The 55700-nt window shown below is 68.3% G+C and carries 54 protein-coding genes and 2 pseudogenes (1 of these 56 running past the window's edge); 29 read left to right on the forward strand and 27 right to left on the reverse strand.

The window, feature by feature from the left end; translation table 11 throughout:
* The first annotated feature begins 119 nt into the window (after positions 1-119).
* The 7 genes from AB0M45_RS25650 (at position 120) to AB0M45_RS25680 (ending at position 5944) form a co-directional block, all read left to right on the forward strand.
* Positions 120-806 carry a crotonase/enoyl-CoA hydratase family protein gene (locus AB0M45_RS25650; RefSeq protein WP_364334203.1) on the forward strand — a complete coding sequence of 229 codons (687 nt, stop codon included), beginning with the start codon at positions 120-122 and terminating at the stop codon, positions 804-806.
* 121 nt (positions 807-927) lie between these two features.
* Entirely contained in the window at positions 928-1395 is a 468-nt protein-coding gene (locus tag AB0M45_RS25655; protein WP_364334206.1) for a hypothetical protein, read from the forward strand.
* 305 nt (positions 1396-1700) lie between these two features.
* Positions 1701-3053 carry an FAD-dependent oxidoreductase gene (locus AB0M45_RS25660; RefSeq protein ID WP_364334209.1) on the forward strand — a complete coding sequence of 451 codons (1353 nt, stop codon included), beginning with the start codon at positions 1701-1703 and terminating at the stop codon, positions 3051-3053.
* A 57-nt stretch (positions 3054-3110) separates the two neighbouring features.
* Positions 3111-3560 carry a universal stress protein gene (locus AB0M45_RS25665; protein ID WP_364334212.1) on the forward strand — a complete coding sequence of 150 codons (450 nt, stop codon included), beginning with the start codon at positions 3111-3113 and terminating at the stop codon, positions 3558-3560.
* A 203-nt stretch (positions 3561-3763) separates the two neighbouring features.
* The gene (crcB, locus tag AB0M45_RS25670) at positions 3764-4258 is read left to right on the forward strand and encodes a fluoride efflux transporter CrcB (RefSeq protein ID WP_364334215.1); all 495 of its coding nucleotides are present in this window, start codon (positions 3764-3766) and stop codon (positions 4256-4258) included.
* Positions 4259-4370: 112 nt separating this feature from the next.
* Positions 4371-4733, forward strand: a complete 363-nt coding sequence (gene crcB / locus AB0M45_RS25675) for a fluoride efflux transporter CrcB (RefSeq protein WP_364334475.1) — start codon at positions 4371-4373, stop codon at positions 4731-4733.
* A gap of 197 nt (positions 4734-4930) precedes the next feature.
* Positions 4931-5944: a cation diffusion facilitator family transporter gene (locus tag AB0M45_RS25680; protein WP_364334218.1), complete on the forward strand. Its 1014-nt coding sequence runs from the start codon at positions 4931-4933 to the stop codon at positions 5942-5944.
* Between the two features lies 1 nt (position 5945).
* Here AB0M45_RS25680 and AB0M45_RS25685 read toward each other — a convergent pair whose 3' ends face one another.
* Positions 5946-6749: a class I SAM-dependent methyltransferase gene (locus AB0M45_RS25685; RefSeq protein WP_364334221.1), complete on the reverse strand. Its 804-nt coding sequence runs from the start codon at positions 6747-6749 to the stop codon at positions 5946-5948.
* Positions 6750-6826: 77 nt separating this feature from the next.
* The gene (locus AB0M45_RS25690; RefSeq protein ID WP_364334224.1) at positions 6827-8245 is read right to left on the reverse strand and encodes an amidase; all 1419 of its coding nucleotides are present in this window, start codon (positions 8243-8245) and stop codon (positions 6827-6829) included.
* Positions 8246-9188: 943 nt separating this feature from the next.
* Here AB0M45_RS25690 and AB0M45_RS25695 point away from each other — a divergent pair.
* The 3 genes and pseudogenes from AB0M45_RS25695 to AB0M45_RS25705 all read left to right on the forward strand — a co-directional run.
* Positions 9189-9584 (forward strand): annotated as a pseudogene (locus AB0M45_RS25695) (FUSC family protein); the annotation flags it as partial.
* Between the two features lie 432 nt (positions 9585-10016).
* Positions 10017-10469 carry an SRPBCC family protein gene (locus AB0M45_RS25700; RefSeq protein ID WP_364334478.1) on the forward strand — a complete coding sequence of 151 codons (453 nt, stop codon included), beginning with the start codon at positions 10017-10019 and terminating at the stop codon, positions 10467-10469.
* 57 nt (positions 10470-10526) lie between these two features.
* Complete coding sequence (locus AB0M45_RS25705) at positions 10527-11180, forward strand: SDR family NAD(P)-dependent oxidoreductase (protein WP_364334227.1); 654 nt, start codon at positions 10527-10529, stop codon at positions 11178-11180.
* Between the two features lie 130 nt (positions 11181-11310).
* Here AB0M45_RS25705 and AB0M45_RS25710 read toward each other — a convergent pair whose 3' ends face one another.
* On the reverse strand, positions 11311-12564 hold the full coding sequence (locus AB0M45_RS25710) for a cytochrome P450 (RefSeq protein ID WP_364334230.1): 1254 nt from the start codon (positions 12562-12564) through the stop codon (positions 11311-11313).
* 105 nt (positions 12565-12669) lie between these two features.
* Between AB0M45_RS25710 and AB0M45_RS25715 the strand changes: the two genes are divergently transcribed.
* The 3 genes and pseudogenes from AB0M45_RS25715 to AB0M45_RS25725 form a co-directional block, all read left to right on the forward strand.
* Entirely contained in the window at positions 12670-13140 is a 471-nt protein-coding gene (locus AB0M45_RS25715; RefSeq protein ID WP_364334233.1) for a helix-turn-helix domain-containing protein, read from the forward strand.
* A 28-nt stretch (positions 13141-13168) separates the two neighbouring features.
* Positions 13169-13576: a hypothetical protein gene (locus AB0M45_RS25720; protein WP_364334236.1), complete on the forward strand. Its 408-nt coding sequence runs from the start codon at positions 13169-13171 to the stop codon at positions 13574-13576.
* Positions 13560-13613 (forward strand): annotated as a pseudogene (locus AB0M45_RS25725) (hypothetical protein); the annotation flags it as partial. The gene AB0M45_RS25720 and the pseudogene AB0M45_RS25725, both read left to right, overlap by 17 nt.
* A 356-nt stretch (positions 13614-13969) precedes the next feature.
* On the opposite strand, the gene AB0M45_RS25730 reads toward AB0M45_RS25725, so the two are convergent.
* Positions 13970-14644, reverse strand: coding sequence for a class I SAM-dependent methyltransferase (locus AB0M45_RS25730; protein ID WP_364334239.1), 675 nt, complete (start codon positions 14642-14644; stop codon positions 13970-13972).
* A 134-nt stretch (positions 14645-14778) separates the two neighbouring features.
* On the opposite strand from AB0M45_RS25730, the gene AB0M45_RS25735 reads away from it, so the two are divergent.
* Positions 14779-14943, forward strand: a complete 165-nt coding sequence (locus AB0M45_RS25735; protein ID WP_364334242.1) for a hypothetical protein — start codon at positions 14779-14781, stop codon at positions 14941-14943.
* Between the two features lie 44 nt (positions 14944-14987).
* Here the strand turns inward: AB0M45_RS25735 and glpD are convergent, their stop codons facing one another.
* Genes glpD through AB0M45_RS25750 form a run of 3 tightly spaced genes read right to left on the reverse strand, consistent with a single transcriptional unit; the run spans position 14988 to position 19091 of the window.
* Positions 14988-16667 (reverse strand): glycerol-3-phosphate dehydrogenase, encoded by a 1680-nt coding sequence (gene glpD, locus AB0M45_RS25740; RefSeq protein WP_364334246.1) that lies wholly within the window; start codon positions 16665-16667, stop codon positions 14988-14990.
* A gap of 51 nt (positions 16668-16718) precedes the next feature.
* A complete protein-coding gene (glpK, locus tag AB0M45_RS25745; protein ID WP_364334249.1) occupies positions 16719-18239 on the reverse strand; it encodes a glycerol kinase GlpK in 1521 nt (506 codons plus the stop codon).
* Positions 18240-18275: 36 nt separating this feature from the next.
* A complete protein-coding gene (locus AB0M45_RS25750) occupies positions 18276-19091 on the reverse strand; it encodes an MIP/aquaporin family protein (RefSeq protein WP_364334252.1) in 816 nt (271 codons plus the stop codon).
* A gap of 259 nt (positions 19092-19350) precedes the next feature.
* On the opposite strand from AB0M45_RS25750, the gene AB0M45_RS25755 reads away from it, so the two are divergent.
* From AB0M45_RS25755 to AB0M45_RS25765, 3 genes are all read left to right on the forward strand, one after another.
* A complete protein-coding gene (locus tag AB0M45_RS25755; RefSeq protein ID WP_364334255.1) occupies positions 19351-20115 on the forward strand; it encodes an IclR family transcriptional regulator in 765 nt (254 codons plus the stop codon).
* A gap of 42 nt (positions 20116-20157) precedes the next feature.
* Positions 20158-21672: a glycerol kinase GlpK gene (glpK, locus tag AB0M45_RS25760; RefSeq protein WP_364334258.1), complete on the forward strand. Its 1515-nt coding sequence runs from the start codon at positions 20158-20160 to the stop codon at positions 21670-21672.
* A gap of 214 nt (positions 21673-21886) precedes the next feature.
* Positions 21887-22726, forward strand: a complete 840-nt coding sequence (locus AB0M45_RS25765) for a DUF72 domain-containing protein (RefSeq protein WP_364334262.1) — start codon at positions 21887-21889, stop codon at positions 22724-22726.
* Positions 22727-22773: 47 nt separating this feature from the next.
* Here AB0M45_RS25765 and AB0M45_RS25770 read toward each other — a convergent pair whose 3' ends face one another.
* The 4 genes from AB0M45_RS25770 to AB0M45_RS25785 all read right to left on the reverse strand — a co-directional run bounded on the left by AB0M45_RS25770 (position 22774) and on the right by AB0M45_RS25785 (position 26439).
* The gene (locus AB0M45_RS25770; RefSeq protein ID WP_364334265.1) at positions 22774-23322 is read right to left on the reverse strand and encodes a YceI family protein; all 549 of its coding nucleotides are present in this window, start codon (positions 23320-23322) and stop codon (positions 22774-22776) included.
* A gap of 70 nt (positions 23323-23392) precedes the next feature.
* On the reverse strand, positions 23393-23998 hold the full coding sequence (locus tag AB0M45_RS25775; RefSeq protein ID WP_364334268.1) for an FMN reductase: 606 nt from the start codon (positions 23996-23998) through the stop codon (positions 23393-23395).
* A complete protein-coding gene (locus tag AB0M45_RS25780; protein ID WP_364334271.1) occupies positions 23995-25089 on the reverse strand; it encodes an LLM class flavin-dependent oxidoreductase in 1095 nt (364 codons plus the stop codon). Before AB0M45_RS25780 ends, AB0M45_RS25775 begins: the two co-directional genes overlap by 4 nt.
* Before the next feature lie 102 nt (positions 25090-25191).
* Positions 25192-26439, reverse strand: coding sequence for an alpha/beta hydrolase (locus tag AB0M45_RS25785; protein ID WP_364334274.1), 1248 nt, complete (start codon positions 26437-26439; stop codon positions 25192-25194).
* Positions 26440-26647: 208 nt separating this feature from the next.
* Between AB0M45_RS25785 and AB0M45_RS25790 the strand changes: the two genes are divergently transcribed.
* Complete coding sequence (locus AB0M45_RS25790) at positions 26648-27175, forward strand: Rv3235 family protein (RefSeq protein WP_364334277.1); 528 nt, start codon at positions 26648-26650, stop codon at positions 27173-27175.
* Positions 27176-27294: 119 nt separating this feature from the next.
* On the opposite strand, the gene AB0M45_RS25795 is transcribed toward AB0M45_RS25790, so the two are convergent.
* The gene (locus AB0M45_RS25795; RefSeq protein WP_364334481.1) at positions 27295-28164 is read right to left on the reverse strand and encodes a cutinase family protein; all 870 of its coding nucleotides are present in this window, start codon (positions 28162-28164) and stop codon (positions 27295-27297) included.
* A gap of 262 nt (positions 28165-28426) precedes the next feature.
* A complete protein-coding gene (locus AB0M45_RS25800; RefSeq protein ID WP_364334280.1) occupies positions 28427-29026 on the reverse strand; it encodes a helix-turn-helix domain-containing protein in 600 nt (199 codons plus the stop codon).
* A gap of 109 nt (positions 29027-29135) precedes the next feature.
* On the opposite strand from AB0M45_RS25800, the gene AB0M45_RS25805 reads away from it, so the two are divergent.
* Positions 29136-30149, forward strand: a complete 1014-nt coding sequence (locus tag AB0M45_RS25805) for a crotonase/enoyl-CoA hydratase family protein (RefSeq protein ID WP_364334283.1) — start codon at positions 29136-29138, stop codon at positions 30147-30149.
* Between the two features lie 86 nt (positions 30150-30235).
* Here the strand turns inward: AB0M45_RS25805 and AB0M45_RS25810 are convergent, their stop codons facing one another.
* Positions 30236-32800, reverse strand: a complete 2565-nt coding sequence (locus tag AB0M45_RS25810) for an MFS transporter (RefSeq protein WP_364334286.1) — start codon at positions 32798-32800, stop codon at positions 30236-30238.
* Positions 32801-32810: 10 nt separating this feature from the next.
* Positions 32811-33308 carry a MarR family transcriptional regulator gene (locus AB0M45_RS25815; protein WP_364334289.1) on the reverse strand — a complete coding sequence of 166 codons (498 nt, stop codon included), beginning with the start codon at positions 33306-33308 and terminating at the stop codon, positions 32811-32813.
* Between the two features lie 276 nt (positions 33309-33584).
* Here AB0M45_RS25815 and AB0M45_RS25820 point away from each other — a divergent pair, with 276 nt between their 5' ends.
* Positions 33585-34259 (forward strand): hypothetical protein, encoded by a 675-nt coding sequence (locus tag AB0M45_RS25820; protein WP_364334292.1) that lies wholly within the window; start codon positions 33585-33587, stop codon positions 34257-34259.
* Between the two features lie 15 nt (positions 34260-34274).
* Here AB0M45_RS25820 and AB0M45_RS25825 read toward each other — a convergent pair whose 3' ends face one another.
* Both AB0M45_RS25825 and AB0M45_RS25830 read right to left on the reverse strand, forming a co-directional pair.
* Positions 34275-34466, reverse strand: coding sequence for a DUF397 domain-containing protein (locus AB0M45_RS25825; RefSeq protein WP_364334295.1), 192 nt, complete (start codon positions 34464-34466; stop codon positions 34275-34277).
* Positions 34459-35265, reverse strand: coding sequence for a helix-turn-helix transcriptional regulator (locus AB0M45_RS25830; protein WP_364334298.1), 807 nt, complete (start codon positions 35263-35265; stop codon positions 34459-34461). The genes AB0M45_RS25825 and AB0M45_RS25830 overlap by 8 nt, the downstream gene beginning before the upstream one ends.
* A 382-nt stretch (positions 35266-35647) precedes the next feature.
* Here AB0M45_RS25830 and AB0M45_RS25835 point away from each other — a divergent pair, with 382 nt between their 5' ends.
* Positions 35648-35806 carry a hypothetical protein gene (locus AB0M45_RS25835; protein WP_364334301.1) on the forward strand — a complete coding sequence of 53 codons (159 nt, stop codon included), beginning with the start codon at positions 35648-35650 and terminating at the stop codon, positions 35804-35806.
* A 4-nt stretch (positions 35807-35810) separates the two neighbouring features.
* Here the strand turns inward: AB0M45_RS25835 and AB0M45_RS25840 are convergent, their stop codons facing one another.
* Together AB0M45_RS25840 and AB0M45_RS25845 are read right to left on the reverse strand one after the other, a co-directional pair.
* Complete coding sequence (locus AB0M45_RS25840) at positions 35811-36809, reverse strand: phosphotransferase family protein (protein ID WP_364334484.1); 999 nt, start codon at positions 36807-36809, stop codon at positions 35811-35813.
* Between the two features lie 53 nt (positions 36810-36862).
* Positions 36863-38071 carry an acyl-CoA dehydrogenase family protein gene (locus AB0M45_RS25845; RefSeq protein WP_364334304.1) on the reverse strand — a complete coding sequence of 403 codons (1209 nt, stop codon included), beginning with the start codon at positions 38069-38071 and terminating at the stop codon, positions 36863-36865.
* Between the two features lie 162 nt (positions 38072-38233).
* On the opposite strand from AB0M45_RS25845, the gene AB0M45_RS25850 reads away from it, so the two are divergent.
* From AB0M45_RS25850 to AB0M45_RS25865, 4 genes are all read left to right on the forward strand, one after another.
* Positions 38234-38839 (forward strand): TetR/AcrR family transcriptional regulator, encoded by a 606-nt coding sequence (locus AB0M45_RS25850; protein ID WP_364334307.1) that lies wholly within the window; start codon positions 38234-38236, stop codon positions 38837-38839.
* Positions 38840-39218: 379 nt separating this feature from the next.
* Positions 39219-40799 (forward strand): hypothetical protein, encoded by a 1581-nt coding sequence (locus AB0M45_RS25855; RefSeq protein ID WP_364334310.1) that lies wholly within the window; start codon positions 39219-39221, stop codon positions 40797-40799.
* 203 nt (positions 40800-41002) lie between these two features.
* Entirely contained in the window at positions 41003-41608 is a 606-nt protein-coding gene (locus tag AB0M45_RS25860; protein ID WP_364334313.1) for an ATP-dependent Clp protease proteolytic subunit, read from the forward strand.
* A 139-nt stretch (positions 41609-41747) separates the two neighbouring features.
* The gene (locus tag AB0M45_RS25865; protein ID WP_364334316.1) at positions 41748-42341 is read left to right on the forward strand and encodes an ATP-dependent Clp protease proteolytic subunit; all 594 of its coding nucleotides are present in this window, start codon (positions 41748-41750) and stop codon (positions 42339-42341) included.
* Here the strand turns inward: AB0M45_RS25865 and AB0M45_RS25870 are convergent, their stop codons facing one another.
* The gene (locus AB0M45_RS25870; RefSeq protein WP_364334319.1) at positions 42342-42728 is read right to left on the reverse strand and encodes a helix-turn-helix transcriptional regulator; all 387 of its coding nucleotides are present in this window, start codon (positions 42726-42728) and stop codon (positions 42342-42344) included. It lies immediately after the preceding gene.
* Between the two features lie 151 nt (positions 42729-42879).
* Between AB0M45_RS25870 and ilvD the strand changes: the two genes are divergently transcribed.
* Positions 42880-44586, forward strand: a complete 1707-nt coding sequence (gene ilvD, locus AB0M45_RS25875; RefSeq protein ID WP_364334322.1) for a dihydroxy-acid dehydratase — start codon at positions 42880-42882, stop codon at positions 44584-44586.
* Between the two features lie 748 nt (positions 44587-45334).
* Here the strand turns inward: ilvD and AB0M45_RS25880 are convergent.
* Genes AB0M45_RS25880 through AB0M45_RS25890 form a run of 3 tightly spaced genes read right to left on the reverse strand, consistent with a single transcriptional unit; the run spans position 45335 to position 49376 of the window.
* Complete coding sequence (locus tag AB0M45_RS25880) at positions 45335-46828, reverse strand: aspartate ammonia-lyase (RefSeq protein WP_364334325.1); 1494 nt, start codon at positions 46826-46828, stop codon at positions 45335-45337.
* Positions 46828-47895: an asparaginase domain-containing protein gene (locus AB0M45_RS25885; RefSeq protein ID WP_364334328.1), complete on the reverse strand. Its 1068-nt coding sequence runs from the start codon at positions 47893-47895 to the stop codon at positions 46828-46830. Before AB0M45_RS25885 ends, AB0M45_RS25880 begins: the two co-directional genes overlap by 1 nt.
* Positions 47892-49376, reverse strand: a complete 1485-nt coding sequence (locus AB0M45_RS25890) for an amino acid permease (protein ID WP_364334331.1) — start codon at positions 49374-49376, stop codon at positions 47892-47894. Before AB0M45_RS25890 ends, AB0M45_RS25885 begins: the two co-directional genes overlap by 4 nt.
* 198 nt (positions 49377-49574) lie before the next feature.
* On the opposite strand from AB0M45_RS25890, the gene AB0M45_RS25895 reads away from it, so the two are divergent.
* Positions 49575-50252, forward strand: a complete 678-nt coding sequence (locus AB0M45_RS25895) for a FadR/GntR family transcriptional regulator (RefSeq protein WP_364334334.1) — start codon at positions 49575-49577, stop codon at positions 50250-50252.
* Positions 50253-50534: 282 nt separating this feature from the next.
* Here AB0M45_RS25895 and AB0M45_RS25900 read toward each other — a convergent pair whose 3' ends face one another.
* The 4 genes from AB0M45_RS25900 to AB0M45_RS25915 all read right to left on the reverse strand — a co-directional run bounded on the left by AB0M45_RS25900 (position 50535) and on the right by AB0M45_RS25915 (position 54171).
* Positions 50535-51266: an alpha/beta hydrolase gene (locus AB0M45_RS25900; protein WP_364334337.1), complete on the reverse strand. Its 732-nt coding sequence runs from the start codon at positions 51264-51266 to the stop codon at positions 50535-50537.
* A gap of 47 nt (positions 51267-51313) precedes the next feature.
* Positions 51314-52279 (reverse strand): alpha/beta hydrolase, encoded by a 966-nt coding sequence (locus tag AB0M45_RS25905; RefSeq protein WP_364334340.1) that lies wholly within the window; start codon positions 52277-52279, stop codon positions 51314-51316.
* Between the two features lie 53 nt (positions 52280-52332).
* On the reverse strand, positions 52333-53046 hold the full coding sequence (locus tag AB0M45_RS25910; protein WP_364334343.1) for an alpha/beta hydrolase: 714 nt from the start codon (positions 53044-53046) through the stop codon (positions 52333-52335).
* Positions 53047-53154: 108 nt separating this feature from the next.
* Complete coding sequence (locus tag AB0M45_RS25915) at positions 53155-54171, reverse strand: DJ-1/PfpI family protein (protein ID WP_364334346.1); 1017 nt, start codon at positions 54169-54171, stop codon at positions 53155-53157.
* A 112-nt stretch (positions 54172-54283) separates the two neighbouring features.
* Here AB0M45_RS25915 and AB0M45_RS25920 point away from each other — a divergent pair, with 112 nt between their 5' ends.
* The gene (locus AB0M45_RS25920; protein WP_364334349.1) at positions 54284-54862 is read left to right on the forward strand and encodes a TetR/AcrR family transcriptional regulator; all 579 of its coding nucleotides are present in this window, start codon (positions 54284-54286) and stop codon (positions 54860-54862) included.
* Positions 54863-54988: 126 nt separating this feature from the next.
* On the forward strand, positions 54989-55700 hold the 5' portion of the coding sequence (locus AB0M45_RS25925) for a hypothetical protein (protein WP_364334352.1). The gene runs 8 nt beyond the window's last position; the window shows 712 of its 720 coding nt (coding positions 1-712); its start codon is at positions 54989-54991; its stop codon lies off the right edge, out of view.

Genomic DNA, 55700 nt, shown 5'->3' on the forward strand with positions numbered 1-55700 from the left:
GGCCACCATCCGCATCGCTGCCATCAACCAATGGCTCCGACACGGGTGAGAGCGGGCAACTGCCCACCCTCACCCACTTTCAAAACAGTGGCTAGAGCGCTGCTCTAGAGGAGGCTGTCATGACTGGACTCGTCACCTACCGGTTCGATGGCGGTGTCGCCACGATCACGCTGGACGACGGCAAGGCGAACGTGATGTCGGAGAACATGATTCGCGACATCGCGGCCGCGCTGGACCGGGCCGAGGAGGATCGGGCTGTCGTTCTGCTCACCGGGCGGCCCCGCATGTTCTCCGCCGGCTATGACCTGCCGACTTTCTCCCGCTCGGTGGACGACATCCGCCGGACCCTGCGCGCCGGCGGCAACCTCATCCATCGGCTGCTCGGATTTCCGCTTCCCGTGGTCGCGGCGTGCCCGGGGCACGCGATCGCGCAGGGTGCGTTCACGCTGCTGGCCACGGACGTGCGCTTCGGCGTCGCGGGGAATTTCAAGGTGGGCCTCAACGAGGTCGCGCTCGGATTGACCATTCCGCACTACGGTGTGGAAGTAGCGCGGCATCGGCTCACCGCTCCGGGATTCGACCGGGCCGCGAACACCGGAATCCTGATCGGCCCCGAGCAGGCGCGGGAATGGGGATTCCTCGATGTGCTCGTCGCCGACGCGGACGAACTGCACGCGCGCGCCACGGCCGAAGCGCACCGGTTGACCGGAATCGACCTGGGGGCGCACGCGGGGACCAAGTTGCGGGTGCGCGCCCACGTGCTCGCGGCGGTGCGGTCCGGGATCGATACCGAGTTCGGGGTGTAGATGACCGCAGGCACACGCGGGCGGATCTTGGCCGAGGCGACGAAACAGCTCCTGGCCAAGGGCTATCCGGCGTTCACCCGTGGCGGGCGTCCGCGATCGGCTCGGCTTGTCCAGTGGCAGCATGTTCCACGCGTTCGGTTCCAAGGCAGAACTCGCGGCCGCGGTCTACGTCTCCGGCATGCTCGACTATCAGCGCACAGTGCTCGACCGCCTCGACCCTCCCGGCGTAGACGCCGAGCAGGCGATCCGCGCGATGCTCGACGCCCATCTCGGCTGGGTCGAAGATCATCGAGACCTCGCCCGCTTCCTGTTCGACACCCTGCCGGACGAGGTCGCACGTGCCGCCCAACCGGCGCTGGTGCAGCATAATCGGGACTTCTTCGCCGCCTTGGAGCGCCGGTACCGAGAACTGCTCGGTGCCGTCGACGTGGGCGCGGGCGGCTATCCGGTGGCGCATGCGATCTGTGCCGGACCGGCGCAGGAGTACTGCCGCCAATGGGTGCGCGGACGCGTCACGGCGCCGCCGCGCACGCTCGCGCGGATCTTGCAGGACGCCGCCGTCGCGGCCCTCGCAACGCTTGCGCGCTAGCCTGCCGCTGCCGAACGCCGCTCCGGTGGGCGGCTGTCTTCGAATTATTCTGTGCGACAGTGTATTCGACACCTGGATCAGGGCATCATCGCAGGATCGACGTCCTGCGATCGGCTGTCGTCGCCTCCCTCCGGGGTAGTGGGCTTCGGCGCTGCGACAGCGACTCGTGACCGCGCTGGTTCGGTGCGCGTTGGTTCGGCGGCACGGTCGTTGCCCACGCGGCCGTATGTCCAGTCCGGTTGCGCGCGGGCGGCTGGTGATCGACAGTGGTTGTCGAGTCAGGGGTGCGGCGACGGGAGGCCACCATGGACCGCACGGACGTGGTTGTCGTCGGTGCAGGCTACGCCGGGCTGTGCGCGGCGCGTGCGTTGCGGGCGGCCGGGCGAGACGTCGTCGTCCTGGAAGCCGGTGACCGGGTCGGCGGCCGGACGCTCACCGCGCGGGTCGGCGACGGATGGGCCGTGGACCTCGGCGGACAGTGGATCTCCAACGCGCACACCAGGTTCGCCGCGCTGGCCGAGGAGTACGGCGGCGCGACATACGTACCGCCGGCCGGGGTCGACTTACTGGTCGAAGGCGTGGTGCGGCGGCCGTTCTCCGGCGCGCGTCCGCCACTGCCCACGCTCGTCCTGGTGGTGCTGGCCCAGGCGATGTGGCGGCTGGAACGGATGGCCGCACGCGTCGATCCGGCGCGCCCGTGGACCACGCCCGGCGCGGATCGCCTGGACGCGATGACGGCGGCGACCTGGTTGCGCCGGAATCTGCCCGAGCGGCGCGCCCGGCACCTGGCCGAGGTGATGATCGGCGAAGAACTGTGCGTCGATGTCGGCAGCATCTCGATGCTCGGCTTGCTGACCACGATCCGTTCGGCGGGCGGCGTCGACGCCGGGATCACGGCCGAGACGGTGACCCGGCTGTTCGTCGACGGAGCCGACGCGCCCGCGCTGGCCATCGGCGTGGATTTGGGCCAGGCGCTGCGTCTCGGCGCTGCCGTCACGTCGATCCGGCAGCAGGCCGACGGCGTCCGGGTCGGCGGAGCGTTCGGTGACGTGCACGCCGAGCATGTGATCGTCGCGGTGCCGCCGGCCATCGCCGGACGCATCGCCTACGATCCGCCGCTGCCCGCGGCCCGTGATCAATTGACCCAGCGCGTGCCGATGGGGTCGGTGCTGAAATCCTTCGCGGTCTACGAACGGCCGTTCTGGCGCGATGACGGGCTCACCGGCCAGTCGCTGAATCTGCACGATCCGGTGCCGGTGACCTTCGACGCCACCCGCCCCGGCGGGCCGGGCGTGCTCGGCGCACTGGTTCCCGGGCGTGCCGCACAGCGCCTCGCCGCGTTGCCCGCGTCCGAGCGACGCGCCGTGATCGTCGGTTCGCTCGTGCGCGCCTTCGGCCACGCGGCCCGCGACCCGATCGAGTGGCACGAAAAGGTCTGGGCCGACGACCCGTACGTCCGCGGCGGCTACGGCGCCTACTTCCCGCCGGGCGTGCTGACCACCTTGGGCTCGGCGCTGCGGCAACCGGTCGGAGCGATCCACTGGGCCGGCAGTGAAACCGCCACGGAATGGTCGGGCTACATCGAGGGAGCGATCCGCTCCGGCGAGCGAGCGGCGGCCGAAGTGCTGGCGGTACATCGATCCGTGACCGCGGCGTGATCGTCCAGGTAGCCCGAATGCTGGCTCGGGCCGACTCCGAAGGACCAGAATGAAGAGGTGTTCCAGCGGATCGTGGTGGGCTACGACGACTCACCCGGCGCCCGAGCCGCCTTGACGATGGCGCTCGACTTGGCGGCGGTGCACCGTTCGGCGCTCACCGTGGTGGCCGTCGAAGAGTATCTGCCGCACTACGGTCCGGTGGTCGGTGAGATCGAGGGCGAACGCTCGATCGGAGAGCAGGCCTGCCGACGGTGGCTCAACGCCGCCGCCGCGGTCGGCGAACAGCGCGGGATCGCGGTGCAGGCGGAGATTCGCGCGGGTCAGGCGGCGCGGGAACTGGCCACCGCCGCCGAGGAACACGATGCCGACCTGCTGATTCTCGGGCGCAGCGGGCACTCGGGCATTTGGGGCCGATTCATGGGCAGCACCGCGGAGAAGGCCGCCAGGCACGCGGGCTGCTCGGTTCTCGTCGCGCACGACGGCTACGGACTCGCTGAGCAGCGGTGAGTGTGCGGGAGGTGAGTGTGCGGGAAATGCGGCTTCGGTGCGCCCGCGAACTCCGGTGCCGCTACGCGTGTCGCGTCGCCGGTTGATTATCCTGGCGTGCGCGCGGCGGTGGGGCTCGCCGCTCCGGTCATCCGGAACAACCGCGGCATTCGTCGCCGACAGTCCCTACCCGAACACCGCACCCGTTCGTGTAGGAGACATCCGTGCCCGGTGAACTGACCGAAGAACCGATCGAGACCGACTCCCTCGCGCGTCGTTGCGCTCGCTGGCGGGACCTCTGGCGCATCCACGGCGTGGTACTGCTGGTCGTCGCCGTGGGCGGCGCACTCGGTGCGCTGGCTCGCTATGGACTCGCCCGGGGATTGCCTGCGCACCCGGGACACTTTCCCATGGCCACGTTCGTCACCAATGTCAGCGGTTGCTTTCTGATCGGCGTCCTCATGGTGGCGGTCACCGAGATCTGGGCGGCGCATCGGCTGCTGCGCCCTTTCCTCGGCGTGGGCGTCCTCGGCGGATTCACCACCTTCTCCACCTACGCCAACGAGATCCGCGGTCTCCTCCAGCCCGGCACCATCGCCGTCGCCTTCGGTTATTCGGCGGGCACGTTGATCTGTGCTCTGCTTGCCACGGCTGCGGCGATGTGGCTCACCCGGGCCGGGTACGAGCGTCTGCGCCGCGCGCGGGTGCGGTCGGCGTGAGCGTCAGGCGCGGTGTCGCGGCTCGCGTAACCGCCGCGAGGCTGGGTGCCGAGTTCGGCAGCGGGGGCTCCGGTGACCAGGAAAGTATCGAGCAGGAGGGCACAGCGTGAGCATGCTGCTCGTCCTCGTCGGCGGTGCGATCGGCGCGCCGCTGCGGTACCTCATCGACCGTGCGGTACAGGATCGTCGCGACAGCCTGTTCCCGTGGGGCACATTCCTGGTCAACCTGATCGGCTGCCTGGTGCTCGGTGGGCTCAGCGGTGCGGGGACCGCGCTGGCGACACCGCTGTTCATCTTGCTCGGCACCGGATTCTGCGGAGCGCTGACCACCTACAGCACCTTCAGCTACGAAACCGTACGGCTGGCCGAGCGGGGCGCCTACTTCTACGCGGCGATGAACGTCGGGGTCAGCGTGGCCGCCGGGTTGGCCGCCACCGTGTCCTCCTACGCTCTGGTGCACGCCATTTTCGGCTGACAACCCACGTTGCGCAAACGTGCGATCCGTCGACGGCGGCGTTTGGTCGCCTTCTCGCGCCCTGGTCCGGCGAAGCCTGTGCGACGTGATCCAGCTCACTCGGTTCGTTTACCGCTAGCAGGTCGGGGTGCGTTAAGCTGACTCCCGACTGATGCAGATATGCGCATACATTATGGTGACGGAAAGGGGCTGGGTCGATGGGACACGAGCACGGGCATGGCCACGCACACGGACACGGGGTGTCCCGTAACGCCGACCGCAGATGGCTGACCGTCGCGCTCGCCCTGATCGCCGGATTCATGGCGGTCGAGGTCGTGATCGGTGTGCTGGCGAATTCGCTGGCGCTGCTGTCCGACGCGGCGCACATGCTCACCGACGCCGCGGCCATCGTGCTCGCGCTCGCCGCGATCCGGCTCGCCGCCCGTCCCGCGAACGGCAAGTACACCTACGGCTACAAGCGTGCCGAGATCCTCTCGGCACAGGCCAATGGTGTCACGCTGCTGGTGCTGGCGGGCTGGCTCAGCTACGAGGCGGTGCGGCGTCTGCTGGAGCCGCCGGAGGTGACCGGTGGGCTCGTGCTGGTGACCGCGTTGGCGGGTGTCGCGGTCAATGTCGCGGCCACTTGGGCGATCAGCAAGGCCAACCGGTCCAGTCTCAACGTCGAGGGCGCCTTCCAGCACGTGCTCAACGACCTCTACGGATTCATCGCCACCGCCGTGGCCGGCCTCGTCGTGCTGATCACCGGATTCGCCAGGGCGGACGCGATCGCCACGCTGGTCGTTGTCGCCCTGATGGTGAAGGCGGGGCTCGGGCTGGTGCGCGAATCCAGCCGGATCTTCTTGGAGGCGGCGCCGGCGGGCGTCGATCCGGATGTGCTCGGGCGCAGGCTCGTCGACATCGAGGGCGTCGACGAGGTGCACGACCTGCACGTCTGGCAGATCACCTCGGGCGACATCGCGCTGTCGGCGCACGTGCTGGTCCGCCCGGGCGCCGACTGCCATGGGCTGCGTCAGCGGATCGAGCGGCTGCTCGACCACGATTACGGCATCACCCACACCACGTTGCAGGTCGACCACAGTCATGTCGTCACCTCCTCGGCGGACCCGGCCGCGCAGCGCCTCCTTCCGGTGCTGGATGGCCATTGCGACGATGCCCACGGTCCGGTGCACCGCGACCGCCCGTCGTCCGCGGCGGGTATCAGCGCACCCTGAGCTACCGCACACCACGCGCGTGGACTATGGCGGGCGGAATGTCGCGCAGCACCGGAAGACGTTCGAACAGAGGCAGACTCACCGATAGCGGCCCACGGGAAGGCCCGTAGGAGGAGACGGTCACCTCGGCCACCCGCGGGCTCCACTCGTGCAGCAGCCGGGCCACCCGGCTGCGCTGGACGCCCCACGGCATCGGCGGAGCGGTGTAGTGCGACGTTTTGCGGAACCCACGGAGGGTCTTGCGGGAGAACCACGGCGGGATGATGTCGAACATCAACTCCACGCCGGGCAGGCGGTCGAAGATCGTGGCGCACAGGCGCCGCACGTCGTTGGGTTCGAAGTACATGAACAGTCCCTGCGCCGTGATGAACACGCCGCGGTCGGTATCCACCTCGTCGAGCCAGGCCGGATCGAGGGCGCTGATCGGCAGGTGGCGACAGTGCGCGCTCCGCGGCAGGAACCGTTCCCGCAGCGCTATGCCTTCGGGGACGTCCACGCACAGCCAGCGCACCTGTCCGTCGTCGCACCGCTGGAACTGGGTCTCCAACCCGGAGGCGAGCTCCACGACGGTCCCGCCGGCGTGCGCCGCCAGCCAGGGGCGCAGCGCCTGGTCGAAGTGCAGCGACCGCACCGCGTGGGTGCCGTCGGGAGCGCCGAACGCCTGCTCGTAGTCGTAGTCGAGTGCGTCGAAGATTCGGACGCAGTCCGGGTCTCTCAGGATGCCGTCCGCCCGTTTCGCTTCCGACGCTCGGTTGTAGAGCGTCCACAGCATGGTCTCCGGGACTCCCGTCAATTGGACGTTCACGGTTTCGTCCTCCCCGGCCTCCGGCCGCCTAAATAATGAAAACCAAATCCAACTAAGCCTAACCTAACTGTCTCTGGTCAGCGATGCAGGCGAGGGAACGGCTGCTCGGACTCGACCAGGTAGGCCAGTTCCAGCAGGGTGCGTTCGTTGCCCCGGGTGGCGGCGAATTGGACGCCGATGGGGAGTCCGGCGGCGGTGCGGCCCGCCGGAACCGTGATGGCGGGTGTTCCGGTGATGTTGTTGATCGGGGTGAAGCAGACGTAGGCGCGGAGCCGGTTGATCAGTTCGTCGAATGGCACGGTCGGACTGAGATACCCGAGTTCCGGAGTGGTGTGGCCGAGCGCTGGGAGCAGCACCGCGTCGTAGGGGCCGAGCGCCCGCTCGTACGTGGCGGCCGCCGCGCGTAGTCGGTAGAGCGTCAGCGGAGCGTGCAGAGCCCGGCGCAGGAAGAAGCCGCGCAGGCCGACCGTCAGATCGTCCACGCGCCGTGCGTCGAAACGCCGATCGAGCAGCTTTCCCGTCGTGGTGACCGCTGCCGCGAGCAGTGCCCAATAGTGCAGGAAGGCGTTTTCGATCGCCACGTCGAACGGCAGCGGCACAGGCTCGACCGAATGACCGCTGGATTCGAGGAGGCGGGCCACATTTTCGACGGCATTCCGGGTCGGACCGGCCGCGAGCGGCCCCGCGATGTTGTCGAGCACGAGCGCGATCCGCATCCGCCGGGTCGCGGGCCCTTCGACGCGGCCGATCGGCCGCAGTGCGGGGTTGCGCCAATAGCACTCGGCGGCAGCGGCATACGCCGCCGTATCGCGCACCGTTCTGGTCAGCACTCCCTCGCTGACGATGTCGATCGGCAGCGTACGTGCCAGCCCCGACACGACGTGTCGTCCGCGGCTCGGCTTCAAACCGACCAATCCGGCACAGGCGGCCGGAATGCGGATCGACCCGCCGCCGTCATTGCCGTGCGCGATCGGAACGACCCCGGCCGCCACCAGTGCGGCCGCCCCGCCGGACGACCCGCCCACCGAAAACCCGGTGTGCCAAGGATTACGCGTGGGCGGGGCGTGCGGCGGCTCATTGCTGGCGTTGAAGCCGAACTCGGGCATGGCGCTCTTACCGAGCACGGTCAGGCCCGTGCTGAGGAACTGCCGGGTGTAGCCGCTGTGCGCCCGGGCGGGTGTGGCGTTGAAGGCCGCGGTGCCCTGGTTGGTCGGCATGCCCGCGACATCGGTGTTGTCTTTGACGAACGTGGGCACGCCGTAGAAGACGCCGGTCCGCTCTGCGGGGATCAGCGGTTTCGCGTAGCTCGGGTAGGCGACGGCGGCCAACCGCTCGACCTGCTGGGCGCGCGCCACCGCGGCGTCGGCGAGTTCGCGCGGCGAGACCGCTCCCTCGCGCACCAGTCCGGCGAGGGCGACCGCGTCGTGATCGCCGAGCGCGTCGTCGCCGAAGGCGTGGACGCGCGTGGGGAGCGGAATATGAGCGTCAGCGGTCATGTCCCGAATCTAGTGTGTGCACCAGGCAGTCCGCCCAGATGAGAAAGGACCGCAGGTGTCCGCGACACATCCGGATCCAGTGCCGCCGAGGGGCCGCGTCGGCACACAGCTGTTCGCCCGGAGACCCGCGGGCGGACGGTGGAGCCCGGCACTGCGTGCCGCCGTGGCGTTCGCGGTGCCCGCCGCGCTCGTCACCGGACTCGGCAGTCCGGACGCGGCGGTGTTCGTCATCTTCGGCGCCTTCGCCGTGCTCTACGGTGAGGGACGGCCGTTCCGGGTGCGCGGCCGGGTGGTGCTGGCCGCCGGCCTGGCGCTGCTCGCGGCGTGCGGTCTCGGTGGGCTGGTCGGCGGGCTGCTCACCACCGGATTCGGCGCTTCGCTGGTCATGGTGGTCGTGGTGTCGGCGGTCGCGGTGCTCGCCGTCTTCGTGATCGACGCGCTGCGGCTCGGTCCGCCGGGCGCGCTGTTCTTCGCATTGGTCTGCGCGGGCGCGATGAAAGCCGTGGAATCCGGCGCGTCGCTGGTGACACTGCTGCTCTGCACGGCATCCGGTGTGCTCGCTTCGATCGTCGTTTCAATGGCCGGAATGCTGCGTGATCACCGCAAACCCGAACGCATGGCGGTCGAGGCGGCCGTCCGCGCGGTGGATGCGTATGTCGCGGCCCGGGAGACGGGCAGATCCGCTATCGAACTACGTCACCGGGCCGGCGCCGCGATGGCCGACGCATGGGCCGCGGTCTACGACGGTGGCGTGCCGAGTGACCCCGGAGAAGCGACGCTGTTGGCCACCCTGCAGCGCGCGCGGCGCACGCTCGCCGGGTACGCCCCCGCCGACGACACCGACGATTTGCTCGTCGATCCGTTGGTTTCGTTCGCCCGTCCGAGTGTGGGTTTCCGGCTGCGGCGTTCGTTGTCGTTCTCCTCGCATGCGGCGATCAGTGCGATGCGCGTCGCGGTGGGCTGCCTCGGCGCGGGTGCGCTCAGCGGGTGGCTGGGTCTGGAGCGGCCGCACTGGGCGGTGCTCAGCGCGCTGATCGTGTTGCAGACCGGGCCGGATCGGGTGCACGGGCAGGTGCGCGCCGTCCACCGTTTCGTCGGCACCGTCGTCGGCCTCGGCCTGTTCGCGCTCATCTACCAATTCTGGCCGACCGGCTATGCGCTGATCGTGCTCATCGCCATGCTGCTTTTCTGCATCGAGCTGTTCGTCCCGCGCAACTACGCGCTTGCCGTCGTGTTCATCACCCCGGTCGCGCTGACCGCGGGCGGTGTCGCCACCACCGATGGACCGATCGGGCCGGTGATCGGGGATCGTCTGGTGGAGACGGTGCTCGGTGTCATGGTGGCGGTGTTCGCGCTGTACTGTGTCGCGCCGCACGGGCATCGGCGCACCTTCCATTGGATGGAACGCCGCGCGGTCGCCGACGCCCGCGCACTGCTGGACAGGCTGCGCCGCAAGCCGATGGACACCGAGGCGTGGATGCTGGTTCAGCGATTGCAATTCGAACTGGTCGGCGTGGTCCGCAGCGGTATCGACTCGGCGACCGATGATCCCGAGTGGACCCGCGAGTACTGGCCGGAGCACGCCGCCCTCGCGCACTTCGGCCATGACCTGCTCGCCGCCTGCTGGGTGCTGCAGCCGGGTGAGCGGCTCCCCGACGTGGCCGGCTGGGCAGCCCGCCTGGAATCGGCGCTTCCCGGACCATCGGCGCCGAACCGGCTGCCTGCTGGGCGGTATCTCCGCCTACGCTCAGCTCCCATCAGGCTTCGGCGCATGCACGACAGCGTGACGGTCCGGATGGCTGCCCCGGCCGAGAAGATCTGGGAACTGATCAGCGACATCGAGAACACCGGGCGGTTCAGCCCCGAGACGTTCGCGGCGGAGTGGCTCGGTGGCGCCACCGGCCCGGCTGTGGGCGTGAGGTTCCGCGGGCACGTCAACCGCAATGGCTGGGGACTGAAGTATTGGACGGTGTGCCGGATCGTCGCCTGCGAGCGGGGCCGTGAATTCGCGTTCACCGTGCTCGGTCCAGGCGGCATGCCGGTCAACACCTGGCGTTATGTCCTCGAGCCGGTGGACGGCGGCACCGACGTGACCGAGTCGTTCCAGCTGCACGACAACCCGGTGCTGCGGCTGTACTGGCTGCTGGCCGGATGGACACGCGGAAAGACGAACCTCGAGGGCATGCGCGAGACGCTGAACCGCATCAAGGCCGTGGTCGAATAACCTCCTGGCACAGCGCCGTTCGGCGCGGCCGCGGCCGCGGACCTAGGCTCGGCAACCATGACTGCTCCTGTACTTCTCGTGCTCGGCGCCGGTCCCGGCATCGGGCTGTCGGTTGCCCGCTTGTTCGCGGATGACGGGTTCGCCACTGTGCTGGCCTGTCGCTTTCCGCAGGAGGCCGAACCGCTGGCGGAGCAGTTGCGCGGGCAGGGATTCGACGCGGAGGGCGTCGGGGTGGACCTGACCGATCCTGTCGACGTGGGGCGCGTCGTCACCGGGGTGGGTGAGCGCCACGGTCGCATCGACGTACTGCACTTCAACCCGAGCGTCTTCCGTCAGGCCGACCCGTTGCACCTGTCGGTTCCCGAACTGATCGCGGACTTCACCGCCGGCGCCGCGGCGCTGCTGCCCGCCGTCCAGGCCGCGCGTCCCTTCCTGTCCGAGGGATCCCGCGTGCTCGTCACGGGCAGCGCGGCCGCGGACAAGCCGTGGCATCAGGCCGCCTCCCTCGGCGTCCAGAAGGCGGCGGTGCGCAACCTGGTGACCAGCCTGGACACCACTCTGGCCCCCGCGGGCATCCGCGCCGCCGCGGTGCAGATCAACGGCGTGCTCGGCGAGGGAGCCTTCACCCGGGATCGCGTCGCCGCGGCGCTGCACGCGGCGGCCACCCGGCCCGCCGACGCATGGACACCGCACGTCGCCTACGACGGCTGAATTCCGTCTGCGTGGCTCGTGCGCTGAATCCGGCAGGCCGGGCCCACGCAGATCGACGCATTCCCCTCAGTGCGACGAAGCGGTCGACGCACCGCACGAACCTGGGCAAGGCCAGTCGCTGAGCCTGGTGCTACCGGGGTCGGATGGCCATGAATTCGATGGGTAGCCGCGCGGGTCCACGCAGATTGACGTGCTCCCGGTAGCGCGGAGGGTCCACGGGTAGCGATGGGGATTCGACGCGCTGGGCGAACCGGGTCAGCGCCACCCGCGCCTCCAAGCGGGCCAGCGGCGCGCCGACGCAGAAGTGTGCCCCGAGTCCGAAGGCCAGATGGCGGTTGTCGCGTGCGGGGTCGAATCGGTCGGGGTCGGCGAACACCGCGGGATCGCGGTGTGCGGCGGCGATCAGCAGGACGACCAGATCGCCGCGCTGGATGTCCGTGCCGCCGATGGTCAGATCGTCGGCGGCGATGCGCGGGATCAGCTGAACCGGAGGGTCGAACCGCAGCGTCTCCTCGACCACGCCGGGCCCCCGGTCCGGGTCCGCGCGTAGTGCGGCGAGTTCGCGCGGCCTGCGCAGCATGGCCAGAGTCGCGTTGGCGATGAGGTTGACCGTGGTCTCATGTCCCGCGACCAGCAGCAGCGCGCAGGTCGAGATCAGTTCCGCGTGGGTGAGCGCGTCACCGGCGTCCTCGGCCGCGATGAGTTCGGAGAGCAGGTCCTCGCCCGGCGTGTGGCGTCGGCGCTCGGTGAGTTCTTCGAAGTAGGCGTGCAATTCGATGCCCGCGCGCTGGATTTCGGCCGGGTCGGCGCGGAACTGAGGAGCCGCGCGTGAGGTCGGATCGAGGGTGCGCGACAGCAGCGCGGACCAATTGCTCAGCCGCGCTTCGTCTTCCAACGGCACGCCGAGCAGTTCACAGATCACCGTCACGGGGAGCGGATAGGCCAAATGGCCGACCGCGTCGAAGGTCCCCGCGTGCGCGCGCTGGTCGAGCAGATCGTCGACGATCTCGGTGATCCGCGGCTCCAATCGCCGCACGACGCGCGGGGTGAATGCCTTCGACACCAGGCGGCGCAGGCGGGTGTGGTCCGGCGGATCGAGGAACAGGAACGAGGCTTTCGCCTGTGCGGCACCGTCTTCGCGTGTCCCGTCGTAGATGGGCATGGAACCGAGCTGCAACCGTGCGAGCGACCGGTCGACGCTGGCCCGTGGATCACGCAGCATGGCGGCGCAGTCGTCGTAGCGGGTCAGTACGACCACGGGTGCGGTGCCGATCCGGAACGGACCGGACTTGCGCAGCCGGGCGAGGAGGGGGTACGGGTCCGCCCGCACCGCGGGGTCGAGCAGCCGCACATAGTCATCGGTCGGGTGGTTCGTGGTCGTCATCGACACTCCCAGCTGTCCGGCCCGGAGTCGGCGCCGGGCTTGTTGGTATTATTCCGATACCGACGGTAGGAAGGCAATACCGGCGCGGGATGCGAAAATGTCGCCATGACACTCCGGCGCCCGGTCGACGATTCGGTCACCCGCGTGGTCGAACTGCTCGGCGACCGGTGGACCATCCTGCTGATCGCCGAGGCCTTCTTCGGGGTGCATCGCTTCAGCGATTTCGCCCGCAACATCGGCATCACCAACCGCAACCTGCTCACCAGCCGCCTGCGCATGCTGATCGACGCGGGCATCCTCACCCGCACCGACCACGGCGGCGGACGGGTCGACTACCACCTCACCGCCGCGGGCCGCGAGCTGTATCCGATCGTCATCTCGATGATGGTCTGGGGCGACAAGCACCTCGTCGGGGCGGAAGGCCCGCCGATCGTCCTCGATCATCGCCGCTGTGGGCATGAGACCTCGCCGCTGCTGGTTTGCGACCACTGCCGCGAGCCGCTCGACCCACGCGAGGTCGAACCCAAGGCGGGGCCGGGCTTCCACCAGCCGCCGGGCGCCGAACAGCCCGGTTAGCCGGGTCGTAGGCGAATAGAGTGGGCCCATGGCGCAAGCGATCGCCGTCGACCGGGCGCGTTGGCTCGGTTTCCGCTGGCGCGGGCAAGGTTTGGCGGGCGCGGACCGTACCGACGCGCTCGACGATTTCCTTCTGCTCGGCGTGCAGGGTGGACGCGGCGGCGGGCCGGAGCAGTCGCTGATCCAGCGCACCGCGGTGATCGGCAGTACGCCCGTCGCCGAGGCGGTCGAGCCGGACGGCCCGCTGGTGACTGTTTGGTCGGTGCGCGGCGCTCCGCATGCCCATCCGCTGACCAGGCTGGACGCCCTGCCAGGCCACGCATGTGCCGGATGGGTTGTTCCGTGCCGCCGGATGCCTGGCCCTACCGGATCATGCGCGCCGCCATGTGGTGTGGCGCGCCCTGGCCGCGCCCGGTGCGGTGCTGTCCGCCGGTGAGGTGGTCGGCACCTGGCGCTACCGACGTGCCGAGAACGCAATGACCCTCACCTGTTTCGAGCCGCTGTCGGCACGGCAGCGCGCGGACGCCGAGAACGGTGCCGGTCTGGTGGCCGAGACCGCCGGAGCTGATCCGCCTGCGATGCGCTGGAACTGACCCCGCTCAGTCCAGCAGACGAAAGAAGGCTTCGGCTAGATAGAACGGCAGCAGTACGTAATACAGCAGCATCGCCATCGAATCGGCTCCGATCATGAACGCGGGTCCCACGTCGTGCCGCGGGCACGTCGCGCCGGGGATTGGAGACCGAGTGGTCTCGCGAGAGCAGGACGCTAGTGCAGTCGTCGCACCTCGGCAAGACGGGTCAGCGTGTCGCCAGGAGCAGCGTGCCGGCGCTAGTGGCGGCGGATCCTGGCCAGCCACGCGGCGAGGTCGACTTTGCCGGACTCGGAGACCTCCAGGCCTTCCGTGTTCTGGGCCACCACGTCGGTGACCCGCCCCCGGTAGCGCGTGGGACGCAGGTCCTCCACCGTCCAGCCGTCGCGGAAGGACTCCCGGATCAGCGTGTCGCTGATCCGGGGGCCGAACCCGGGCTCCGCGTCCGAGAGCGCGAGGACGTGGAGGGTGCCGCCGGGCTTGCAGACCGCGTGCAGGCTGCGGACGTACGCGGCGCGCTCCACGTCCTCGGTCCCGAAAACATGGAACAACGCGCTGTCGACGATGGTGTCGAACGCGGGATCGGAGCCGGGCGGGTCACCGGCGAAATCCAGTCGGTCGCCGAGCGCGAGCGCGTCGGCCACCTCGAACGCGGCGGCCGGCACGCCCTGTGCGGCGGCATTGGTGCGGGCGTACTCCACGGCGCTGGGCGACATGTCGATCCCGCGCACGTCGTACCCGAGTTCGGTCAGCAGGATCGTGTGCTCACCGGCACCGCAGCCGGGATCGAGCACACGACCGGTGATCCACCCCTCGCGTTCGAGCTCGACGATGGCGGGCTGCGGCTCGCCGATCACCCAGGGGGCGGTGTCATTGTCGTAGACGGAGTTCCAGAAATCGGCTGGACGAGTCATGACTCCATGATCGATCCTCAACCGCGCTCGAGGTCAAGGTCGGAAATTGCCGCGGCGCGTCCCGAGAACCGACGCACAGCCACGCACAACGCGCCGACCTGCGTCGACAGCCGATGACCGGGTACGCGCCCGGTATGAGCACACCGAATATCGATCCCACCACGGCGGAGTCGATGCGGCAGGACGCGGATTTCGCCGAGGAGCACACCAAGCCCACGCACGCCGACGAGCATCCCACCGACGAAGAGCTGGAGACCGACGAGTCGACTCCACGCGGGCACAGCGGCATGGACCGCTGAGCACGGCGTGGCACGGTTGAACGCAACCGTGCCACGCACGGGGCTCAGGCGACGGTGACCAGCCTGGCCGCGTTGGCGGATTCGTCGTCGGCCGCCTGGTTGGCCGCCAGCTCGGCATGCACCCGCTGGCGGTAGCGGGCGATCTCGCGCTCGGTGGTAGCGGCGTCCCAGCCCAGGTGGCCGCCGATCAGCCAGGCGACCTCCGGGCCTGCGGCCAGTCCTCGGTCGGCCGCCTCGATGGAGATCCGGGTGCGGCGGGTGAGCACGTCGTCCAGATGCAGCGCGCCCTCATGGGTCACCGCGTACACCGCCTCGGCGCCGAGGTAGTCCGGTGCGCCGCTCAGTGGCTTGCCCAGTTCCGGTTCGCGTGCGATCAGGTCGAACAGGTCGGTGATCGCCGAACCGTAGCGCCCGAGCAGACGCTCGACCGTCGCCCTCGGCAGCCCCGCGCGCTGGGCGAGACTGTCCAGATCGGCGGCGAATTCCTGGTAGCCGACCGCGCCGAGGATCGGCAGATGCTCGGTCACCGACGGGGCGACCGCCCGGCCGAGCCCCGCCACGGCCGCGTCGACGACGTCGGCGGCCATCACGCGGTAGGTGGTGTACTTGCCCCCCGCGATCACGAACAACCCGGGGGCCGGTTCGGCGACCGCGTGCTCCCGGGAGAGCGTCGCGGTGTCGGACGACGCGCCGGACAGCAGTGGGCGCAGCCCCGCGTAGGTGCCGACGATGTCCTCGTGGGTGAGCGGATCGCGCAGCACCCGGTTGACGTGGTCGAGCAGGTACTGCACGTCGGCGTTGCTGGCGGCCGGGTGGTCCTTGTCCAGCGACCAATCCGTGTCCGTGGTGCCGATGATCCAGTGCGCGTGCCACGGGATGACGAACAGCACGCTCTTCTCGGTGCGCATGATCAAGCCCGTGTCCAGGTTCAGGCGGTGGCGTGGCACGAGGATGTGCACGCCCTTGGACATGCGGACGTGGAACGGGAAATCGACCCCGGTCATCCGGTTCATCTCGTCGGTCCACACGCCGGTCGCGCTGATCACCCGGCGCGCGCGCACGGTGTGCACCCGGCCGGTCTCCAGATCGGTGACCTCCGCGCCGACCACGCGTTCGCCGTCGCGCAGCAGCCCGGTCACCTTGGTGCGGGTGAGCACGGTAGCGCCGTGCTGGGCGGCGGTGCGGGCGATCATCATGGTGTGGCGCGCGTCGTCGACTTGGGCGTCGAAGTACCGGATGGCGCCGGTCAGCGCGTCCGCGCGCAAGGCGGGCGCCAGTTCCAGCGCGCGTGTGCGGGACAAGTGCCGGTGCATCGGCAGCGCGCGGGCACCGCCGATGGTGTCGTACAACGCAACACCCGCCCCGATGTAAGCGCGCTCCCATACCCGATGCCGCAACGGCAGCAGGAACGCGACGGGCCGCACCAGGTGCGGCGCGAGGCGGTGCAGCAGCAGGCTGCGCTCCTTCAACGCCTCGCGCACCAGCCAGAAGTCGAGCTGCTCCAGGTAGCGCAAGCCACCGTGGATGAGCTTGCTGGAGCGGCTCGAGGTGCCCGCCGCGAAGTCCCTGGCCTCCACCAGGGTCACGGTCAGGCCGCGGGAGGCGGCGTCGAGGGCGGCGCCCGCACCGACCACGCCGCCACCGATGACGAGCACATCGATCTCGGTGTCGCCGAGTGAGTTCACCGCGCGGGCGCGGTACTGGGAGTCCAATCGTGCGGACACAGCGGTATCTCTCCTTGTTTCGGTGTTATCGGGATCGGCCGGCGTCGCCCCTCATTCGTCGACGTCGATCCAATCGAGGGTGCGGGCGACGGCCTTCTTCCAGCGCGCGTAACCGCGCTCGCGCTGCTCCGCCGACCAGGTGGGATGCCAGCGCTTGGCCTCGTTCCAGTTCTGTTCGAGCTCGTCGGTGTCGCTCCAGAATCCGACGGCGAGCCCTGCCGCGTAGGCGGCGCCCAGCGCGGTGGTCTCGGCGACCACCGGACGCGACACCGGCACACCGAGGAAGTCGGCCTGCAACTGCATGCACAGCTCGTTGGCGGTGACGCCGCCGTCCACGCGCAGCACGTCCAGCTGCACACCGGAGTCGGCCTGCATGGCCTCGACCACGTCGCGGGTCTGGTAGCAGATCGATTCCAGCGTCGCCCGCGCGAGATGGGCGTTGGTGCTGTAGCGGGACAGGCCGACGATGGCGCCGCGCGCGTCCGAGCGCCAGTACGGCGCGAACAGTCCGGAGAACGCCGGGACGAAATACACCCCGCCGTTGTCCTCGGCCTGCCGGGCCAGCGATTCGCTCTGTGCCGCACCGGAGATGATGCCCAGCTGATCGCGCAGCCACTGCACCGCCGAGCCGGTGACCGCGATCGAACCCTCCAGCGCGTACACCGGCTTGTCCGAGCCCAGCTGGTAGGCGACCGTGGTGAGCAGTCCGTGCTGCGATCGCACGATCTCGGTTCCGGTGTTGAGCAGCAGGAAGTTGCCGGTGCCGTAGGTGTTCTTGGCTTCGCCGGGACGGAAGCAGACCTGCCCCACCGTGGCCGCCTGCTGGTCGCCGAGCACACCCGACAGCGGCACCACACCGCCGAACGGACCGTCGGCGCGGGTGGTGCCGAACAGTTCCGGGTTGGACGAGGGTGCGATGGCGGGCAGCATCGCGCGCGGGATGCCGAAGATCGACAGCAGCTCGTCGTCCCAGTCCAGGGTCTCCAGACTCATCAGCATGGTGCGGCTGGCATTGGTCGGATCGGTGACGTGCACCCCGCCGTCCACGCCGCCGGTGAGCTGCCACAGCAACCAGGTGTCGGTGGTGCCGAAGAGCGCGTCGCCGCGCTCGGCGTCCTCGGCCACACCCGGGACGTTGTCCAGGATCCAGCGCAACTTCCCGCCGGAGAAGTAGGTCGCGGGCGGCAGGCCCGCCTTGCGCCGGATGGTTTCGCCGTGCCCGGCCTTCTCCAGATCGGCGGCGATGCGATCGGTGCGGGTGTCCTGCCACACGATGGCGTTGCAGTACGGCCGCCCGGTCTTGCGATTCCACACCACTGTGGTCTCGCGCTGGTTGGTGACGCCGACCGCGGCCAAGTCGCTCGCGACCAGGTCGGCCTTGGTGAGGGTGCTCTGGATGACGGCGCGGGTGCGCTCCCAGATCTCGGTCGGGTTGTGCTCCACCCACCCCGGGCGCGGCAGGATCTGCTCGTGCTCGAGCTGATGGCGGGCAACCTCGTTGCCGCTGTGGTCGAACACCATGAAGCGGGTGCTCGTGGTGCCTTGGTCGATGGCGCCGACGAACTTGGTCATCGCGGTCCTTTCGAGAAACTGCTGTCGGAAACGGATTCAGAACAGGAACTGGGCAGCGAGACCGGCGAGCGCGCCGCCGACCAGCGGGCCGAGCACCGGCACCCAGGCATAACTCCAGTCGGAGTTCTTGCGACGTGGTTCGCTGCTGACTTCCGGCGATTCCAGCGACGCGCGGGCGCCGACGCCTACCGGGACCCTGTTCGCTTCGGCGGGCACGGGCTTGCTGACCGGCAAAACCGCGTGCGCGATACGGGGACCGAGGTCGCGAGCCGGGTTGATGGCGTATCCGGTCGGGCCGCCGAGCGAGGCGCCGATGCCGACGACAAGGAACGCCGCCGCGACCGGGCCGAGCCCGCTGGGAGTGTGTCCGAACGCGAGGATCACCAGGACCAAAGTGAACGTGCCGATCACTTCGGTGGCGAAGTTCCAGCGGAAGGCGCGAATCGCGGGTCCGGTGGCGAACACCGCGAGCTTCTTCTCCTCGTCGGTCTCCTCGTCGAAGTGGCGCTTGTAGGCCAGGTAGGCAACGGTCGCGCCGAGGAACGCGCCGACCAGCTGACCGCTCAGATAGGCGAGCGTGGTGCCGCCCGAGATGGCGATACCGGGGGCGTACTCGTCGGCGCCGCTGAACAGGATGCCGATGGTGACCGCAGGATTGAGGTGGCCGCCGGTCTTATAGGCGACGTAAACGCCGGCCAGCACCGCGAAACCCCATCCAATGTTGATCAGTAGCCAGCCGCCGTCCTGTCCTTTGGACTTGGCCAGCAGCACGTTCGCGACCACACCGACCCCGAGCAGCAGCAGTACTCCTGTACCGAGTGCTTCGCTGAGGAAGATTGAGCCGAAGTTCATCGTTGAGCCTCCGTTCGCCCCGCAGGTCGCGGGCGCGACCGTGCGTGAATCGGAAATTACGGGGGGATTTCCGAGTCGGACATAGCTCGCGTTCGACAATGTCGAACGGCTCGGCTGGTTGCCGGAACGCGGCGCCACTACCGTCCGACCCGCTAGGAGGATGTATGGCGCAGCTCACACTGGGTTTCAATGATGTAGCCCAGGTATCACCGGGGATTCGACATTGTCGAATCGCGACTTGGGGGATAGGTTTCCCGACATGCCGGGTCCGATCCAATCGATCGAGCGGGCGGCGGCCGTACTGCGGCTGCTGGCCCGTGGATCCGGTCGTCTCGGCATCGGCGACATCGCGAGTGCGCTCGATCTGGCCAAGCCGACCGCGCACGGCATCCTGCGCACGTTGCAGGGCGTCGGGTTCGTCGAGCAGGACCCGGCGACCGGCAAGTACCAGCTCGGCGCGGCGGTGCTGCACTTGGGCACCAGCTATCTCGACGCCAACGAGCTGCGCTCACGGGCGATCAACTGGGCCGACGCGCTCGCGGCGCGCACCGGAGAGTCGGTGCGGATCGGCGCCCCGGTCGACGGCGCGGTGGTGGTGGTCCACCACGTGTTCCGGCCGGACAACACCGAGCAGGCGCTCGAGCTCGGCGAACTCCTACCCCCGCACGCCACCGCGTTGGGCAAGGTCCTGCTGGCCTACGACACCGACCTCGCCGCCACGGTGCGCGGAGGTGAACTGGCCCCGCTCACGCACCGCACCCTCGTCGATCGAGCCGCGCTGGCCAGGGCCGTGGCCGGAGTGCGGCAGGCCGGATGGGCGGGCGAGACCGAGGAATTCCGGTCGGGCGAGGCGGGTATCGCGGCGCCGATCCGGGCGCCCGGCGGTCTCGTGGTGGGCGCCATCGGCATCACCGGCCGGGTGGATCGGCTGTGCGACGCACAGTTGCGGCACCGGCGGGCGCTGGTCGGTTACGTCCTCGACGCCGCACGGGCGGTCTCGAGGGACCTCGGTGCGCCGCACTGAGATCCGGGATGATCGGCGGACTTCGACAGGAGGTGGCCGCCGATGACGCAACGCTACGTGCTGTCCATCGATCAGGGCACCACCTCCACCCGCTGCATCCTGTTCGATCAGCGCGCCCGCTTGGTCGGCGTCGCGCAGCGCCCGCACCAGCAGCACTATCCGCGCCCGGGATGGGCCGAGCAGGATGCGCTGGAGATCTGGCGCAACGTCGAGCGGATCGTGCCGCAGGCGATGCGGGATTCCGGCGTCGCCGCCAACCAGATCGCCGCGCTCGGCATCGCCAATCAGCGCGAGACCACCGTGGTGTGGGACCGCCGCACCGGGATGCCGATCGGTCGCGCCATCGTCTGGCAGGATGTGCGGACCGAGGAATTGGTCGGCGAGCTGCGGGAACGCCCTGGCACGGATAGGATCCGCGAGTTGTGCGGCCTGCCGCTGGCCACCTACTTCGCGGCACCACGGCTGCGGTGGATGCTGGACGCCGTCCCGGGTCTGCGCGAGCGCGCCGAGCGCGGCGAGGTGCTGTTCGGCACCATGGAGACCTGGCTGATCTGGAACCTCACCGGCGGGGTCGACGGCGGGCTGCACCTCACCGATGTCACCAACGCCAGCCGCACTTTGCTGATGAACCTCAGTACCCTCACCTGGGACGACGAACTGCTGGCGTTCTTCGGCATTCCCGCCGCGATGCTGCCGCACATCCAGCGCTCCACCGCGTCCTACGGCGTCACCTGCCGGGTGGTACCCGGCATCCCGATCGCCGCCGCGCTGGGCGACCAGCATGCCGCGCTGTTCGGCCAAACTTGTTTCGCGCGTGGGGAAACCAAGTGCACCTACGGCACAGGCGGATTCCTCATGATGAACACCGGACGCGAGCTGGTGCGGTCCGAGCACGGCCTGCTCACCACGATCGGCTACCAGATCGGCCCCGAGCCGGTGTACGCGTTGGAGGGACCGATCGCGGTCACCGGCTCGCTCGTGCAGTGGGTGCGGGACAACATCGGCCTGGTCACCAGTGCGCCGGAGATCGAAACCCTCGCGCGCACCGTCGACGACAACGGCGGCTGCTATGTGGTGCCTGCGTTCTCCGGGCTGTACGCGCCGCATTGGCGCAGCGACGCCCGCGGCCTCATCGCCGGACTGACCTCCTACATCACCAAGGGGCACATCGCCCGCGCCGTGCTGGAGGCCACCGCGTGGCAGACCCGCGACGTGGTCGAGGCGATGAACGCCGACTCCGGCCTGCAGGCTGCGACTCTGCGCGTGGACGGCGGCATGACGTCGAACAACCTGCTCATGCAGATCGTGGCCGACGTACTCGACGTTCCCGTCCTGCGTCCGTTCGTCGCCGAGACCGTCTCGCTGGGTGCGGCGTATGCCGCCGGTCTCGCCGTCGGCTACTGGCCGGATCTGGAAGGGCTGCGCAACAATTGGCGCCTTGCCGCCCAATGGGTTCCGCGCATGGATCCGGCGCACCGCGAGGACGAATACGAGAAATGGCGGCGCGCGGTCGAACTGACCTTCGGCTGGGTGCGGCCGAAACCGCGCGCTCGGTAACCGACCATCGCGCGCGCTGCGCCGGACAGGTGCTGTACCGGACAACTGATCTCGTATGCATATGGGTAACTCACCGGGTACGCCCAGAACTCGAGCGACACTCGACGCAGGACCTGTGACCAACCCTGGCGGCACTCGCTTATACGGCCTGAGTACCCGGAGAGGCGGTACAGCCTGAGTACCCGGAGAGGCGGAACAGGTTAGCGTCGCAGTCATGCGGCTTCATGTGGGATGTGCGATGTGGACGCACGCGGCATGGCAGGAACGGCAGCTTCCTCCTGGAGAGCGGCTGCGGTGGTACGCCACGTGGTGCAATGCGGTCGAGGGCAATACGACGTTCTACGCCACCCCCTCGCGGCGCACCGTGGAATCGTGGGCGAGCCAGTGCGCTCCGGAGTTCCGGTTCGTGCTCAAACTCCCCAAACCGATCACGCATGAGCGCAGGCTGTCCGGTGTCGAGGAGGAACTGCGGTCGTTCCTCGAGGCGATGGCGCCGCTCGGGGAACGCGTCCACGCGCTGTGGGTGCAACTGCCCGGCTCGTTCGGTCCGACCGATCTCGGCGCGCTCGCCGGATTCCTGCGCCTGCTACCGCGCGCCTACCGGCCCGCCGTCGAGGTCCGTCATCCCGCGTTCTTCGCCGACGAGCAGGCTGCGCGCAGGCTCGAATACGTGCTGTCGCGCGTCGACGCCGAATGGATACCGTTCGACACCACAGTGCTTTTCGACGGTCCGTCCGTCAGCGCGGCCGAGCAGGAGGCGGCCGCGAAGAAGCCGCGGCTGCCGCGCAGGATGCGCGCGCTGACGGAGCACCCGATCGTGCGTTATCACGGCCGCGACGACGTCGAGCGGACGGTTGCGGGCTGGCAGCCGTGGGTCGGCACGGTCGCCGAATGGCTGCGCGAAGGCAGGTCGCCGACGGTGTTCCTGCACACGCCGGACAACGCGGGCGCGCTGGAGCTGGCCCGCCGTTTCCACGACGAGGTCCGTTCGCGTCTGCCGGAGCTGGACCCGCTGCCCGAGCCCGAGCCTGCCGAGCCGATGACGTTGTTCTGACCGGGAAGGACGTTTCCCGCACGATGATGGCGGGAATGTCCGACGGTTCAGGATTGCAGGCCGACCTCGACCGCCAGCGTGAGCGTGATCTTGTCGCCGATCACCGCGCCGCCGTCCGGCAGCGGCATGTCGATCGTGATGCCGAAATCGCGGCGATTGATCACGGTCGTGGCCTCGAAGCCGGCGACCGGCCCCTGCCCCATGCCGGGATTCACGCCGAGGAACTCGACGGCGAGCGACACCGGCTCGGTGACGCCGCGGATGGTGAAGTCGCCGTCCACCACGAAGTCGTCGCCGTCGACCCGGAACCCGGTGGACTTGAAGGTGGCCACCGGAAATTGCTCGGCCCGGAAGAAGTCGGCGGTGCGCAGGTGGGCGTCGCGCTGTGCGTTGTCGGTGGTCACCGAGTCGACCCGGATTTCGGCCTCGGCCGATGCGCTGCCATCCTCGGCGATGACCAGCTTGCCGGAGAAGTCGGTGAAGCGGCCCCGCACCTTGCTGACCATCAGGTGGCGCACCGAGAAGCCGAGGGTGGAGTGGACGGGATCGATGGCCCAGGTGCCTGCGGTCAGGGCCTTGGTCGTTGCGGGTGTCATGGCATTCTCCTCTGTGATTGAGATTTAAACTATGTGGACGGAGGGTTGGATCGGGCGCATTGCGGGAAACTCAGTGGGTGCCGAGAAGCTGTGCGAACGGTACCGGCTCGTCGTACGGATCGGTGGCACGCGATCGCGGCGTGTTGGTCAGAAACGTGGCGAATTCCGTTGCGGCGCGGTCCATCCGGGCGCTCAGTCCATCCGAGTCGGCGGATGCCCAGTCCTCGGACGCCGCGTACACCGACGTGGGCGCGACCACCGCACGCAGATAGCTGAACATCGGCCGCAACGCGTGCTCCAAGGCAAGGGAGTGGCGCGCCGAGCCGCCGGTCGCACCGAGCAGCGCCGGCATCCCGCTCAGCGAATCCGGTTCCAGCACGTCGAAGAACGTCTTGAACAGGCCGCTGTAGGAGGCGTTGAAGATCGGCGTGACGGCGATCAGCCCGTCGGCGGTGACCACGGTATCGGTCGCCGCGCGCAGCGCTCCCGCCGCGAATCCGGTCACCAGGTTGTCGGCCAGATCGCGGGCGTGTTCGCGCAGCTCGACGACGTCGAACGTCGCGTCGGCGCCGGAGTTCGCCAGCACTTTGCCGGTGGCCGTGGCGAGTCGATCGGCGAGCAGTCTGGTCGACGAGGGCTGGGACAGTCCCGCGGCGACGACGGCGATGCGGGTCATCGGGTCACCTCCGGCGCGGCGTCGCGGGCGGCGAGCAGGGAAGCATGCGTCGGCGCGTCCGGAATGTGCGCGGGGCGCATAGCGTCGAACTCCTTGCGCAGCACCGGCACGACTTCCTCGCCGAGCAGGTCCAATTGCTCCAGCACCGTTTTCAGCGGAAGTCCGGCGTGGTCCATCAGGAACAGCTGACGCTGGTAGTCGCCGAACGACTCGCGGAAGGTGAGCGTCTTGTCGATGACTTCCTGCGGGCTGCCCACGGTGAGCGGGGTCTGCTCGGTGAACTCCTCCAGCGACGGGCCGTGTCCGTAGACCGGCGCGTTGTCGAAGTATGGCCGGAACTCCCGCACCGCGTCCTGGGAGTTCTTGCGCATGAACACCTGGCCGCCCAGTCCGACGATGGCTTGGTCGGCCGAGCCGTGCCCGTAGTGCTCGTAGCGCCGGCGGTACAGCGAGATCAGGCGCTGGAAGTGCTCTTTCGGCCAGAAGATGTTGTTGGCGAAGAATCCGTCACCGTAGTAGGCGGCCTGCTCGGCGATTTCCGGACTGCGGATCGAGCCGTGCCAGACGAACGGCGGCACGCCTTCCAGCGGGCGCGGCGTCGAGGTGAACGATTGCAGCGGCGTGCGGAACTTGCCCTCCCAGTCGACCACGTCCTCGCGCCAGAGCCGGTGCAGCAGGTGGTAATTCTCGATCGCCAGCGGAATGCCGTCCCGAATGTCCTTGCCGAACCAGGGATAGACCGGTCCGGTGTTGCCGCGGCCGAGCATCAGGTCGACGCGGCCGCCGGCCAGGTGCTGCAACATGGCGAAGTCCTCGGCGATCTTCACCGGATCGTTCGTGGTGATCAGCGTGGTCGCGGTGGAGAGCTGAAGCCGCTCGGTGCGCGCCGCGATGTAGCCGAGCATCGTCGTCGGCGACGACGGCACGAATGGCGGGTTGTGGTGCTCGCCGGTGGCGAAGACGTCCAGCCCGACTTCTTCGGCCTTCCGCGCGATGGTCACCATCGCCGTGATCCGCTCGTGCTCGCTCGGCGTCCGCCCGGTGGTCGGGTCGGTCGTCACATCGCCGACCGTGAAAATTCCGAACTGCACGACGCCTCCTTCGTTCTCAGTCTGGCCCAATTTAGTGGATATGGCAACCAATGGAACGGCGGTGGACGCAGGGCTATTCCCGAGGCGGCGGTGTGGCCTCGGTTACGCCAGGTATTCCGCTAGCCAGGCGCGGGTGAGAAGGCGGGTCACCTGGGCGCCGGCGTCGAGTTCGGTGGTTCCGAAAGCGTGGTCGAGGAAGGGAAACTCGACGTAGCGGTGCGGGATGCCCGCGGCGTCGAGCGCGGCAGCGTAGGCCGCGGTGTGCTCGGCGAGCACGAGGTGGTCGTTCGCGCCTTGGACCAACAGTGTCGGCGGGGACTGGTCGGTGATGTGCGGCGCGGAGTCGGTCGCGGTATATCGATCGGGGTATTGCTCGGGTGTTCCGCCGACGTACTGCCGGGCCGCGTCGGACCCTATCGCGGTCTCGGTGCCGGAGGCGGTGAGGTCGACCACAGGATACAGCGCGATCACCGCGCCCACCCGGGGCAGGTCGGCGGCGCTGCCGCAGCTGGGACGCAGGACACCGGCGTTGATCTTGTTCGCCACGTTGATCGCGAGATTGCCACCCGCGGAGTTGCCGAACGCGGCGAGGCGGTGCAGGTCCAAGTTGTATCGCTGCGCGTTCGTCGTGGCCCAGGTCAGTGCGCAGGCCACGTCGGCGTCCGCGGTGTCCCAGCGGTGGTCGGCGTCGTCGGAGAGGCGGTAGTCCACATCGAGGACGGCGTACCCGTTGTCGGCCAGCCATGTGGTGTAGGCATTGGTGCCGCGGCTGCCCCCGACGAACGCGCCGCCGTGGATGCTGACCACCAGCGGTGCCGGTGTGGACCCGCGTACCGGCAGGTACAGATCCGCCTGGATCGGCTGCCCGTCGATGGTCGCGTACGTGACGGTCTCGTCGGGCGCGTCGCCGACGGTGCTGAACGGAACGGCTGGGGCGAACGCAATCCACGCGCCCGCAGCGTCACGCGCCGCGCACACCAGCGCCGCGCTCGTCGCCACGGACAGAACCAGACCGACGGCGGCCACCCCGGTCACCGTCCCCGCGACGCGCCGACCCGCCGCACTCCGGCGCAGCGCTACCAGCGCGAGTCCGGTCGTGACCACCGCGAGTATCACGTTCCACGAGCCCATCGCGTCGCGCACCGCGCCGAGTAAGAGCAGAGCGGACTGGATGATCGCGCTGCGCAGCAACGGCATGACCCACGAGACCGGCACGACCACGATCAGCTGGCTGACCACGAGGTACGCGGCGAGCACCGCCGTGAGCGTCGGCAACCCGATCCGGGCCAGGCGCCGTGGCGGCGCAGGCCTTCCGGGTGCGGCCACGTCCGCTCCTCGCTGGTCGCTCATTCGGGTCTCCGCTTCCGGTGTCGGTTCCTGTCGACTCCAACATAGGGCTGTCGCTGTGCCCCGCCCCTTCCCGCTGGCGACGCATCGGGAAGTACTCGGGTAGCCGACTACGCACGACATCCGGCGGCGGGTCCGCAGAATCGGTCCCCACAGTGATTTCAGACACAGTGGTTTGGAAGGGGTTTGGATGGCTGGATATCGCGATTGGATGGCACCCGCTCCGAATCCGGAGCCGCCGTTGGACAGTCGTCGCCGTTCCGAGGCCGGCCGTACGGCGAGCGATCCGGCGGCAGCGCGGGCGCTACCGTGCCGCCCGCGGACGCACCTCGCCGCGTCCGGGCGGCCGAGCGCCGGCGTGCGCGGCGCGCTGCACCGGAGTCATCCGCAGGGAACCCGGACCGACGACGAAACGCTCTCCGCGGCGCGGCGGTTCGCCGATTCCGCGGTGCGAATCGTGCTGGAGGTACTCGACCGCAGGAGACCGGTGGCGCAGCTCGCCGTGGTCGCCGACGCCACGGTCATCGCCGCGACGCGCACCCTGATCGCCGCCGATCTGGTGCCGGGCCGTTCCCTCGGCGTCGCGGTGCCGATCCGCGTGAGCGTCGTACTGGTGGACGCCAAGACCGCCGAGGTCTACGCCGGATACGCCCGCGGTGCCAGGCATTTCGCGCTGGCGGCGCGCATCGCCCGCACCCGCTCGGCGGGCTGGCGGCTGACCGCCCTGCGCATCCGATGACGGGTGGCACGGATGTGGCGGCGGCCGGTCGGCGGCGTCACACGGACGTCGAGATACCGGTCCGGCTGGGAAAGCCGCTGCGATCCGGGCGCGGCGCCCGTGGTGAAGTAGCCGACTACCTAGGTGGCCAGCGAGCTCAGCCAGTCGCGCATCCAGGACAGCGCGGTTTTTCCGCCGCCGACGGGGTAGCTGCCGTAGGCGGTGTGGGCCTGGGAACGGTAGAACTCGTCGAGCAGTCGCGCTCGTTCCTGGTTGGCCGACTCCGACAGCTGGCTCTGCAGCAATGCGATCCCGCCGTTGGACATGAGATCGCCGAGGATGGCGTTCATTTCGAGTTGGTAGCGCCAGAGGTAGGCGGGGTCCGGATGCGAGGTCTGGGCCAGGAAGCCCGCGAAGCGGGTCACGAAATCGTCCGCGGCCGTCGCGCAGTAGAGGTCGCCGGCCGCGCAGATGGTGCGGGTCTGCGGGCTGACGAAACCGAACCCGCCGATCCGCGGACCGCCCGCGCCCGCGCCGCCCACCGGCGGCCCGATCAGCGCGTCGGCGGGGGAGCGGCGCGGATCGGAGATGAGTCCGACCGCCGCGATCCGGTGCGGCGGCACGACGCCGAGGCCGGTGCCGATCTCGGCCGCGAGATCCCCTGCCGCGTCGGCTCCTTGGCTGTAGCCGAGCAGCGCGATCTTGGTCGCGCCGCACTCCCTGGCCATCGTCGCGATCAAGCCGCGCGCGTTGTCCACGGCCTCACGCTTGGAGGCGCCGTAGACCTCGCTCTCCCACGGGAACGCCGTCGCGGCGTAGCTGACGTAGTCCACTCGCGCCGAGTCCGGCAGTCCGTTGGTGACCCCCGCGAGCATTCCGGGTCCCGGCGGGTCGCCGTCCGGCCGGTCGGTGGTCTCCCATGTTCCCGGGATCGCCACCACGTACAGGCTCGGGCACTCCGGTGCGGCGACGGCGGGCCCGCTGCCGGCGCCGACGCAGGACAGCGTCATCGCCGCGATACCGATGGCCGCCGAGATCAACTTCGATCGCATGCGTTCGCTCCTGGTAGTCCACGCGCCGCAGGCGCTCCCCGGCAGGAATCGGCCTCCGCCGGTGCCGCGCGGTGGTCGGACCCGGCCCCGTCGAAGGCAGCATTGAGACTCGGTGGTCTCAAAGTGCAGCCAGGATAGCGAGACTGTGTGAGACAGCACAATCGACTGACTAAGTGATGCACATCACAATCGATGCGCATGTACTCACACCGAGCGATTGCTACGGGCTGTGGGTGAGCAGGATGCCAATGGCCTGCGCCCATCGGGCGATGGTTGTCGCGGCGGCGCGCTCCGTCGACCGCAGTGGCCGCGACATCGCGGTGCCGCGCAGTATCGCGACCGTGAGATCGCGGACGGCCGGATAACGCGAATGCGCGACCAACTCCGGGCCGAACAGCGCGTCGACCACGCGATGGAGATCCCGCCCGGCCTGCCGTTCGGCCGCGCGCAGCGCCTCGGCAAGCGACGGATCGGTGCGCGCGGCCGCCCACAATTCGAACTCCGCCTGCGCCGCCGGGCGGGCCATCGACTCGTACAACGCGGTCAGCGCGCGTATCACCGGGTCGGAGCCGTCGCCGAGCCGATCCGCGGCCTCCCGGACAGCCGCTTCGTTGCGTGCGACCAGATGAGCGACCAATCCCGAAACCAAGGCGTCGATCGTGGGGAAGTGGTGTAGCAGCGCCCCGCGGCTGACGCCTGCCGCGCGCTGCACCGACAGGGTGGACAGCGCCGCGTAGCCCCGCTCGGCCAGTAGATCCGCAGCGGCGTCGAGAATGCGGACGCGAGTCGCCCGCTTCTGCTCCTCGCGTCGTCCGGCCATCGGGCTCCCTTCGTCGCCGAGGACGATTTCACAGTCAGTATTGACTGTCAAATGCCCGGTGAGCCAGACTGCGGATACCCGGTTCCGGCCGACGTCGAAAGGGAAGACGATGACCGACAGTGAATTCCAGGACGGCGCGGCCGCGTGGTACCGCAATTGGGACGAGACCCCGGACTCGCCGTGGGCGGGCCGCCCCGAACCGGACGACGCGGGCGAGTACCGCACGCTGACCTACGAACGGGACGGCCGGATAGCGCGTATCACGTTCAACCGCCCGGAGAAAGGCAATGCGATCACTCCGGACACCCCGCATGATCTGGCCCGCGCGGTCGAGCGCGCCGATCTGGACCCGCGCGTGCACGTGATCCTGCTGTCCGGGCGCGGCAAGGGATTCTGCGGCGGGTACGACCTGAGCATGTTCGCCGAGCAGGGTTTCGCGGTGACCGGGGGACCCGGCGACGTGGCGGGAACGGTCGTCGATCCGGTGGTGCAGGGCCGCAACCACGACCCGGCGCAGACATGGGACCCGATGATCGATTACGCGATGATGAGCCGGTTCAACCGGGGGTTCGCCAGCCTGATGCAGGCGAACAAGCCGACCGTGGCCAAGCTGCACGGCTTCGCCGTGGCGGGCGGCAGCGACATCGCCCTGTTCGCCGACCAGATCATCTGCGCCGACGACACCAAGATCGGTTATCCGCCCACCCGCGTGTGGGGTGTCCCGGCCGCGGGCATGTGGGCGCATCGCCTCGGTGACCAGCGCGCCAAGCGCCTGCTGTTCACCGGTGACTGCCTCACCGGCCAGCAGGCTGTCGAGTGGGGCCTCGCGGTCGAATCCTGGCCCGCCGACGAACTCGACGCGCGCACCGAGGAGTTCGTCGCCCGGATCGCGCGCATGCCGGTCAACCAGCTCATGATGGCCAAGCTGGCGCTCAACTCGGCGCTGTACGCGCAGGGCGTCGCCAACTCCGGCATGATCAGCACCGTCTTCGACGGCATCGCCCGGCACACCAGGGAGGGTTATGCCTTCCAAAACCGTGCTGCCACAGTTGGCTTCCGCGAGGCGGTCCGAGAGCGCGACGAGCCGTTCGGCGATCACAAGCGGGATCGGTCCGAGCGATAGATCGTCCGGGCGCGGCCGACGCGCGAGTCTCCGAACTCCGAGGGCGTGGTTTGTGCACCACGGCCCTCCGCACGGCGGACCGCGAGTCAGCGCTCAGGCGAGACCTTCCCGGCCGCCTCGTCTTCGATGTCGTAGCCGAGCCGCACGTCGTGCGCCGCCTCGCCGCCGCACACCGTGACCCGGCTGGTCACCGGCGGATAGCCGCGCGCCACGATCGTGTAGTCGCCCTCGGCCAGATCGGTGACCACGTAGCGGCCGTTCTCGTCGGTGCGCGTCGTCGCGATGAGCACGCCCGCCGCGTCGAGCACGCTGATCTGGACCTCGGAGACCGCCCGGCCGCCGTCCGACCACGCGTTCCCGGCCAGCACCGCCATCGGGGCGAGGTCGATGTCATGGTGCAGGGGCCCGCTGTCCGGCACCGTCAGCGTGGTCGCGCTCGGACGCATGTGCTCGGCGATCGCCACCAGGGTGTAGGTGCCGGGGACAACGCCATGACACAGGTAGGCGCCATCGGACGCCGCGGTGGCGGACCCGACGACCTCGCCGTCCGGGTCGGTCAGTGTGACGGTCGCGCCGGGCAGCGGCTCGCCGCGGGTGCGTGACCGGACCACGCCGGACACCTCCCCGGAGCCGCGCAGCGTGATGTCGACCTGCTGAGGCCGGTCCCCGACGGTGACGTTGACCGCCGCTGGTTGATGGCCGACGGCCGACACGATCAGCACATAATCGCCCGTATCGGCCGCGCCGATGACGTAACCGCCGTCGGAGCCCCCGGTTGCCCGCCCGGCCTGACGTCCGCGCTGGTCGATCAGGGTCAGCGCGGCGGAGGGCACCGGGCGCCCGTCTTCGCGGTGGACATAACCGCCGAGGGAACGGCCTTCATACTCCGCGCCGTCGGACGCGTCGAAACTCGCGCGCAGCTCGGGGCCCCGGGCGCCGTTACCCGCGGGATCACCCGCCACATGCTTGCCCGCCCCGGCGAGCACCGGCTCCGGTTCCGACAACGCGTGCGCGGCGCCCTCCCAGACCTGATCCGCGTCCCATCGTGATTCGGTTTCCTCCGGCTCGTCGCTCGGCGCCGCCGCGGCGACCGGGTTGTCTTGCAGCGGAATCTCTTTCATGAACATCAGCACCACGCAGGCCAGCAGAGCCACTCCGGCCGCCGCGTAGAACACACCGTGCATGGAGTCGGTGAACCCGGTGAGGATCGGTATCTTCAGCTCGTCGGGCAGGGCCGCGATACCGCTGGTGTTGGACTGCATGCCGCTGAGCTGGTCGGGGCCGAATCCGGGCGGCAGCACGCCGCCGAACGCGTCGGTGATCCGGTGCGGCAGCAGGTTGAACAGGATCGTCAGGAACACCGCGACGCCGAGCGTGCCGCCCATCTGACGGAAGAAGGTAGCCGACGCGGTGGAAACGCCCATGTCCGAGCGTGGTCCGGCGTTCTGCGCGGCGATGATCAACGTCTGCATGCAGCAGCCGAGCCCGAGGCCGATCACGCCGCCGTACACCAGCGGCTGCCACAGCGGGCTGTCGTAGTGCACCTGTGCATACAGCGTCGCGCCGATCGCGACGATGAACGTGCCGGTCACCGGCAGGATCTTGTAGCGACCGGTCCGCTTGGTAATCCGCCCGGCCGACTGGGAGCCGAGCATGATGCCGAGCACCAGCGGAAGCATCAGCAGCCCGGCCTTCGTCGGCGAGTAGCCGCGCACCACCTGGAAGTACTGCGGGACCATGGTGATCGCGCCGAACATCGCCACGCCGACGATGAACCCGCCCGCGATGGTGACGCTGAAGGTCGAGTTCTTGAACAGCCGCATTGGGATCAGCGCCGCGTCCTTCATCAGGAATTCGACCAGGACGAACAGCAGGAAGCCGACCGCCCCGACGCCATAGCAGATCAGCGCACGCTCCGACGACCAGCCCCAATGGCGGCCCTGCTCGGCGACGATCAGCAGCGGCACGACGAAGATCGTCAGAGTCAGCGCGCCGAACCAGTCGATGCGGTGGTGCTGGCGCTGGTGCGGCGCGTTGAGCACCTTGGCCACGACGAGCATGGCGAGCACGCCGACCGGGACGTTCACCAGGAACACCCAGCGCCAGCCCTCGATGCCGCCGAGCTCTTGGTAGTCGGAGAAGAAGCCGCCGAGCACCGGGCCGAGCACGGTGGCCGTACCGAAGACCATCATGAAATAGCCCTGGTAGCGCACCCGCTCCCGCACGGGAACGATGTCACCGATGATGGTGAACGCCAGCGACATCAACCCGCCCGCGCCGAGGCCCTGGAAGGCGCGGAACCCAGCGAGCTGGTACATCGAGGTGGCGAAGGTGCAGGCCACCGAACCGATGACGAACAATCCGATGGCGACGAGATAGAACGGCTTGCGGCCGTAGATGTCGGCCAATTTGCCGTACAGCGGCGTGGTGATCGTCGCGGTGATCAGATAAGCCGTTGTCGCCCAGGCCTGTTCGTCGAAGCCGTGCAGGCTGTTGGCGATCTTCACGATCGCGACGCTGACGATGTTCTGGTCGAGCGCGGCCAGGAACATGCCGAGCAGCAGGCCGGACAGGATGGTCAGGATCTGCCGGTGCGACAGGGGGGCGCTCGGGTCCAGGTCCCGCGGTGCCTCGGTGGTGGAATTCGTCATGGATGAGCCCTTATTTCCAATCGGCTGGCTGTCGGGAAGTTGTCTCGATCCCTGCGGTGAGCCGGTCGAGCAGACCGGTCAGGGTGTCCCGGTCCCGCGCGGACCAGTCGGCCAGGATGTCGGCCAGCCACCGGTTGCGCAACGCGCGGTTCTCCTCGAAGACGCGCACGCCCTCCGCGGTAGCCGCCAGCACGCACGCACGGCCGTCGATCGGATCGGCCCGGCGCTCCACCAGCCCGTGTGCCACGAGCGATCTGCTCTGTCTGCTGATCGTGGAGGCCTCGGCGTGTAACAGCTCGGCGATCCTGCCCGCGCGCTGTGGTCCCTCGTGGACCAGGCAGAACAGCACGGAGTAGGCCAGCCGTTCCAGTCCGTCCGGCCCCGGCTTGGCCAGCTGCGACTTCGTCCGGTTGACCGCTCGCATGAACCGGACGAGCTGCTTGCCGAGCTCGTCGGCGGCCGCGAGTTCGGCCGCCGTGACGGTGCGCTCGCGAGCGGTAGCGGACATGGCACTCACCTCATGTTCCCGACAACAGATTAGTTAGCAAGGATAACTAGTTGCTTTTGGCAACTATACATCCGCTGTGTCGAAGCCTTGCGAGGTGGGTCACCGAGTAGACCCGTTGCTACCGTCGCGAGCGCTATCGCCGCCGCCTCGGCCTTGCCTGTTGACCATTCGACCGACAGAATCCACCGAAATATGCAATGTTGTTACTGCACAACGGCATTGAGAGGGAACCCACGGTGGCCGTGTAGGCACCGTAAAAGGGGGTGCGGCGAGATCATGTCGTCGAACACGTCCGAGCTGGGCGGCGTGCCCGCCCGCTCCGGCCGGGCACGGCCCGAACGCGTGCCCACCTGGCCCGGGATGATCGCGCCGCAGGGTCCGTCGCACCGCGCTGGAGGTGACCGGCGCCGGGCGCCCCGCGATCGGCGCCGGGCCCGGCGCGGACCACGCCGCGCCTGGTTGGTCGGCGGCGTCGGGATCGCTGCCTCGCTGGCCGCCGCGGCGCTGGTGCTGGTGTACACGGACGCGGCGTCCGCGCCACGGCAATCGGCCACCGTCGCCGACCCGGTGCTCGGCGGCGGCCCCGGCTGTGAGCCGATCCGTGGCGAACAGTTGGTGCGCGGCAACGGCACCGGTTCGGTCGACTCGGGTCCGGACGTCATCCTGGCGTTCCAGCACGCGTATTACGTGACCCGCTCGGGGGCGGTCGCCCGATCGCTGACGGCCCCGGATGCCGCCGTGCCACCGGTCGCTGTGATCGACGCGGGCATCGCTTCCGTCCCCGCGGGGACCCAGCACTGCGTCATGATCACCTCCATGCTCGACGGCCGCTACGACGTGGTGATCACCGAACTGCGGCCCGACTCGGCCAACCGCACCTATCGCCAGTTCGTCACCGTGGCCACCAGCGGCGGCAAATCCACCATCATCAAGATCGCCGCACCGAACTGATCCGCTGAATAGCCCCTAGGTCAGGTCGTCGAACTCTCCAGCCTTGCAGCCCTTCAGCCACGCTGAGAACTCCGCACGGGTGAACGCGACGGTTCCGGCTTCCCGAGCATTGCTGTTGCGCACGTAGATGATGTTCGGGGTTCCAGCTACCTCGACGCATGTCTCGTTATCCGTGAAACTGGACACTCGCCAATCGAGGTCATCCATCGTGCTTGTGCTCCCATTTTTCTGCTAGTCCGAGGACGAACTTGCGCGACTCGGTAGGACTCAGAGCAATCCTTGCCCCGTGGTCGAACGCACTGGCGAAGTATCCCACTTCCTCGGCGTCTGTGATGAACCGCCCGCCGCCGTACGACTCGATATGAACCCGCGGCGATCCCCACGGGTGAGACATGAGCGAGAACGAATGCAGGCGGCGCGCTTCGTATTGGCCCGCATCGTAGGTGGTCACTCGTACCGTCACGTTCGGCAACTCCGACAACTCCGCTACAGTCCGCAACTGCTCGGACATGACTGCTGGGGTACCGACACGGAGTCTCAACGACGATTCCGGCTGAATCACGTCCAGCACCAAGTCACCCGACCGGACACGCTTCTGTCGGTGCAAGCGCTGGTCAACGGCTTGTTGTACGTAGGTATCCGAGACTCCTGAGATGCCCACCCTGCTCACCAGGGCTTCAACGTAGGCCGGAATTTGTAGCAGTCCGTAGACCGCGCGCGGCTCGTGCGTGCGGATGGACGTAGCCGACTGTTCCATGCCGAGATACGTAGATAACCATTCGGGCATCTCGCCCTCGATGGCAGGAAGGCTACTCAGCATTGCCGAGAGCTCATCTGTCGTGATACCTAGTGCTTCAGCGTATTTCGGTCGCTGAGCCGGGTACGGTGTCCCCTCGTTGCGCTCCCATCTGCCGAGCGTGGTGCGATCCACCCCCACTGCTTCGGCTATCTGCTCCTGAGTCTTCCCGGTCGCCTTCCGCGCCTCGATAAGACGTTGCCTGCGCATACCTGCATCGTAGGTGCAACTTGCGCGCCGTGGTCTGTTTCGCTATGCGCGCGGAACATTGAACGCACCAGGGGAAATCGAGAAAGGGGCAGTCGATGTACGCACTACCGCAACGGATTCCAGGTGAACATGAGTACCCGGCAGGCACGGTAGAGCGCGCGTCAATCGAACTGATCAGCCGTACCGCCGATGCACTTGCGCAGTGGGCGGGCACCGACGCGAGGGGGTTGCCAGTGGATACCAGAACGGCAGAGGCAGCGGTGTTGGCGGTACTCGCACCGGGTGGGATGCTCACCGCCGACCAGATCAGCCGCGACGCGCAGCTCACCGGATGGTCAGCCCGCCGGGCGATAGGTCAACTCGAATCACGCGGCCTCATCATGTGCGCGCCGCACTCTTCACGGTGGTCGATCACTCCGCGTGGCAGGGCAACCCTGGCAGCCAACGGAGGGCGGTAGCCGTGTGGGTCAACGTCGGGATCGCGGTGGCTATCGGCCTGCCGCTGGTCGTGCTCATCGCGGTGCTGGTGTGGCCCGAGTAGAACCTCAGGTCAGGCCCGCGATCTTCCGGCAGCGCCAGTCCAGGTAGTTGATCACCATCCAGAAGTCCTTGAACGCCGGGTTGGTGGTCTGCCCGTGGTGGTAGCGGTAATAGATCTGCTGGGCGATGACGGCCAGGCGGAACAGCCCGAAAACCTCGTAGAACGGCCAGTTCTCGGCCGAACGGCCGGTGCGCCGGCAGTAGTGGTCGACGATCTGCCCGCGGGTCAGCATGCCGGGCAGGGGGCTCGGCTGGCGGCGGACGGACAGCATGGTCTCGTCGTCGTCGGCCTGCACCCAGTAGGCCAGCGCGCCACCCAGGTCCATCAGCGGGTCGCCCAAGGTCGCCATCTCCCAGTCGAGTACGCCGACGATCGCGCCCGAACCGGACGGGTCGAGCACGAGATTGTCGAGGCGGAAGTCGTTGTGGATGACGGTGGTCGCGACATCCGGTGGCTGGTTGCGATCCAGCCAGGCCATTACCGCCGCGAAATCGCTGACGTTGTCGGTGCGCGCATTGACGAAACGGCGCGACCAGCTCGATACCTGGCGGACGACGTAGCCGGATCCTTTGCCGATTTCGCTGAGTTCCGCGGCTATGGGGTCCACCTCGTGCAGTTCGATCAAACAGTCGAAAGCCGTGGTGGACAGTCGCCGTGCCTGATCGATGGACAGGCTCATTCCGTCCGGCAGGTCACCGCGCAGGATGGTGCCCGCCACCCGTTCCATCACATAGAACTCGCTGCCGATCACACCAGGGTCGGCACACCGGGCGACCATCCGCGGCACGTACGGGTAGTGCGGACGCAGCCGTTGCTGCACCAGGAACTCGCGGCCCATGTCGTGTGCCGAGGCGGCCTTCGTGCCGCTCGGCGGCCGTCGCAGGATCACGTCGCGGTCCGGATAGCGCAGCAAATAGGTGAGATTCGACGCGCCGCCGGAGAATTGGCGCACCTCGGGCGGACCGCCGAGGTCCGGCACCTGCTCTGCGAGCCAGGCGTGCATGGCCGCGACGTCGAAGGCGTCCTCGGCGCGGACCGTGCCGGCCTCCGGCGCGATCACCGGTCGTTCCCGTACTTGCGTAGTTCCTGGCGGGCGATCACGCCGAGGTGTACTTCGTCGGGACCGTCGGCGAAGCGCAGCGACCGAATGCCCGCGAACGCGCGCGCCAGCGGGAAGTCATCGGAGAGCCCTGCGCCGCCGTGCAATTGGATCGCCATGTCGAGCACTTCCTGGGTCATCCTCGGCACGACCGCCTTGATCTGCGACACCTCGCTGCGCGCACCGGCCAGTCCCTTCGTATCCAGCAGCCAGGCGGTGTGCAGGACGAGCAGCCTGGCCTGATTGATCGCGACGCGCGCGCCCGCGATGCGCTCCCGATTGCCGCCGAGGTTGGCCAGCGGCTTGCCGAAAGCGGTGCGCGACAGGCTGCGACGACAGGCCAGCTCGAGCGCGCGTTCGGCGAGGCCGATGGCACGCATGCAGTGGTGGATGCGGCCGGGGCCGAGGCGGCCCTGCGCGATCTCGAATCCGCGTCCCGGCCCGGCGATCACGGCGTCCAAGGGGAGCCGCACGTCGGTGAAGGTGACCTCGCCGTGTCCGTAGGGTTCGTCCAGGTAGCCGAACGTGCTGAGCATGCGCTCGATCCGCACGCCGGGCGTGTCGAGTGGGACCAGCACCATGGAGTGGCGCTGATAGGGATGCGCCGCCGGGTCGGTGAGTCCCATGAAGATGACGAACGCGCAGTTCGGATGGCCGATGCCGGTGCTCCACCACTTGCGGCCGTTGAGCACGATCTCCTCGCCGTCCACCACGGCGGTGGCGGCCATATTGGTCGCATCGGAGGAGGCGACCTCGGGTTCGGTCATGCAGAACGCCGAGCGGATGGTGCCCTCCAGCAGCGGGTGCAGCCACTCCCGGCGCTGTTCCGCGCTCCCGTAGTGCAGCAGGACCTCGGCGTTGCCCGTATCGGGTGCGTTGCAGTTGAACACCTCCGGCGCCCAGCCGGAGCTGCCCATCGCCTCGGCCATCGGTGCATAGTCGACGTTGCTCAGACCCGCGCCGAGGTCCGGATCGGGGAGGAAGAGGTTCCACAGTCCCGCGGCCCGCGCCTTCTGTTTGAGCTCTTCGACCACCGGCGGGACCGCCCACGGCGATTCCCGCAGGAACGCGGCGTACTCGGCGTCGCGTGGCTCGATCTCGTCGCGCACGAACTGCCGCACCTGGTCGGTGAGACGGACGGCTCGGTCGGAATGCGTGAAATCCATACCCATCCTCGAGGCTGTGCTGAGCATTGCTCAACTCCCGGTCGGGTCATTGGTAGCATATTGTTGAGCATTGCTCAATAGAGAAGGCGTGGTGAGGAACCATCGCGGAGCGCCTTGTCGCACCGGCCGGGTGCGGGTGTCCCGCACGACGCAGGAGGCTGGATGACCGACGTTGCCGTGGAGCCCGGCGGCCGTCGCAAGGCGGAGGACCGGCGCAGACAACTGATCGGGATCGGGCTGGGCATGCTGATCGACCGGCCCTGGCACCAGATCACCGTCGACGCCGTCGCTCAGCAGGCCGGTATCTCACGCGGGCTGCTCTTCCACTACTTCCCGACCAAGCAGGACTACTACGCGCAGCTCGTCCGTGCCGCCACCCAGCGATTCCTGCGTGCAACCGGTCCCGCCGAGGACGCCGCCGACCCGCTCGCGTCGATGATCGCCAACTTCGTCGGCTATATGCGCAGGCGCAGCGGGCCGCTGGTGGGATTGCTGCGCGCGGCGGGGCAGGATCCGGTGCTCGAGTCGATCATGGAGCAGCTGCACGACGAATTGACCGATCGTGTGTTCGCTGCGCTCCGGCGGGACGAGCCGACGACCGCCCAGCGTCTGGTGGTCCGGTCGTGGTGGGCGATGGCCGAAGATCTGACGGTGCAGTGGCTGGCCCGCGACGATGTCGACCAGCACCGGCTGGACCGGCTGCTGTTCGACACGCTGTCTCGGGTGCTCGAATCGGTGGACGCAGAGCGCGCGGCGGAGCGGCGCTGATCGGCTCGCGCATCCTCGCCGCGAATGGCATCGAAACGCGAAGTGCCCGAGGATGATCGACGTGCGTGACCGGCCCGGTGTCGCCGAGAGGCGAATCTCGGCGACACCGGCGTATCCGAGCGCTCCGCGGGAGCGCACGCGCCGCCGCGAAGGGAAAGCACGCCACCCCAGCATAGAGCGATCAATGGTTCGGCGCTCGGTTCGATGCGGAGGGTATGCCGGCAGGGCCGACGCGTGTCATCCGCGGCACGCCGAATAGTTTTACGAGATGGCAAATGAATAGGTTTCGCCGGCAGCGGTGCATCGACTATGAATGGGGTGTGCCGTTGCCATTCGTGATCACTTGTCTGCCATCGACTCTCCCATGCGGGGAGCGCTGATGGTCATCGAACATCCCATCGAGGACGAGGTTACACAGCTGGCGAGACGGGTCGAGAAGGCCCGTGGACGGCTCGCCTACCAGTTCGATCCCGCGCTGACCGAAGCGCTGTCGGAGGACGAACTGCATGCCGAACGTGAGCTCGCCGAACGGATTCGCACCCAGGAGCGCGGACAGCGCTGGAAAGAGGCGCAGGCTGCCGCCGCGGCCTCCGACCGGGCCAGGCAGACCACCGAAGCGATCGAGAAGGCCGACATGCGAGATCTCCTGCTCGCCCGCAAGGCGATTGCCGCGCAGCGACGCGAATCCAGCCCGCACGCGAAGCTGGCCTCGCTCTATCGGCATAGATCCTGGTCACTGCGCGCGCTGGCCGGCGTCGTCGCGGCGGGCATGCTGTGGTCGGCGGTCAACGTCCAGCAGAACATCGCACCCGGCGGGCCGACCGATCCGCTGTACTGGTTCAGCTACCTGCTCGAAGGCATGATCAGCGTCTGCCTGATCATCATCATGATCGGCACCAACAAGGTGGCCGAATGGGGCGTGGTCGACAACCGCCGCCAAGTCGCCGCGGCCGAAGTCGCCCTGCTGGCACTGACGGTCAGTCTCAACACCTACCCGTACGTGCGCGCGGACGCGTGGTACGACGCCGCCGTGCACGCCATCGCACCGGTCATGATCGGCGTGGCGCTGCTCATCCACGACGCCGCCAGCGCACGCTACGGCCTCGCCATCGCCAGGGCCACCGAGCAGGTCCGCGACCTCCCCGACCCGGCCGAGCAGATCCGGCTCACGCTGCCCAGGTACCGGATGCCGATTCCGCAGGAGGTGACCACCTCCGGCGTGCCGCACGAACAGCTGGCTCTCGACGAGTCCCCGGCGGCGCAACCGGTCGAGTTGGTCGAGGAGGTGGCGGAGGCGGTCGCGGAAGCCGCTGTCGCACCGGAGCATTCCGCTCCGGTCCAAGCGGAGCAGAAGCGCGCACCGGCCGAAAAACCCCGCAAGCCAGTGCTGCCCGAGACCATCGAGGCACTCGACGCGATGGACGGCTTCGAGACGCGCCCCGCCGCGACGGTGCAGGCCAAGACCTCCGATGCCGTGGTCGCCGCGACGAGCACTGCCGCTTCGGCCAACGGCAAGAAGCCCGCCCCGGACAGCGAGACCGTCGCGCCGTCGGCGGCTTCCGCGACCAATGCCGACGAGCGCTCCGCGACGCGGGTGCCCACAGAAGAGGCTGCCCCGGCCAAGGTGATTGTGCGGCAGACGCCCTCGGCCACACCGCGGACCGCGATGCCGGAGAGCGAGACGCCGACCGCCGCGCTGTCGGAGATCGCCGCCGCGACCCGGCGCCCGGTGGCCGACCCGAAGAGCGACACCGTCACAGCGGAAGCGAAGAACGGCAAGGACACTCCCAAGCCCGATCTCCTGCAGCCCACGACGGTCCGCCCCCCGGACATCTACGACACCGGTTCGTTCCGCGTCGCGGACATCCTCGAGCAGGAACTCGCCGAACTGCAGGCCGAACGCCGCCGCGCCCGCACCAACAGGCAGCGGTCCGCCTCGACCGCGGGACGCGAGTCATAGCCGACCCGCCTTTCCACGACGATGCCCGTCGGCGCATGCTGCGCCGACGGGCATGGTCATTTTGCCGACCCAGCAAAAAGACTCGGGCGTGGACGCGGGCCAGCCGTTCCACGTACACGCGCTCGTGGCTCGGCTGCTGAGAGCAGATCTGCCGAGGGCAGCGTGGTACCGGTTTCGCGGGGTGACTGGGGCACGGTGGAGGCATGGCTCACGATGACAAGACCCCGTTGTTCAGCTGGCGGGCCCGGGAGCAGCTGCTCAGCCGCCGGATCCTGGTACTGGACGGTCCGCTCGACGACGACAACGGGACGCTGCTGATGACGCAGCTGCTCACCCTCGCCGCGGAAGACCCGGACACGGGCATCTCGCTGTGGATCCATTCGCCGGGCGGATCGGTTCCGTCGATGCTCGCCATCCGTGATGTGATGCGTTTGGTGCCGTGCGAGGTCTCCACGCTTGCCCTCGGTTTGGCTTGCAGCGCAGGGCAATTCCTTTTGTCGTCGGGCAGCCGCGGTCGGCGTTTCGCGTTGCCGCATGCCCGGGTGCTGATGCATCAGGGGTCGGCGGGTATCGGCGGCACCGCGGTCGACGTCGAAGTCCAGGCCGACGATCTGCGTCATACCGTCGACACGGTGCTCGGCATCATCGCCGAGGACACCGGGCAGCCGTTCGACCGGATCTACGAGGACTCGCTGCACGACCGCTGGTTCACCGCCGCGCAAGCCAAGGAGTACGGCTTCATCGATCACATCGTCGACTCGTTCGGACAGGTCGTTCCCCAGCGGCAACGGATCGGAATCTCGGCATGAGCGAGCGAATCATCGACACAGCGCGCACCGCGCAGGACGGAGCCGAGCGCCAGCGAGGCGCAGTCATGAGCGGTCAGGCCCGGAGACGGCAGCGCAGCGTGACCACGGAGGGCCCCGCGCATGCCGGAAAGGACACAGCATGAGTACCTACACCATTCCCAATGTGATCGCGCAGCATCCGCGCGGCGGCGAGCGGATCACCGACATCTACTCCCACCTGCTCGCCGAGCGGATCGTCTACCTCGGCACGCCGATCGACTCGGGCGTGGCCAACGCGCTCATCGCACAACTGCTGCACCTGGAGTCGGAAAGCCCGGAACAGGAGATCAACCTGTACATCAACTGCGAGGGCGGCGATCTCTCCTCGATGCTCGCCGTGTACGACACCATGCAGCACATCAAGTCCCCGGTGCAGACCACCTGCGTGGGCCAAGCCATCGCGGTCGGCGCGGTCTTGCTGGCAGGCGGTGAACCCGGCCGCCGTGCCATGCTGCCGCACGCGAGGGTGGTGCTGCACCAGCCCGCCGCGCGCGGCCAGGGTGCGATACCCGACCTGATTCTGCAGGCCGACGAGCTGGTGCGGATGCGCGCGGAGATCGAGTCCATCCTGTCGCGGCACACCGGGCAGTCGGTGGAGCGGCTGCGCCACGACACCGATCGCGACCGGGTCTTCACCGCCCAGGCTGCGGTCGGCTACGGCCTCGTCGACCAGGTGCTCGGCGCCCGCGACTGATCAGGCGGCCAGCGCCATGAGCGTCGGCCCGGCGCTGGAACGCTGACCGGGCCGACCGAGGAACGCGACGCGACGCTGGGCGCGAAGGTCATCCGCCACCTGTCCGATGAGCTCGCCCAGCGTCGTGCCGAGCGATCCCGCCAGAGCGGCGATCATTTCACTCGACGGCTCTTTGCGACCGCGCTCCACCTCGGACAAGTACTGCGGGGAAATGCCCGCCCGCTTGGCCGTTTCCACCAGCGTCTCGCGCCGATCCTGGCGCAGCGTGCGCAACTGTTCGCCGAGCGCCTCGCGCCAGAGCGGTTCCGGAGCCGTCCGCGATTGCGGATCCCGGATCCGGTCGTCGCGTCCTCCCGGGATCGAGTGAAGTCTCGGATGCTCGGTCATGGTGCGAGCGTACGGTCCCGGATCCCCGGCCTGCCCGCCATTACGCTCAGGGCGTACGAGTTCTGGCGCGACGCACGTCCGCGGCATGGCAATCATGCGGTTCGGCGTGGTCGCTGCCGTTCGCGCGCCCGAACGAGGATGATAGGGAACCGTGCCGGAGAATCCGCAGGTGTCCGACCTCAAGCCACGCAGCCGCGACGTCACCGACGGCCTGGAAAAGGCCGCGGCCCGCGGGATGCTGCGCGCGGTCGGCATGGGTGACGAAGACTGGGAGAAGCCGCAGATCGGGGTGGCCTCTTCGTGGAACGAGATCACCCCGTGCAATCTCTCGCTCGACCGGCTCGCCAGGGGGTGCAAGGATGGCGTGTTCTCCGGTGGCGGCTTTCCCATGCAGTTCGGCACCATCTCGGTGTCCGACGGCATCTCCATGGGGCATGAGGGGATGCACTTTTCCCTGGTCTCGCGCGAGGTGATTGCCGACAGCGTCGAAACGGTGATGCAGGCCGAGCGGTTGGACGGTGCGGTGCTGCTGGCCGGCTGCGACAAGTCGCTGCCCGGGATGCTCATGGCGGCGGCCAGGCTGAACCTGGCGAGCGTCTTCTTGTACGCGGGCTCGATCCTGCCCGGCATCGCCAAGCTGTCCGACGGCAGCGAGCGCGAGGTGACGATCATCGACGCGTTCGAGGCGGTCGGCGCTTGTGCGCGCGGCCTGATGAGCCGCGACGATGTGGACGCCATCGAGCGGGCCATCTGTCCGGGCGAGGGGGCCTGCGGCGGGATGTACACCGCCAACACGATGGCGAGTGCGGCCGAGGCACTCGGCATGTCGTTGCCGGGCAGCGCGGCGCCGCCCGCGACCGACCGCCGCCGCGACGGCTATGCCCGGCGCAGCGGCGAGGCGGTGGTGGAGTTGATCCGGCAGGGGATCACCCCGTCCGACATTCTCACCAAACCCGCCTTCGAGAACGCGATCGCGGTCGTGATGGCATTCGGCGGTTCCACCAACGCGGTTCTGCACCTGCTGGCGATCGCGCATGAGGCGAACGTCGACTTGACGCTGGACGATTTCGCCCGCATCGGCCGCCGGGTGCCGCACCTGGCCGACGTCAAACCGTTCGGCAGGCACGTGATGACCGACGTGGACCGGATCGGCGGCGTGCCGGTGCTGATGAAGACGCTGCTCGACGCCGGATTGCTGCATGGCGACTGCCTGACCGTGACAGGCCGGTCGGTTGCGGAGAACCTGGCCGGCATCGCCCCGCCCGACCCCGACGGCAAGGTGATCCGGGCCATCACGTCGCCGATGCATCCGACCGGCGGCATCACCATCCTCTCGGGTTCGCTCGCGCCCGATGGCGCCGTCGTCAAGTCGGCGGGCTTCGAGTTCGATGTCTTCGCCGGCACCGCGCGGGTTTTCGACGGCGAGCGGGCCGCGATGGATGCCCTCGAAGACGGCACGATCTCGGCAGGCGATGTGGTGGTCATCCGGTACGAGGGCCCGAAGGGCGGTCCCGGCATGCGCGAGATGCTCGCGATCACCGCGGCCATCAAAGGCGCGGGCCTGGGCAAAGACGTCCTGCTCCTCACCGACGGACGGTTCTCCGGCGGCACCACCGGTCTGTGCGTCGGCCACGTCGCCCCTGAAGCCGTCGACGGCGGCCCGATCGCGTTCGTCCGCGACGGCGACCCCATCCGTCTCGACGTCGCCGCGGGAACTCTCGACCTCCTGGTCGACGCCGAAGAACTCGTCCGCAGACGCGAGGGCTGGAAACCCCTTCCGCCCCGCTACACCCGCGGTGTGCTGGCGAAATACACCAAGTTGGTGGGCTCGGCGTCGATCGGTGCCGTCTGCGACTGAAAGGCAGGGCGCCTTCCAGCCGCCGCCGGAGATTCCGCAGCACTGCCGGGGCGCGCCTGCCCATCACCATCGGGCCAGGGGCAGCACGGTCCACTGTGGTAGCGCCCTCTCGTTCCGGCTGAACATGCGTCAGCGCACTCGAACCGAGGATCAACCGCTGAGTCGTGCGGTGCCGGCCCGTCGTCGTGTGGTGACGCCAGTAGCTCGCCGTGACCAACGTCAGCAAGATCGGCCATAACGTCGCAGGCGCGTAGCACGCGGTCATCAATTTCGCCCAACCCGATGTGAGGTCGCCCTCGAAACCGCTGACTCTGCTCCAATTGCGAGCACTTGCCACGACGATCGCGGCCACGGCGGCGGCGCCGGTGAGCGAGACCGTGATCGGCAGTGCCGGAGGGACGCGCCGACCGGCCGAGCGTGGGAACCATGCCGGAAACCGCTCGCCCCAAGGGCTTACGAGGGCGAAGGTCATCGAGGCGAAGGCGAAAGAGGCAATCGACAGCCCGAAGACATAGACGGTTCCGCTGCCGGGGATCTGCTGGAACCGAAGTTGGCTCTCGCTCCATCCCAGGTCGACGCCCACTCCGACCAGCACGCGCCGTATCCCGGAAGGCACAACGGACAAGACCGTTACAGCTTTGAGCGAGCTGCGCAAAGCTGTCTCGATCTACCGACGTCTCGGAACCGCCGAATTGCCTGCGGCTGTCGCTTACCTGCGTGAACTCGGGAACAGAGAGCGCAGCTGGCTTCAGCGGAAGGTTCCGAAGCGGTGCTGATCTGCGGGCACTTCCGATCCGGCGGGCGTGCGGACTATACGGCGCAGCGGTGCGGTGTCGGCCGATGAACCAGCGAGGCCGGCGAGCCGGCGGGCTCCGAGGATTTCCTCGATCGCTTCGGGTGTGAGCAAGCCGAGTTCGATCGCGATCTCGGCGACGGATTGGCCAGTTTGCAGTGCTTGTTTGGCGATGCGGGCGCTGGCCGCGTAGCCGATGTAGGGGGTCAGGGCCGTGACGATGCCGACGGAGCGCCGAACGCCCTGCTCGAGATGGTCGCGATTGGGGGTGATGCCCGCGACGCACTTGGTCGCCAAGGTGTCGACCGCGGCGGTCAGATGCGTGGTCGTGCGCAGCATGCCGTAGGCGATGATCGGTTCGAACGCGTTGAGTTGGAGCTGCCCGGCCTCGGCGGCCATGGTCACGGTGAGGTCGTTGCCGATGGCCTCGAAGGCGACCTGGTTGACGATTTCCGGAATGACCGGATTGACCTTCCCCGGCATGATCGATGACCCGGCCTGGACCGGTGGCAGATTGATCTCACCGAATCCCGTTGTCGGGCCGGACGACATCAAGCGCAGGTCATTGCACGTCTTGGACAGTTTGACCGCGACCCGCTTGATGATGCCGGAGACCTGAACGAAGGCGCCGCAATCCTGGGTTGCCTCGATCAAATCGGCCGCAGGCGTGACGAGTTCGCCGGTGAGCTCGGCGAGGTGGGCGCAGGCCAGCGCGGGGTAGCTCGGATGGCCGTTGATTCCGGTGCCGATCGCGGTGCCGCCGAGGTTGCTCTCGCACAGCAGGGCGATGCCCTCCTCGAGCCGGTCGCAGTCCTCGCGCACCATGACCGCGAAGGTGCCGAATTCCTGTCCGAGGGTCATCGGCACGGCGTCCTGCAGCTGGGTGCGGCCCATTTTGATGACGTCGGCGAATTCGTCCGCCTTGGCGCCGAACGCGTCCGCGAGGCGGCGCAGGGCGGCGACGAGTTCCCGGATGTGCCGCACGAAGGCGACGCGAATTGCGGTCGGGTACACGTCGTTGGTGGATTGGCCGAGGTTGACGTGGTCGAGCGGGTCCAGCTCGGTGTAGGTCCCGCGATCGTGGCCGAGCAACTCCAGCGCCCGGTTGGCGATGACCTCGTTGGCATTCATGTTCGTCGAGGTACCCGCGCCGCCTTGGATCGGGTCGATCGGAAACTGGTCGTGCAGCGCGCCGCCTCTGATCTCGGCGCAGGCCGATTCGATCGCGTCGGCGCGGCGAGCGTCCAGGATGCCGAGCTCGCGGTTCGCGCGGCAGGCGGCCTGCTTGACCGTGGCGAGCGCGGCGACGAGCGCGGGGTAGCGCCCGATGCTGTCGCCGGTGATGGCGAAATTGTCCAGTGCGCGTGCGGTGTGGATGCCCCAGTAGGCGTCGCCGGGCACGGTGCGGGTGCCGAGCGAGTCTCGTTCGGTTCGGGTGCTCTCGGTCATCATCGGCTCCGGGCGGTCAGGGCGTCTTCGCGGACAGCTACCAGGGGCGGCGCGGCAGGCTTGGACAACTCGCCGAGCATGTTGGTCGTCATCCAGTCCCGCAGTGGCCCGCCGGAGAACCCGAGGTCGACCAGGTAGGCCAGTTTGGCGAGTGCCGCTTCCCTGGTCATGTCGCCTCCGCTGATCACCCCCGCGTCCAGTAGTGCCCGTCCGGGCAAGTACCGCTCGAGATCGACCGACCCGCTGTCACACTGGGTGATCGCGACGACCGGGGTTCCGCGCCGCGTCGCCGTCCGGATCGTCTCGATTACTTCGGCTCCGTGCGGCATCGTGCCCGAGCCGTAGCATTCGAGGACTATTCCACCGGGATACTGCCGAATCACCGCGCTGAGCAGGTCGGCGTGCAGACCGGGAAAGACGGTGAGCAGCCCCACCGGAAGACGGGTTGCCGTGCTGTGTCGTCGCGGTAACAATGCCGGAGGGGACTGGGGCGGCGTGAATTCCCGGACGGTGGTGAAGCCCTCGTAGTCGTCACAGGCGCGTTTGCTGGCCCGCACTGCGGGATGCAAAGCCGAGCCGAACCCGATGTAGGTTCCCGGCCCTGGTTGGGCGGCAATCGAATCCAGTGCGAGATACAGATTGCGCTGCGCGTCGCTGCCGGGATGGCCAAGGGGTATCTGGGCGCCGGTCAGCACCACGGGCGCAGCGACATCACGCAGTTCGAAGGCTACGCGGGCACCGACATAGGCCATGGTGTCGGTTCCGTGAATAACGACGACACCGTCCGGGCGCTCCGATTCGATGCGGTATCGCACCCACTCCGCTATCCGGAAGGCGGTGCCCGAGTCAGCGGTCGCGCTGTCGATAACGCGGTCGAATTCGGCGTACCGGAACTCGACCGACCGGCCCGTCACCTCCTCGTATCGGGCGATGAGGTCGGCGATTTCGGCACCGATTCCCGAACGCGGTCCCATACCGGCGCCCTGGTCGGCCATTCCGAAAGTGCCGCCGGTGTAGAGGACGTGAACCCGCAATGCGTGGGTTCGTGCTGTTCCGCGATTGCTCATGCCCCCTTCGCTCCCTCGGTGGTCGCGTCCGGCCGATCCATCGGGGCGAGCACATCCGGATCGAGACGGCCCCTGATCCGGAACCATCCCGCGACCATGGCCGCGACGACGACGGTGAACACCGCGAGCGTGATCCGCCCGATCTCGTCATCGAAGAACATCAGCGCGACGACACCGGCCAGGAAGACGAGGGTCATGATATTGAGCACCGGAGCGAACGGCAGCCGGAAGTCCGGTCGGTGATACTCACCTCGCTGGGACTTCCGCACGAAAATCCAGTGACAGATCATGATCGAAGCCCAGGTCCCGACGATGCCGAGTCCAGCGAGGTTCAGCACGATCTCGAACGCTTTCTGGGGCACCAGGAGATTCAGCACGACACCGGCGATGCCCACCGAACTGGTGATCAGGATTCCGCCGTACGGAACGCCATTGCGGTTCATCCGGGCGGCGAAGCGTGGCGCCGCCCCGGCCACGGCCATCGACCGCAGGGTGCGACCGGTCGCGTACAGGCCGGCGTTCAGGCTCGACATCGCGGCGGTGAGCACGACGAGGTTCATGACATCGCCCGCGTGCGGGATTCCGATGGAGCTCATCACGGTGACGAACGGACTCTCGCTGGGGGAGTACGCCGTCCACGGCAGCAACAGCGTGAACAGGACCACCGACCCCGCGTAGAACAGGATGATCCGCCACATGATGGAGTTGACGGCCTTCGGAACCACGGCGCCGGGGTTGTCGGATTCGCCCGCGGCCACGCCGATCATCTCCGTCCCGCCGAACGCGAACACCACGCCGAGCGCGATGGTGAGCATCGGCGTAAGGCCGTGTGGGAAGAAGCCACCGTTGTCGGTGATCGTCGAGAAGCCGGGGACATTGCCGTCGACCGGTGTGCCGGTGACGAGGAACACCACGGCCAGCAGCATGAAGGCGACGATGGTGCCGACCTTGATCAGCGCGAACCAGAACTCGAACTCGCCGAACAGGCGCACCGACACGACGTTGAGCCCGACGACGACCGCCAGCGCGATCAGCGCCAGGACCCACTGCGGTATCGGGACGAACGGCGACCAGAAATGCGCGTACAGCGCCACAGCGGTGATGTCGGCGACCAATGTGGTGGACCAATTCAGGAAATACAGCCAGCCGACGGAATAGGCTCCGCGCTCGCCGAGGAACTCGCGGGCGTAGGAAACGAACGCTCCGGATGACGGCCGGTACATCACCAGCTCGCCGAGCGCGCGCACGACCATGAACGTGAAGACGCCGCACACGATGTAGACGATGGCCAGCGACGGCCCGGCGAGCGCCATGCGGCCGCTGGCCCCGAGGAAGAGCCCGGTGCCGATGGAGCCGCCGATCGCGATCATCTGCATGTGGCGCTTGCGTAGCTGTTTCTGGTAGCCGACGTCGCCGATATCGAGCTTCGCCGCTGGTGTTTGCGCGGCTGGCCGGGCCGACACTTCGTCGTGGTGCGTCATGGAAACCTTCCTTGGGCCGAAATCCAGCTTGCGTGGCAGCGCGTGAGGTCGAGGTGAAGCATGGCTGCCATGCGGTCAGGCTGTAAGACAGGTTGACCGTAATACGCGTCACATTTCGCTGTCAACATCCAGGCGACACGAATATTCGCTGGACCGAGCGTTTTGACGCCCTATCGGCGGATCTCCATACTTGGTCACGTGACAGTCGAAGAAGGCCGGGTGCATCGCATCGGCGCCACGGAAGCGGTCTTTCGTCGGCTGAAGGACCTGATCCAAAGCGGCGAATACGCGGTAGGCGACCGCTTGCCCGCTGAGCTCGCCTTGGCCCAGCAGTTCGGCGTCAGCCGTCCGGTGGTCCGCGAGGCGCTGCACGCCTGCGCGACCCTCGGCCTCACTGAAACGCATACGGGCCGGGGAACTTTCGTCGTCTCCACGAAGGAGAGCCCGCAACTGACGTTCGCCGGTGTCGACGCGGGAGATCTGATCGAGGCTCGCCAGCTCATCGAGATCCCCACCGCAGGGTTCGCGGCGCAACGCCGCACGCCAGACCAGCTGCGGCAGCTTTTCGAGCTACTCGGCAAACTGGCGGCAGCCACCGACGACCGCGAGTGGGTCCGCTACGACGGCGAGTTGCACACCGCGATAGCGGCGGCGAGCGGAAACAAAATGCTGACCGCGGTGGTCGCCGATACCCGCCGCGCGCTGGACCCGCAGTCGGAATTCCTCAATCTGACCCAGGATCGCCGCGCCGACTCCGATCGGGAACACGAGGCTATCGTCCGTGCCATCGAGGCGGGCTCGCCGGAGGCCGCGCGGCAGGCGATGGCCGAACACCTGGAGCGGGTGGCGGAGACGATAGCCCGAATCGGCGAGTAGCGCGGGACGGCTGTGCGGCGCCGGGACGGTCGGTTCGCTCGGGCAAGCCTGTCGTCGGCCGATCGCATGGCCGCCGAAATCCGGCGCTGTGTCCCAGCGGCCGGTGCCGGCGCGTTGGCTCCGGTAGTCGGCCGATAAGTGCGCTGCTTCGCCCGGCATGAGCCGCAGTGCCAAGCGCGCGGGTAGAGCGGACGGGGCCGCGCAGCGTCGAGAGCCGTGCCGCTGGAAAGTTCCCGCGGCGCGGACCCCTGGTGGCTGCGCGGCCTCCCGGATAGTTCGTTCCTACTGCTCGGCAGCGCGAAGGATCAGATCGCTGACCACCTCCGGCAGGGAAACCGAGACCGCGTGGGAGGCGGAGACCTCGACGATGTCGGCGCCGGCGCGTTCGGCCATGAACCGCTGGGCTTGTACCGGAATGTTCTTGTCTTCGGTGGTGACCAGCGCGAACGCCGGGACCTTCCGCCATGCCGTCGCGGTCGCCGGTTGTTGCAAGGCATCGAGGGCGACCGGCCGCTGGGTCACGGCCATCAGCTCGGCGGTGGCGGCGGGCACATCGGCGGCGAACTGCTGATGGAATTCGTCCTGCCGGATGTAGAGCTCGGTGCCGGTGCCGCCATCAGGGAGCGGGTAGGACGCGGGCCGGGTGGTCGGCCCGAGGGTGGACCCGGGGAACTTGTCGGTCAGTTGCAGTGCGCTTTCGCCCTCGTCGGGAAGGAACGCGGCAACGTAGACCAACGCCTTGACGTTGGATTTCGCCGCGGCCGCGACCGTGATGACGCTCCCGCCGTACGAGTGGCCGACCAGGACGCACGGTCCTTCGATGCTGTCGAGGACCGACGCGACGTAGGCGGCGTCGCTGTCGAGGCCGCGCAGCGGGTTGGCCGCGGCGATCACGGGATGCCCTTGTGCGCGTAGCCGTTCGGCGACCCCGTTCCAGCTGGAGGAGTCGGCGAAGGCGCCGTGGACCAGCACGATGGTCGGCGCGGCGGCAGGATTGGTGGGCTCGGTGCTCACGAGTGTGGGTTCCTTCGAATTCGGTGATCGGTACGGATCGAATCGAGTCAGGCCGGATACAGCGCGGCCCGCAGCGTCGAGACGGCCTGCGCCACAGCGGCTTTGGCGGCGTGCGTGTCGTGCAACGCATTGACCATCACGAAGTCGTGGACGATCCCGCCGTAGCGCACCTGGGTGACCGGGACGCCCGCGGCGCGCAGCTTGCCAGCGAAGGCTTCCCCCTCATCGCGCAGCACGTCGGCTTCGGCGGTGATGACCAGCGCGGGCGGTAGCCCGGCCAGCTGCTCGGTGGTTGCCCGCAGCGGCGACACGGTGATCTGCGCGCGCTCTTCCGGATTGGTGGTGTACTGGTCCCAGAACCACTTCATGCCTTCGCGAGTGAGGAAGTACCCTTCGGCGAACTGCTGGTAGGAGCCGGTATCGAAGTTGGCGTCGGTCACCGGATAGAACAGCACCTGCTGGACGAACGAGACATCTCCGCGCTCCTTCGCCATCAGCGTCAACGCGATGGCCATGTTGCCGCCGACCGAGTCGCCCGCGATGGCGATCCGGGACGAGTCGAGGCCTTTCTCCGCGCCATTGGTGGTGACCCACTGGGCGACCCGGTAGGACTGCTCGTTGGCCACCGGGTATCGCACGTCCGGCGACCGGTCGTATTCGGGAAACACCACGGCCGCGTGTGCGCCGACGGCGAGATCGCGGACCAGGCGGTCATGGGTGTGCGCGTCGCCGAACACCCATCCCGCGCCGTGGGTGTAGACGATCACCGGCAGTGTTCCGGTGACGCCCTGCGGCTTGACGATCCTGGCCCGCACCGAGCCCGTCGGCCCGCCCTCGACGGTGATCCACTCCTCGTCGACGTCGGGCTTGAAGATCGGCGAGTCCTGGACCGCGTCCACGGCCTTGCGTCCCTCTTCCGGCGGAAGCTGGTAGAGGAACGGCGGCTGCGCGGTCGCGTCGATGAACTCCTGCGCCGCTTGCTCGAGCGAGATACCCAACGGGTTTCCTGACATGGTGGTGCCTTTCTCGTATCGGGAAGGTGGGGAGTGGTGAAAAGTACGGCGGATCAGGCCGATTCGGCGATCGCGCCGGTGATCACGGCCGCGACCTCGTCGGGGTGGGTCTGCATCACCAGGTGTGGTCCGTCGATCTCGACCACCGCCCGCAGCCCGGCTCGCTGATAACCGAAACGTTCGACGTCCGGGTTGATGGTGCGGTCGGCGCTGGGCACGATGCCCCAGCCCGGCTTCGTCTTCCATGCGGCCGCCGAGGCGGGCTCATTGAACGCGATCGCCGACAACGGCCGCTGCGAGACCGCGAGGACCTTCGCCTTCGCGGGGTCGAGGCCCGCCGCGAATACCTCGGGGAAGGCGTCGATGCCGACCGAGACATCCGTGCTGGGCTCGCCGTTCTCGACCGGGTAGGGCGCGTAGACGAGGTTGGCCGCCAGGTCGGAGTCCGGGAATCCGCCCTGCAGTTGCCCCAGGCTCTCGCCTTCCTCCAAGGCGTAGCCGGACACATAGATCAGCCCGGCGACATTGTCGGCCACACCCGCGACGGTGATGACGGCTCCACCGTACGAGTGCCCGGCCAGCAGGACCGGTCCGTCGATCTGCTCCACCAACGACCGGATGTGGGCCGCATCGGCGGACAGACTGCGGTTGAAGACCGGTGGAGCCACAACCTGGTGGCCTTGGCCGAGCAGCCGCTCGGTGACCGGGGACCAGCTCGAGGCATCGGCGAAGGCGCCGTGCACGAGAACGATAGTAGGAGTTGCCACGCGGGAAATGACTTCCTTTCTGCCGTACGCGGACGGCGCTGTGCCTGAGACAGTGTCGGCCGGGCACTGCTTCCCACGCCCCTCAGCACGGGCCGCAAAAGCCTCCGATCAGGACACCGCTCGTTCGATCGCCTGGTCTATCGCGGCGGCTGAGCCGGTTGACCGGAAGCGCTGCTGGTACTTGCGCGGCGAAATCCCCAGCCGCGCCACGAACGCGCGACGCAGCGCCTCGCTGCTGCCGTACCCGGCGGCCATCGCGGCCTCGGTCACGCCGTATCCGGCGTGCAGCATGTCCCTGGCCATGCCGAATCGGATGAACGCGACGTATTCCGCGGGGGACCGTTCGAGCTCGGCGCGGAACAGCCGGGTGAGATGCCGGACGCTGACCCGCGCATGGGTGGCCAGGGTCTGGACCGTATGCGGGAACGCCGGGTCCGCGCAGATCAGATCTACCACACCGCGGACCAGGGGACTGCGCGGCGCCGGTCCGCGCAGCGAGGCCGAGAACTGCGACTGCCCGCCCGCGCGCTGCATGTAGACCACCAGCGACTGCGCCACCCGCCGGGCGATGTCGGCGCCGTGGTCCTCCTCGACCAGTGCGAGCGCCAGATCGACACCCGCGGCCACGCCGGCCGAGCTGTACAGATTGCCGTCGCGCACGAAGATCGCGTCCGGCTCCACCTCGATCGCCGGGAACCGCCGCGCGAGATCGGTCGCGAATTTCCAATGTGTGGTTGCGCGTCTGCCGTCGAACAGCCCTAGATCGGCCAGCACGAACGCGCCGCTGCAGATCGATGCCAGGCGCCGTGTAGCGCAGGACAGATGCCGCGCCGCCGCCAATACCTCGGGGGTCACGAACTTCGTTGGGTGAAGTTCGCTGCCGGGAATCACCACCGTGTCGAAGCGACCCGCATCGACGGCCGCGCAGCTCACCGCGACTCGCGCGCCGATCGAGGTCTGGGCGTCTTTGCCGTCGGCCGAGACCAGGACCACCTCGTAACCAGCCAGCGACTGGTTCGCCTCGACGAACACCTCCGCGGGACCGGCGAAGTCGAGCATCTTGACGCCGTCGAAGACCAGGACGCCCACCCGCCTGCGGGGCTGGTCGCGGTATTTGGAAGACATGTCCACCATTATTGTGGAGTAGCGACTCCAGAACAAGCGGTGTGCGCGACTTCGCAGGGCGATTGGTACGGTGAGGGCCATGGGACGGCCGCGACGGTTCGACGAATCGGACTTGCTCGACGCCGCGGCCGAGCTGTTCTGGTCGAAGGGTTTCGACAGCACATCGGTAGAAGATGTCTCGCTCGCGACCGGCGTCGGGAACGGCAGCATCTACGCTGCCTACGGCAGCAAGCGCGGCCTTTTTCTCGCGGCGTTCGAACGCTACTGCGAGAGGCGTACTCGCCTCGTCCACGAGGCCATCGGGTCGGCCTCCGGCTCGGCGCGTTCCGCGGTAGGTGCCTTGTTCCAGGCGATCATCGACGACTGCGCCGCCCATCCGGACCGGCGTGGCTGCCTGATGATCAACAGTATCGCCCACCTCGGCACCCGCATTCCCGAAGTGGCCGCCATCGGCACCCGCACCACCACGGCGATGGAACAGAGTGTCGCCGAATGGCTGCGTCCCGCCATGCACCGCGCGGGCGATGTCGACGAAGCCGCACTGTCAGCTCTGAGCGCCAACATCGTGGTGGTCGCACAAGGCCTGATCCAACTGAGCCGCTTGGGGATTCCGCCGAACCGGTTACAAGAGATCGCCGACATCTCGACCGATGCCCTGCCGTCTTCCTGGGCCGATCAGCTCGTCCACTGATCCGCCCGGCGAGTCGCTGGCGACCGTTCCTGAAACGGATTTCAGGGGACTTCAGGCTGCCTTCAGCCACATCCTGCGATGGTGCTGACCGACTTCGAGATCACGACTGCCGCAGGAGGTTTCACCATGGATGCCAATCTGAGCCGCGCGCTCGCGACAATATCGACGCTGGCCGTGGCGTTTACCGGCATTACCGCCGGAACCGCAGGCGCCGCTCCGCAGGCTGCCGACAGCGGAATCGTGAATTACACCGCTACCACTTCCGAGGAGCGCATGGTCGTCGACATCGACTCGGGTTCGATGGAGGTCGAAAACGGGGTCTTCGAAGTCAAAGCAGCCAACGGCACCGTACTCGCGGGCACCCCGCTGGAATTTCGTGTCGACGATTTCGTCTTCCCCATCGCCGCCGACATTCAGGGCCGAACCGCCACGCTGACACCACGATTCGACCTCGAGCACGCGGTGTACCAGCCGGTCGCGCTTCCTTTCGAAGACCAGGCGCTGTGGCGAACGCCGTACGAACGTGAAGTCGCCGCCTTCACTCGATTGAAGGACACCATCGCAACCGGGGCCGCGATCGGCACCACGGTCGGCGGTATCGGCGGCGGCATCGTCGGCTGTGTACTCGGCGGTATCGCCGGCGCCACCGTCGCCGCCGCGACCATCGTCGGCATGTTCGGGCCGTTCATTCCCGCCGCCGCCGTCGGCTGCCTGGGCGGCATCATCGCGGTGGGCGCACTCGGCACCCTCGCCGGCCAACTGTTCGTCACGGCCCCGGTCGCCATCGCCGCCCTGGCCCAATACTTCACCACGATCAATCAGCCGTTCACTCCGGCGC

It is taken from the genome of Nocardia sp. NPDC051787, from assembly GCF_040681325.1.
Lineage (GTDB): Bacteria > Actinomycetota > Actinomycetes > Mycobacteriales > Mycobacteriaceae > Nocardia.

Bases quoted from the DNA above. Each gene is read 5' to 3' on its own strand.
- AB0M45_RS25650 (WP_364334203.1), top strand. From the start codon at position 120: ATGACTGGACTCGTCACCTACCGGTTCGATGGCGGTGTCGCCACGATC.
- AB0M45_RS25655 (WP_364334206.1), top strand. From the start codon at position 928: ATGTTCCACGCGTTCGGTTCCAAGGCAGAACTCGCGGCCGCGGTCTAC.
- AB0M45_RS25660 (WP_364334209.1), top strand. From the start codon at position 1,701: ATGGACCGCACGGACGTGGTTGTCGTCGGTGCAGGCTACGCCGGGCTG.
- crcB (WP_364334475.1), top strand. From the start codon at position 4,371: ATGCTGCTCGTCCTCGTCGGCGGTGCGATCGGCGCGCCGCTGCGGTAC.
- AB0M45_RS25680 (WP_364334218.1), top strand. From the start codon at position 4,931: ATGGGACACGAGCACGGGCATGGCCACGCACACGGACACGGGGTGTCC.
- AB0M45_RS25690 (WP_364334224.1), bottom strand. From the start codon at position 8,245: ATGACCGCTGACGCTCATATTCCGCTCCCCACGCGCGTCCACGCCTTC.
- AB0M45_RS25700 (WP_364334478.1), top strand. From the start codon at position 10,017: ATGCACGACAGCGTGACGGTCCGGATGGCTGCCCCGGCCGAGAAGATC.
- AB0M45_RS25705 (WP_364334227.1), top strand. From the start codon at position 10,527: ATGACTGCTCCTGTACTTCTCGTGCTCGGCGCCGGTCCCGGCATCGGG.
- AB0M45_RS25710 (WP_364334230.1), bottom strand. From the start codon at position 12,564: ATGACGACCACGAACCACCCGACCGATGACTATGTGCGGCTGCTCGAC.
- AB0M45_RS25715 (WP_364334233.1), top strand. From the start codon at position 12,670: ATGACACTCCGGCGCCCGGTCGACGATTCGGTCACCCGCGTGGTCGAA.
- AB0M45_RS25720 (WP_364334236.1), top strand. From the start codon at position 13,169: ATGGCGCAAGCGATCGCCGTCGACCGGGCGCGTTGGCTCGGTTTCCGC.
- AB0M45_RS25730 (WP_364334239.1), bottom strand. From the start codon at position 14,644: ATGACTCGTCCAGCCGATTTCTGGAACTCCGTCTACGACAATGACACC.
- AB0M45_RS25735 (WP_364334242.1), top strand. From the start codon at position 14,779: ATGAGCACACCGAATATCGATCCCACCACGGCGGAGTCGATGCGGCAG.
- glpK (WP_364334249.1), bottom strand. From the start codon at position 18,239: ATGACCAAGTTCGTCGGCGCCATCGACCAAGGCACCACGAGCACCCGC.
- AB0M45_RS25750 (WP_364334252.1), bottom strand. From the start codon at position 19,091: ATGAACTTCGGCTCAATCTTCCTCAGCGAAGCACTCGGTACAGGAGTA.
- AB0M45_RS25755 (WP_364334255.1), top strand. From the start codon at position 19,351: ATGCCGGGTCCGATCCAATCGATCGAGCGGGCGGCGGCCGTACTGCGG.
- glpK (WP_364334258.1), top strand. From the start codon at position 20,158: ATGACGCAACGCTACGTGCTGTCCATCGATCAGGGCACCACCTCCACC.
- AB0M45_RS25765 (WP_364334262.1), top strand. From the start codon at position 21,887: ATGCGGCTTCATGTGGGATGTGCGATGTGGACGCACGCGGCATGGCAG.
- AB0M45_RS25770 (WP_364334265.1), bottom strand. From the start codon at position 23,322: ATGACACCCGCAACGACCAAGGCCCTGACCGCAGGCACCTGGGCCATC.
- AB0M45_RS25775 (WP_364334268.1), bottom strand. From the start codon at position 23,998: ATGACCCGCATCGCCGTCGTCGCCGCGGGACTGTCCCAGCCCTCGTCG.
- AB0M45_RS25785 (WP_364334274.1), bottom strand. From the start codon at position 26,439: ATGAGCGACCAGCGAGGAGCGGACGTGGCCGCACCCGGAAGGCCTGCG.
- AB0M45_RS25790 (WP_364334277.1), top strand. From the start codon at position 26,648: ATGGCACCCGCTCCGAATCCGGAGCCGCCGTTGGACAGTCGTCGCCGT.
- AB0M45_RS25795 (WP_364334481.1), bottom strand. From the start codon at position 28,164: ATGACGCTGTCCTGCGTCGGCGCCGGCAGCGGGCCCGCCGTCGCCGCA.
- AB0M45_RS25800 (WP_364334280.1), bottom strand. From the start codon at position 29,026: ATGGCCGGACGACGCGAGGAGCAGAAGCGGGCGACTCGCGTCCGCATT.
- AB0M45_RS25805 (WP_364334283.1), top strand. From the start codon at position 29,136: ATGACCGACAGTGAATTCCAGGACGGCGCGGCCGCGTGGTACCGCAAT.
- AB0M45_RS25810 (WP_364334286.1), bottom strand. From the start codon at position 32,800: ATGACGAATTCCACCACCGAGGCACCGCGGGACCTGGACCCGAGCGCC.
- AB0M45_RS25815 (WP_364334289.1), bottom strand. From the start codon at position 33,308: ATGTCCGCTACCGCTCGCGAGCGCACCGTCACGGCGGCCGAACTCGCG.
- AB0M45_RS25820 (WP_364334292.1), top strand. From the start codon at position 33,585: ATGTCGTCGAACACGTCCGAGCTGGGCGGCGTGCCCGCCCGCTCCGGC.
- AB0M45_RS25825 (WP_364334295.1), bottom strand. From the start codon at position 34,466: ATGGATGACCTCGATTGGCGAGTGTCCAGTTTCACGGATAACGAGACA.
- AB0M45_RS25830 (WP_364334298.1), bottom strand. From the start codon at position 35,265: ATGCGCAGGCAACGTCTTATCGAGGCGCGGAAGGCGACCGGGAAGACT.
- AB0M45_RS25840 (WP_364334484.1), bottom strand. From the start codon at position 36,809: ATGCACGCCTGGCTCGCAGAGCAGGTGCCGGACCTCGGCGGTCCGCCC.
- AB0M45_RS25845 (WP_364334304.1), bottom strand. From the start codon at position 38,071: ATGGATTTCACGCATTCCGACCGAGCCGTCCGTCTCACCGACCAGGTG.
- AB0M45_RS25850 (WP_364334307.1), top strand. From the start codon at position 38,234: ATGACCGACGTTGCCGTGGAGCCCGGCGGCCGTCGCAAGGCGGAGGAC.
- AB0M45_RS25855 (WP_364334310.1), top strand. From the start codon at position 39,219: ATGGTCATCGAACATCCCATCGAGGACGAGGTTACACAGCTGGCGAGA.
- AB0M45_RS25860 (WP_364334313.1), top strand. From the start codon at position 41,003: ATGGCTCACGATGACAAGACCCCGTTGTTCAGCTGGCGGGCCCGGGAG.
- AB0M45_RS25865 (WP_364334316.1), top strand. From the start codon at position 41,748: ATGAGTACCTACACCATTCCCAATGTGATCGCGCAGCATCCGCGCGGC.
- AB0M45_RS25870 (WP_364334319.1), bottom strand. From the start codon at position 42,728: ATGACCGAGCATCCGAGACTTCACTCGATCCCGGGAGGACGCGACGAC.
- AB0M45_RS25880 (WP_364334325.1), bottom strand. From the start codon at position 46,828: ATGACCGAGAGCACCCGAACCGAACGAGACTCGCTCGGCACCCGCACC.
- AB0M45_RS25885 (WP_364334328.1), bottom strand. From the start codon at position 47,895: ATGAGCAATCGCGGAACAGCACGAACCCACGCATTGCGGGTTCACGTC.
- AB0M45_RS25890 (WP_364334331.1), bottom strand. From the start codon at position 49,376: ATGACGCACCACGACGAAGTGTCGGCCCGGCCAGCCGCGCAAACACCA.
- AB0M45_RS25905 (WP_364334340.1), bottom strand. From the start codon at position 52,279: ATGTCAGGAAACCCGTTGGGTATCTCGCTCGAGCAAGCGGCGCAGGAG.
- AB0M45_RS25915 (WP_364334346.1), bottom strand. From the start codon at position 54,171: ATGTCTTCCAAATACCGCGACCAGCCCCGCAGGCGGGTGGGCGTCCTG.